Here is a 52,176-nt window from a genome sequence, read left to right as displayed (position 1 = left end):
CTCCGCCCGCGCAGGAAGCCCCGGCCACCCCGGCCCCCAGCGAAGGCGATGCCCCCGCCGCGCAGCCGGTGGCGCCGCCGGCGGCGGAAACCCCGGCCGCGCCCGAAGCCCCGGCCACCGAAACCCCGGCAACCGAGGCGCCTGCCGATCCGGCCCCGGCACCCGCCAATAACTGACACCACAGCTTGGGGGCGCGACGGGCGCCCCTTACAACAACTTGCGGTCCGTTGCGGCCACGGGACAAATCGGATATGACTCGAGTCCCGTGAAACCGCCCAGATTCGGGCCGCGATCTTCTATTGGATTACTCACGGGGGCCCCTCGATGGCGCGTTACATCTTCATCACCGGCGGTGTGGTTTCTTCGCTCGGCAAGGGGCTGGCATCGGCGGCGCTGGGGGCGCTGTTGCAGGCGCGCGGCTTCACCGTCCGGCTGCGCAAGCTCGACCCCTATCTGAACGTCGACCCGGGCACGATGAGCCCCTTCGAGCATGGCGAGGTCTTCGTCACCGACGACGGCGCCGAGACCGACCTGGACCTGGGCCATTACGAACGCTTCACCGGCGTCTCGGCCCGCAAGACCGACTCGGTCTCCTCGGGCCGGATCTATTCCAACGTGCTGGAGAAGGAACGCCGCGGCGCCTATCTCGGCAAGACCATCCAGGTCATTCCGCACGTCACCAACGAGATCAAGGACTTCCTGGCCGTGGGCGAGGACGAGGTCGATTTCATGCTCTGCGAAATCGGCGGCACCGTCGGCGACATCGAGGGCCTGCCCTTCTTCGAGGCCATCCGGCAATTCGCCCAGGACCGCCCGCGCGGGCGCTGCATCTTCATGCACCTGACGCTGCTGCCCTATCTGGCCGCCTCGGGCGAGCTCAAGACCAAGCCGACGCAGCATTCGGTCAAGGAGCTGCGCTCCATCGGGTTGCAGCCCGACGTGCTGGTCTGCCGCAGCGAGCATCCGATTCCGGAAAAGGAACGCGCCAAGATCGCGCTGTTCTGCAACGTCCGCCCCGATGCGGTGATCCCGGCCTATGACCTGAAGTCGATCTACGAGGCGCCGCTGGCCTATCATCGCGCCGGGCTCGACCAGGCGGTGCTGGACGCCTTCCAGATCAGCCCCGCACCCCGCCCCGACCTGAGCCGCTGGGAGGACGTCATGGACCGGCTGGAGAATGCCGAGGGCCAGGTCCGCATCGCCGTGGTCGGCAAATATACCCAGCTGGAGGACGCCTACAAATCCATCGCCGAGGCGCTGACCCATGGCGGCATGGCCAATCGCGTCCGCGTCAAGGCCGACTGGGTGGACAGCGAGGCGCTGGAGGGCGAAGGCGCGCATCTGCTGGACGGCTATAACGGCATCATCGTGCCCGGCGGCTTCGGCGAGCGCGGCACCGAGGGCATGGTCGCCGCCGCCCGCTATGCGCGCGAGAAGAAGGTGCCCTATCTGGGCATCTGCCTGGGCATGCAGATGGCGGTGATCGAGGCGGCGCGGAACCTCGCCGACATGCCCGACGCCGGCTCCGAGGAATTCGACCACGAGGCCGGCAAGACCCGCTTCACGCCGGTCGTCTACCACCTCAAGGAATGGGTGCAGGGCAACTATACCGTGCAGCGCAAGCTGACCGACGACAAGGGCGGCACCATGCGGCTGGGCGCCTATACCGCCGTGCTGCAGCCTGGCTCGAAGATATCCGAGGTCTATGGCGGCGCGCTGGAGATCGAGGACCGCCACCGCCACCGCTACGAGGTCGACGCGAAATACCGCGAGCAGCTCGAGACGGCGGGGCTCAGCTTCTCGGGCATGTCGCCGGACGGGCGGCTGCCCGAGGTGGTGGAATATCGCGACCATCCCTGGTTCATCGGCGTGCAGTCGCATCCCGAGCTGAAGTCGAAGCCCTTCGAGCCCGCACCGCTGTTCGCCGGCTTCGTCCGCGCCGCGATGGAGAACGAGCGGCTGGTCTGAACCGCTGCGCCGCGCCATAATGCCGGGACCAGAGGACCGGTCCCGACATGCGCCTTGCCCTGATCCCCGCCCTGATGCTTTGCGCCGCCCCCGTGCTTGCGGATGCGCCGCTGTTCCTGATCGACCAGACGCGCCTGCCCTTCGACCTTGGCCCCGGCGCGCCGCAGAACCAGCCCGCGCGGCAGGCGAACTCGCCCCACGCGGCGGCGAATTCGGCGGCCAGCCCGGCCAACAGCGCTTCGATCCATGCCAATTCACCGCGCAACCCCGCCAACGAAAAGCGGGTGATCTTCACCGCTGACGGCACGGTGGTGGGCTACTATGCCCCGAACGGCGCGGGGACGCTGAACCTGTTCACCGTGACCGGCAAGCGCGTCGCCTATCGGCCCCGGGGCAGCAAGAGCCTGTTCTCCAGCGACGGGCGCTGGTGCGGCACGGTGGCGGATACCAGCGGCGGCGGCCTCGCCTTCGGCATCACCCGCGACTGCGCCGGGTTATTCTAGACGGCGACACCGAAACGTCACATTGCAAGGCTAGATCGCAGGCAAGCGCAGCAGGAGATCCCCATGCAGGACCAGACGCCCAAGGACTGGCTGGAAGCCGAGCTTCAGGACACGCTCGACGAGGATATCGAGATCGAGATGGAGGACGCCGTCCTGTCGCAGGAGATCGCCCGCATCTATCGCGACACCCATCCCGACCAGATGCCGCGCGCCGATTACTTTCGCGAGCTGCTGCGCCTGCAGGCCGAGATGATCAAGCTGCAGGACTGGGTGGCGCATTACAAGGAAAAGGTCGTGGTCATCTTCGAGGGCCGCGACAGCGCCGGAAAGGGCGGCGCCATCAAGCGCATCACCCAGCGGCTGAACCCGCGCGTCGCCCGCGTCGTGGCGCTGCCCGCGCCCTCAGACCGCGAAAAGACGCAATGGTATTTCCAGCGCTATGTCCCGCACCTGCCGGCGGGGGGCGAGATCGTGCTTTTCGACCGCAGCTGGTACAACCGCGCCGGGGTCGAGCGGGTCATGGGCTTCGCCACCGAGGAGGAGGTGCAGCAGTTCTTCGACGACGTGCCGGAATTCGAGCGGATGCTGGTGCGCTCGGGCATCCGGCTGGTGAAATACTGGTTCTCGATCACCGACGAGGAACAGCAGATGCGCTTCCTGATGCGCATCCACGATCCGCTGAAACAGTGGAAGCTGTCGCCCATGGACCTGCAATCCCGCATCCGCTGGGAGGATTACACCAAGGCCAAGGAGGAGATGTTCGAGCGCACCAACATCCCCGAGGCGCCCTGGTACATCGTGCCCGGCAACGACAAGAAGCGGGCGCGGCTGAACTGCATGGCGCATCTGCTGACGCAGATCCCCTATGGCCCGGTCCCGCACGAGGAGATCACCCTGCCCGACCGGGTCTTCAATCCGGATTACGAGCGCGAGGTGCTGCCGCCCGAACTTTATGTGCCGCAGCGTTACTGAGGCGGGATCGGGCTTGCGGCGGCGGGCCGGGGCGGCATGATCGGCGGGCAAGCCGCAAGGAGCCCACCATGCCCAAAGCCTACTGGATCGGCCATGTCACGGTCGAGGATCCCGCCGCCTATGAGGCCTATCGCCAGGCCAATGCGGCGGCCTTCGCGAAATACGGAGCGCGTTTCCTGGTGCGCGGCGGCGCGCAAGAGGTGGTCGAGGGCCGGATGCGGCCGCGCACCGTGGTGATCGAATTCGCCGACCTGGAAACCGCCCGCGCCTGCTATCGCAGCCCCGAATACCAGGCGGCGCTGGCGCTGCGCCAGCCCTGCTCGATCGCGGATCTGGCCATTGTCGAGGGCTAGGAATCTGTCTGACACATTTTCGAAACCTGTTGTTGTCGCCGTAAATTGTCCTAATATCCGGCCCATGTTTCGCAACCTGCTGAGCCGCCTTTTCACCGACGCCGCCGATCCCGCCCGCCTGAGCGGCCAGGATGCCGAGGTGGCCATCGCCGCGCTGCTGGTGCGCCTCGCCCGCGCCGACGACCATTTCGGCCCGGCCGAGAAGCGGCGCATCGACCGGATCCTGGCCCGCCGCCACGGCCTCAGCCCCGCCGAGGCGGCCGAGCGCCGGGTGGCGGCCGAGATGATCGAGGCCGAGGCGCCGGACACGGTGCGCTTCACCCGCACGGTCAAGGACCGCATCGAGCTGGCCGACCGGCACGACATCATCGCCGCCATGTGGGAGGTCGCCTATGCCGACGGCCGCCGCGACCCGGATGAGGAATCGCTGGTGCGGCTGGTCGCCGGCCTGCTGGGGATCAACGACCGCGATTCGGCACTGGCCCGGCAAAGGGCGCTCGGCAGCCTGGGGCAGGCCGACCCGTGACCGGAACCGACCGCGCCCCGCGACCAAGCGCCCGCCATCCGCATCCATGTCCCCCGGGGCGTGACCACCTGACCGGAAAGCCAGCGAGGAAAGCGTTGCAATCGCCCGGCAAATATCGCCTCATACCCGCATGAGCCACAGTGAACAGACCGCGGTGCCGGCCGATGCGGCCCGCCTGCCCGTGATAGAGATCCGCGACCTGCACAAGGCCTATGGCCCGCTCCAGGTTCTCAAGGGCGTCAGCCTGACCGCCCCGCGCGGCCATGTCATCAGCCTGATCGGCTCCTCGGGCTCGGGCAAGTCGACGTTGTTGCGCTGCTGCAACCTGCTCGAGGACAGCCAGCAGGGCGAGATTGTCTTCGAGGGCGAGGCGGTGCGCTGGCGCGGCTCGGGCATGGCGCGGGTGCCGGCCGACCGCGCCCAGGTGACGCGGCTGCGCACCAACCTGTCCATGGTGTTCCAGCAGTTCAACCTGTGGTCGCACATGACCATCCTGCAGAACGTCATGGAGGCGCCGGTCCACGTCCTGAAGCACAGCCCGGCCGAGGTCGAGGCGCGGGCCCGCGAATTGCTGGCCAAGGTCGGCATCGGCGACAAGGCCGATGCCTGGCCGGCGCAGCTTTCCGGCGGCCAGCAGCAGCGCGCCGCCATCGCCCGCGCGCTCTGCATGGAGCCCAAGGCGCTGCTGCTGGACGAGCCGACCAGCGCGCTGGACCCCGAATTGCAGCAGGAGGTGGTGCGGGTCATCAAGACCCTGGCGACCGAGCATCGCACCATGCTGCTCGTCACCCATGACATGCGGCTGGCGGCCGATGTCAGCGATCACGTCGTCTTCCTCCATCAGGGCCGGATCGAGGAGGAGGGGCCGCCGGCGCAGCTGTTCGGCGCGCCGCGCTCCGAGCGGCTGCGCCAGTTCCTGAGCGCGACCATGGCCGAATGAAAAGACCAACAGGAGAGTGGGAAATGAAGAAACTGATGCTTGCCGCCGCGGCGCTCGTCCTGACCACGGGCATGGGCATGGCGCAGACCGTGCGCATCGCCACCGAGGGCGCCTATCCTCCCTACAACCTCGTCAACGAACAGGGCCAGCTGGCCGGCTTCGAGGTGGACCTGGGCAACGCGCTGTGCAAGCGCGCCGAGCTGCAATGCACCTGGGTCAAGAACGACTGGGATTCGATCATCCCCAACCTGGTCTCGTCGAACTATGACGCGATCATGGCGGCGATGAGCATCAACGAGGAGCGCAAGAAGGCCATCGCCTTCACCCAGGACTACCTGCCGCCCGCGCCTTCCTCCTATGTGGCGCTGGATGAGGGCGCCGACCTGGAGGGCGGCATCATCGCGGTGCAGACCGGAACCGTGCAGGCCGCCCATGTCGCCGGCACCAAGGCGACGATGCTGGAATATCCCAATATCGACCAGGTCTTCGCCGCTGTCCGCAACGGCGAGGCCGACGCCGCCTTCGGCGACCACGAGGTCATGCGCCCCTTCGTCGAGGACAGCAACGACCTGGTCTTCGTGGGCGAGCAGGTGCGGCTGGACGAGGGCATCGGCATCGGCCTGCGCCAGTCCGACGCCGATCTGCGCGACAAGCTGAACGCGGCCATCGATTCCATGAAGCAGGATGGCAGCCTGAACGCGCTGATCAAGCAGCATTTCGGCGAGGACGCGCAGACCTACGAATGACCTGACTGACTGACGCCGCCGCGGCCCCCGGGGCGCGCGGCGGCCAACCCGGCGACACGATGTTCCCCTTCTGCACCGATCCCTCTGCCCTGCAGGGCCTGGCCTGGTTGTCATGCTATCTGACGACCGGCAGCCACATGCTGTTCTATGCCAGCTTCGGCACGGTGCTGGCGCTTCTGGCGGTCACCGCGCCGGTGGCACTGCTGTTCGGCTTCGGCGGCGCCATGGCCGCGCGGTCGCGCCTGGCGCCGCTGCGCTGGTTCGGGCGCATCTATACCGCGATGGTGCGCGGCGTGCCCGACATCATCTTCTTCCTGTTCGTGCCCATCGCCCTGGACCAGGGTTTCGAATGGCTGCGCTCGCGCGTCTATTGCGACCCGTCGGTGCCGGTGCGGCAGGGCAACGAGTTCATCGTCTGCGCCGCCGCCAAGCTGCCGCTCTCGACCTCGCCGGAATGGGTGCACCAGCTTTACGGCATCTTCCTGGCGGTGGTCGCCTTCTCGGTGGTGTTCGGCGCCTTCGCCGCCAACGTGCTGCACGGCGCCATGGCCGCGGTGCCGCGCGCCCAGCTCGAGACCGCCGAGGCCTATGGCATGAGCCCGCGCCAGGTGAACCGGCGCATCCTGATCCCGCAGATGTGGACCTATGCCCTGCCCGGCCTGGCCAACCTGTGGATGATCCTGATCAAGGCCACGCCGCTGCTGTTCGTGCTGGGCATCGAGGACATCGTCTACTGGGCGCGCGAGCTTGGATCGGCCAAGACCAGCGCCTATGCCTATCGGCATCCCGACTGGCGGCTTTACTATTTCCTCGCCATCCTGGTCTTCTACCTGCTGATGACCTGGGGCTCGGAACGGATCTTCGACCGGCTCCGGGCGCGGCTCTCGGCCGGGCAGGCCACCGCCGCCGGCGAGGCGATGCGGAAGGCCGCGACATGAACCAGTGCCTGCAGACCCTCCAGGATTACGGGCTGCGCGCCATCGGCATGGGCGAGCGGCTGCTGCCGCGCAGCGGCTTCAGCCTGTGCGAGCAGATGACGCTGATCGGTTCCGGGCTGATCTGGAACCTCTATTTCGGCGCGCTGGCGGTGTTCTTCGGCTTCTTCCTGGCCAATGCGCTGGCAGTGGCCAAGGCCAGCCGCAACCCGCTGCTGCGCAAGCCGGCGGAATGGTTCGTCTTCCTGTTCCGCGGCAGCCCGCTCTTCATCCAGTTCTTCCTGGCCTACGAGATGCTGGTCCAGCTGCCCCGCGCCGGCATCGAGGTGCTGGGCATCACCGTGCAGACCCACTGGATGACCCGGGCCTGGGCCGGCGCGCTGCTGGTGCTGGTGCTGAACACCGCTGCCTATTCGGCCGAGATCTTCCACGGCGCGCTGCGCAACCTGCCCAAGGGCGAGCTGGAGGCCGCCGACGCCTATGGCATGGCCGGCTGGACCCGCTATCGCCGCGTCGTCTGGCCGACCGCCATGCGCCTGGCCTGGCCGGCCTATACCAACGAGGCGATCTTCCTGTTCCACGCCACGACGCTGGTGTTCTTTTCCGGCTTCCCGGCCTTCCAGCAGCGCGGCGACTCGCTTTATTACGCGAACTATTTCGCCGACAAGACCTTCAACCCCTTCGTCGCCTATCCGATCGTCGCGGGCTATTTCATCCTTCTGACCCTGGGGCTGATCGCGCTCTTCGGGGTGGTCAACCGGCGGCTGAACCGCCATCTGCCCGGCGCGGCGAAGAAGATCCGCTACCGGCCCAATCTCGTCAGGTGATCCATGGACTGGCTGCGCGAGCATCCGGACGTCAAGACCATCCGCGTCGCGGCTGCCGACCTGAACGGCGTGGCGCGCGGCAAGCGGGTTCCGGCGCGCTTTGCCGACAAGGTTCTGACCGAGGGCACGAAATTCCCGTTCTCGGTGCTGAACATGGACATCTGGGGCGAGGATATCGAGGACAGCCCGCTGGTCTTCCAGGCCGGCGATCCCGACGGGCTGTTGCTGCCGACCGAGCGCGGCTTCATGCCCATGCCCTGGCTCGAGGCGCCGACCGGCCTCTTGCCGATCTGGATGTTCCACCTGGACGGCCGCCCCTATGAGGGCGACCCGCGCCAGGCGCTGGCCCGCGTCGTGGACCGCTACAAGGCCGCCGGCCTGACCCCGGTGGTGGCGACCGAGCTGGAATTCTTCCTGATCGACGATTCCGGCGGCCAGCTGCGGGTGCCGCCCAGCCCGCGCTCGGGCAAGCGCCGCACCGGGGCCGAGACGCTGAGCCTGCGGGCGCTGGATGCCTTCGACCGCTTCTTCACCGCGCTCTACCAGGCCTGCGAGGCGATGGACATTCCCGCCGACACCGCAATCTCGGAAGCCGCGCCGGGCCAGTTCGAGATCAACCTGATGCACCAGCCCGACCCGCTGAAGGCCGCCGACGACGCCTGGCTGTTCAAGCTGCTGGTCAAGGGGCTGGCGCGGCAATACGGCTTTGCCGGGTCCTTCATGGCCAAGCCCTATGAGGAATGGAACGGCTCGGGGATGCACATGCATTTCTCGGTGCTGGACCGGCGGGGCCGCAACGTCTTCGACGATGGCGGCGACGAGGGCTCGGCGGTGCTGCGCCATGCCGTCGCCGGCTGCCTTGCCGCCATGCCCGGCTCGACCCTGGTCTTTGCCCCGCACGAGAACAGTTACGACCGGCTGGTGCCCAACGCCCATGCGCCGACCGGCATCGGCTGGGCCTACGAGAACCGCACATCGGCCATCCGCATTCCCTCCTCCGGCCCGAAAGCCCGCCGGATCGAGCATCGCGTGGCCGGCGGCGACGTGAATCCCTACCTGACCGTTGCGGCGGTTTTGGGTGCGGCGCTGAACGGCATCGAGGACAAGGCCGAACCGCCGCCGCCGATCCGCGGCAATGCCTATGAACAGGGGCTGGAACAGCTGCCCGGGACCTGGGGCGCGGCCATCGACGCCTTCGAGGCTTCACCCGAGATCAGGCGTATCTTCCCGGCGCATCTGATCGAGAATTTCGTCATGACCAAGCGGCAGGAGCTGCATTACATGGCCGAGCTTTCCGACGAGGAAACCGTCGAGCTTTATCTCGACACCGTCTGAGCGGCCTCTTCGCCATCCGGGTATCTGGACAACGCAGAAGGCTGGGGCGCGGCGCCCCGGCCTTCTCTGTTCCGCAAATACTCGAATCCGGGGGAACGCTCAGTGCGTCCAGGGCGCCCGGCGGTCATAGGCGAAATTCTCGCCATAGCCGCGGGGGCGGATATTGGCGGCGCGGCCATGCGGCTCGATCACCTCGTAGTCAAGCCCGTTCTCGCGGGCGTAATCCTCGGCCTGCTTGCGGGTCTCGAAGCGCAGCCGCACCTGGGCCTGGGTGTCGTCGCTGCTGGTCCAGCCCATCAGCGGATCGATCTCGCGCGGGTCGGCGGCCGGAAAGACCAGCACCCATTCCTTGGTGCGCGCGACGCCCGATTGCATCGCATTGCGGGCAGGCTTGTAGATGCGGACAAGCATTGGCGGGAACCCTCTGTTCTTGCTTGCCTGCCTTATCCCCGATGCGGGGCGGTCGATCAAGATCCCCGGGGCGCGATTTCCTGCCGCAAGGACAGGATTGTCGCCCGATCCGCTCCGGCCGGGCTTGCATCGCGGCGCGAAAGCGCCAGATTCACCCAGGCAGGAACAAAGGTGAAACCATGGGCCACAACAACACCAACGCCCCCGTCGCGCGCCATGCCGAGGTGACCCGGCCCAAGCTGGAGGGCGGCAAGCGCTTCGTCATGCAATCCGAGTTCCAGCCGGCCGGCGACCAGCCCACCGCCATCGCCGAACTGTCCCGCGGGGTCATGGAGGGCGAGCGCGACCAGGTGCTGCTGGGCGCCACCGGCACCGGCAAGACCTATACCATGGCCAAGGTGATCGAGGCGACGCAGCGCCCCGCCATCATCCTGGCCCCGAACAAGACCCTGGCCGCGCAATTATACGGCGAGTTCAAGGGCTTCTTCCCCGACAATGCCGTGGAATACTTCGTCAGCTATTACGACTACTATCAGCCCGAGGCCTATGTGCCGCGCTCGGACACCTATATCGAGAAGGAATCGCAGATCAACGAGGCCATCGACCGGATGCGCCACTCGGCCACCCGGGCGCTGCTGGAACGCGACGACGTGATCATCGTCGCCTCGGTCAGCTGCATCTACGGCATCGGCTCGGTCGAGACCTATTCGGCGATGACCCAGGACATGGTGGTCGGCCAGCTCTATGACCAGCGCGAATTCCTGGCCGAGCTTGTGGCGCAGCAATATCGCCGCCTCGATGCCGCCTTCCAGCGCGGCGGCTTCCGGGTGCGCGGCGATGTGATCGAGGTCTGGCCCGCCCACCTGGAGGACCGGGCCTGGCGCTTCGACTTCTTCGGCAACGAGCTTGAATCCATTACCGAATTCGACCCGCTGACCGGGGCGAAGACCGACAGCTTCCAGCAGATCCGCATCTACGCCAACAGCCATTACGTCACCCCGCGCCCGACCTTGCAGCAGGCAATCAAGGGGATACGCGCCGAACTTCAGGCGCGGCTGAAGCAACTCACCGACGAGGGCAAGCTGCTGGAAGCCCAGCGGCTGGAACAGCGCACGAACTTTGACCTGGAAATGCTTGAAGCAACAGGCGTTTGCAACGGGATCGAGAACTATTCCCGCTATCTGACCGGCCGCGCCCCGGGCGAGCCGCCGCCCACGCTCTTCGAGTTCATTCCCGACAACGCCATCGTCTTCGCGGACGAATCCCATGTCAGCGTTCCGCAGATCGGCGGCATGTATCGCGGCGACTTCCGGCGCAAGTTCACCCTGGCCGAACACGGCTTCCGCCTGCCCAGTTGCATGGACAACCGGCCGCTGAAGTTCGAGGAATGGGACGCCATGCGCCCGCAATCCGTCTTCGTCAGCGCCACGCCGGCGCAATGGGAATTGGACCAGACCGGCGGCGTCTTTACCGAGCAGGTCATCCGCCCCACCGGCCTGATCGACCCGCAGATCGAGATCAGGCCCGTCGAGATGCAGGTGGACGACCTGCTGGACGAGGTGCGCAAGGTCTCGGCCGCAGGCATGCGCACGCTGGTCACCACGCTGACCAAGCGCATGGCCGAGGACCTGACCGAATACCTGCACGAACAGGGCATCCGCGTGCGCTACATGCACAGCGACATCGACACCATCGAGCGCATCGAGATCCTGCGCGACCTGCGGCTCGGCGCCTTCGATGTGCTGGTCGGCATCAACCTGTTGCGCGAGGGGCTCGACATCCCCGAATGCGGGCTGGTCGCCATCCTGGATGCGGACAAGGAGGGCTTCCTGCGCTCGGAAACCTCGCTGATCCAGACCATCGGCCGGGCGGCGCGCAACGCCGACGGCCGCGTCATCATGTATGCGGACCGCATCACCGGCAGCATGGAGCGCGCCATGGCCGAGACCGAGCGCCGGCGACAGAAGCAGATGGCCTACAACCTCGAACACGGCATCACCCCGCAGACCGTGCGCAAGAACGTCGAGGACGTGCTGGCCGGGCTCTGGCAGGGCGACACCGACCAGTCGCGGATCACCACCCGCATCGACAAGCCCCTGGTGGGCGCCAATCTCGCCGCGCATCTGGACGCGCTGCGGGCGCAGATGCGCAAGGCGGCCGAGAACCTGGAATTCGAGGAGGCCGCCCGGCTGCGCGATGAGGTCAAGCGGCTCGAGGCGGTGGAACTGGCCGTCGCCGACGACCCTCTGGCCCGGCAATCGGCGATCGAGGAGGCGGCCGAGGCGGCGGTGAAATCCTCGGGCCGCTCGACCGCCGGCCGCGCCGGGCAGCGCGGCGGCAACAAGCGGCCCCGGCGGCGATCCTGACCCGCAAGGCCGGCGCCGGCCCCTTCTTCGTTGCCCAAATACCCATGCGGCCGCGACGCCGGGCGCCGCGTCAGCCGCAGCTCACCCGGACCAGCTTGCCGGTCTCGTCGTGCTCGAAGTTCAGCCGGGCGGGATTGAAGTCCATGGTGACCGGATCGCCGGTCTTGTAGCTGCGATAGGGCGTATTGGCCGGCACGCTGATGGTCGGGCCCGTCTGGCCGATCAGCGGCAGATAGCGGCTGGCGCCGCAGCCGTCCTCGGCAGCCGCGGGCGGGACGGCGGGTTCCGGGGCGGTCGGTTCCGGCACGCAGCCCGCCGCCAGCAAGGGGGAAAGCATCAGGACAGGCAGGATCGGCTTCATGGGAAGGTCTCCTTCGACGCGGACAACTCGGCGACAACGCAGGGCGCGCGCGCGGGTTTCCCGTCCCCGGAGAACTCGGCGGAACGCCGCCGATCTCAGGGCAGCCGGGCGAGGATCTCGTCGGTCAGCGCCTCGACCTCGGCCCGCGCCTGGACGTGGCGCGACCCGTCGCCGGCCCCCAGCCCCTGCCCCAGCGTCTCGGCATAGCCGACGCGGTTGGCAATCTGCGACCCGGCCACCTCGGCGCCCAGTTCCTCGGCCTTCTCGGCCACCTCCACCGCCAGGCGGGTATGCGGCCGGGTGCGGTTCAGCACGATCAGCATGTCGCATTTCTCGCGCCGGGCCAGGTCCAGCACCCCCTCTGTCGCCCAGAGGTCGACATGGCTGGTCGCCACCGGCACCAGCACCAGATCGGCCACCCGTAGCGCCGGGCGCAGGTCGCTGTCGATCTTGGGCGGCGTGTCGATGATGACGTAGTCGAAGCGCTTCTTCAGCTTGTCGGATTCGTAGCTGGCTCCCCAGGCCGAGGAGGTCGAGAAGTCCAGCGCCTCGTCCTCGCCCAGCCGGCCCAGCCGTTCCAGGAACCAGCGCCCCATGCTGCCCTGCGGATCGGTGTCCAGCAGCGCGACGGAATGCCCGCGCCCGCGCAGCGCCACCGCCAGGTTCACCGCGATGGTCGTCTTGCCCGAGCCGCCCTTCTGCTGGGCAACCGTGATGATGCGTCCTGCCATGAGCCCCTCCGTTCCAGCCTTGGCCCGCACGGCGCTGCGGGCCGTTTCCCGCCAGACTAGGGGCGAAACGCGCGCAAGGCGAGGCTTTTTCGCAGCTGCAGCATCGCCGGGCGCCTCAGGCCTGCCAGGTGTCGATCACCTCGTACATCACCGGCTCGAAATGCCGGCACATGGCGGCGATGGCGCGGTTTCTCTCGCGCATCTCGGGGCTGCGCAGCATGGCCTGATAGTCGCGCCGGTCGCGCCATTGCGAATAGGTGGCGATGCGAGTCTGCGCGTCGTTCAGATGGATCGCCCCCGAGATATAGCCGGGCTGGCGGCTGATCACATGCTGATAGGCGTCGCTCAGCGCGTCGATGACGTCATGCGCCGAGCCGGGCGTCACCTCGAAGGTGCAGATCACGGTCTGGCCGTCGAATTCCTTTGCGATCCGGGTCATTGGCTGGGTCTCCTGCCTCGCTGCCGCTTCAGCTTAGCGCAGTCCCGGCCCGAGGGAAGGGGGTTTTCTGCCCCGCTGCAGGCACAGATGCCCGAGCCCCGGATAAAGCCGGTCCGTCACCGCCAGGCGCGTCTGCCGGGCCAGCCTGTCGTGGAAGATCTCCAGCGCCCGCCCGGCCTCGGCCCGGATAGCCAGCCGCCGTCCAGCCGCCAGCGACGAAAGAAGATCCGGTCGAGCTCGTGCACGCAGCGGAGTTCCAGGCCGCGGCGCGTCTGCCCGGCACCCCTTGCCGGCGCGGTCTTCGCGTCCGGGCCGCCTTTCCGGCGATGCTCGGCCATCCCGCCCGCTGCGCGGCCATGCCTGTGCGACCTCCTCGTCGCCGGCTTCCCCGTGCCCTTGCCCGTGCTCGTGCCTGTCCTGTCCAGACGCCTCCCCGGCCGGTCGCAACGCGCCGCATCCCCCGCGGCTTGCGGCGCGCGCGCAACCGGCGCATGTTGCGCCGCGCAAGGCGAAAGGACATGAGCATGATTCCGGTCTTCGACGGTCACAACGATTTCCTGCAGCGCATGGTGGCGGCAGGGCCCGGGCGCGACCGGCTCTGGCTGGAAGGCGACGGTAGCGGCCATCTGGACCTGCCGCGCATGCGGGCGGGCGGCTTCGCGGGCGGCTTCTTCGCCATCTGGACGCCCTCGCCGCCCGGCCCCGACGACGCGCTGGCAGCGATGCTGAAGAAGAACCCGCCCTTCGCCCTGCCCCTGCCGCCCGAGGTGCCGGCCGTCGAGGCCCTGCCCCATGCCCTGGCCCAGGCCGGGCAACTGATGGCGATGGCGCGGACCGGCACACTGGCGATCTGCCGCAGCGCCGCCGAGATCCGCGCCGCCATGGCCGCCGGCCGCATCGCCGCCATCCTGCATGTCGAGGGCGCCGAGCCGATCCCCGATCTCGACGCGCTGCATCTCTGGCATGCGATGGGGTTGCGCTCGCTGGGGCCGGTCTGGTCGCGGCCGACCCGCTACGGCCATGGCGTGCCCTTCGCCTTCCCGTCCCCGCCCGATACCGGGCCGGGGCTGACCGATGCCGGCAAGGAATTGGTCAAGGAATGCAACCGGCTGCGCATCATGCTGGACCTGTCGCATCTGAACGAGAAGGGCTTCGACGACGTGGCGCGGCTTTCCGATGCGCCGCTGGTCGCCAGCCACAGCTGCGCCCATGCCGTGGCGCCCAGTTCGCGCAACCTGACCGACCGGCAATTGCGGGTGATCGCCGGCAGCGGCGGCCTGGTCGGGCTGAACTTCGCCGTGGGCTTCCTGCATCCCGAGGGCCGGCGCGAGCCGATGCGGGGCTTCGAGATCATGCTGCGCCATCTCGACCACCTGCTGTCGCTGCTGGGCGAGGACGGCGTGGCGCTCGGCTCGGATTTCGACGGCGCCGACATGCCCGAGGACCTGGCCGATGCCGCGGCGCTGCCAGACCTCATCGAGGCCATGCTGGCGCATGGCTATGGCCGCGCGCTGGTGGAAAAGATCGCCTGGAGGAACTGGCTTTCGGTGCTGGAACGGACCTGGGGCGCCTGAAGGGCCGCCAGAACCGCCGCGGGCCGCCGATCCGCTTCCCGGGCGCCGGCCCCCCAGGGCGCTTGGCCGCTCAGCCCTGCGTCACCGCCGGCGTCACCCCCAGCGCATCGGCCAGCGCCCGGAAGCGCACCTCGGCAACCTCGCCCATCAGCGCCCGGCCGGTGCGGGTCAGCTTCAGCTCCAGCACACCCTTCTTGCGCTGCAGCTTCAAGGTCCCCGCCTCGGCCGGATCCTTGACCGAGAACATGGCGCCGAAGCGCATCGCCTTGCCCAGCACCTCGGCCTCGCGGATCTCCTTGTCCGAGAGCAGCGCGAACAGCGGCGCCATGGGCGAATTGGTGCGGCTGTTCTTGTAGCGATGCAGCAGCGACAGGCCCAGGAACACCCGCTCGGGATGCGACAGCGCCGCCATGTTGGCGCGCGTCACGTTGTCGAAACAGGCATCGGCGCGGTAATCGGGATGGGTGCGCCAGGTGGTGTCGTGCAGCAGGCAGGCGGCCTTGACCAGCCGGTCACGCTCGGGCGGCAGGTCGCCGAACAGCGGCTCCAGGAACTGGTAGAGCCTCTTGCCGAAGCCGGGCATGCGCGCCATCTGCCGCTCGGAGAAGCGCGCCGCCTCGATCAGCGGATCGCGCGAGCGCAGCCCCGAGGGCATCTGCTCGTAGAGCAGCCCCTCGCGGATGCCGTAGGAGGAGACCGCCAGCGATTTCGGCTTCATGCTCTCGACCAGCTGGCGCAGCACCAGGCTGGCCAGCGGCACCAATTCCATCCGGCTTTGCGAAATGCCGGTCATCGCCCGCATTTCCTGCACGGTCTTGTCGCCGATCCATTTCACCGTGTCGGCCACCGCCTCGGGCGACATGCGGTATTCGTGCAGCACCGTCATCGGGTATTTCACCCGCTCCATGTCCAGCCGCGCGATGGCCCGCCACGAACCGCCGACCAGGTAGATCTGTTCGTGCCCGCGTCCCAGAGCGGCGGCGGCCTGATCGATCACCTTGCGGATATGGTCGCGCAGGCCCGAGGCGCCGCCCTTGACCTGCTGCAGCCGAAACGGGCCCAGCGGCGTCGAGATGCGGCGGCCGACCTTGCCGCCCTCGACCTCGGCCAGCTCCATCGAGTTGCCGCCGATGTCGCAAACCAGCCCCTTCGCATCCGGCCAGCCCAGCAGCACGCCCTGCGCGGACAGCCGCGCCTCCTCCTCGCCGTCGATGACCAGAAGCTTCAGCCCGGTCTCCTTCTCGACCGCCTTGCGGAAGGCGGGGCCGTCCTCGGCCTCGCGCACGGCGGCGGTGGCGACGCAGGTCAGCGGCTTGATGCCCATGCTGTCGGCCAGCACGGCAAAGCGGCGCAGCGCGGCCATGCCGCGGCGCACGCCTTCCGGGTTCAGCCGGCCGGTGCTGGCCAGGCCCTGGCCCAGCCCGGCCATCACCTTCTCGTTGTAGAAATAGGCCGGCGAGCGCGCGGCGCCGTCGAAGACCACCATGCGGATCGAGTTCGAGCCCACATCGACCACCCCCACCCGGCTCAGCGAGCGTTCCGATGCCCGCTCGAACAGCGATCTCCCGAAGGGCTCGATGGTTTCTCCGCTAGCGGTCACGACACCGTTCATCGGGTTCCTCTCGATTCCGTTACCTCGTGGGCGCGCGCGACTTGGATGGGGCAATTAACCCCTTGCGTCAATCCGTCGAGTGCGTCAGCGCCGGAACGTCGCGGGCACCGGCGCTGCCGCGGCCCGACAATGACGGGTTCTCCATGAAGAACCTGTGACAGCAGAACAGGTCGTCGCGGCCGGCCGGCAGGTAGCGCAGATAGCGCCCGTCGGGCTGCAGAAGCCAGCTCTGTGCCTCGTCGGCCATGTTGGCGGCCATGATCTGGCTAGTGATCTGCGCCTTGACCGTGTCGTTGAAGCATTCGATCAGGGTTTCCACCCGGCGCGACAGGTTGCGCCCCATCCAGTCGGCCGAACTGATGAAGACCCGCGCGCGTTTCGAGGGCAAGGCATGGCCGTTGCCGAAGCAGACGATGCGCGAATGCTCCAGGAAGCGGCCGACGATGGACTTGACGCGGATATTGTCGGACAGGCCGGCGATGCCGGGACGCAGGCCGCAGATGCCGCGGATCACCAGGTTGATCCTGACCCCGGCCTGGCTGGCGGCATACAGCGCCTCGATCACGTCCTTCTCGATCAGGCTGTTCATCTTGGCCCAGATCTCGGCCGGCCGGCCGCGTCGGGCGAATTCCGCCTCGCGCGCGATCAGGCTCAAGAGCGTCTCTTTCAGGTCGATGGGCGAGATCGCCATGTTCTCCAGCCCGTCGGGCTGGACGTAGCCGGACAGGAAGTTGAACACCTTGGACGCGTCGCGCCCCAGCGCCGGGTCGCAGGTGAACAGCGACAGGTCGGTATAGATCCGCGCGGTGATCGGGTGATAGTTGCCGGTGCCGAAATGGCAATAGGTGACAAGCTGGTCGCCCTCGCGCCGGACGACGGTGCTGATCTTGGCATGGGTCTTGTATTGCACGAAGCCATAGACGACATGCGCGCCGGCCCGTTCCAGCCGCCGGGACTGGCGGATGTTCGCGGCCTCGTCGAAGCGCGCCTTCAGCTCGACCAGCGCCGTCACCGACTTGCCCGATTCGGCTGCCTCGCACAGCGCGTCGACGATGGGGCTGTCGCGCGAGGTGCGGTAGAGCGTCTGCTTGATCGCCAGCACGTCCGGGTCGCGCGCCGCCTGCGCCAGGAAACGCACCACCATGTCGAAGGTCTCGTAGGGGTGATGCAGCAGCATGTCCTTTTGCCGGATGGCCGCGAACATGTCGCCGTCATGGTCCTGCACCCGTTCCGGCACGCGGGGGGTGAAGCTCGGCCATTGCAGGTCGCGGCGGCTGTCCAGCACCAGCTCGCGCAGGTCGGCCATGCCCAACAGGCCCTCGACCTCGACCACCTCCTCGGGATCGACGTCCAGTTCCTCCATGATCAGCCGGCGCAGCCGGTCGGGGGCGCCGGCGGTGATCTTCAGGCGGATGACCGAGCCGCGGCGGCGGCGCTTCAGCGCGGTCTCGAACTCGCGCACCAGGTCCTCGGCCTCCTCCTCGACCTCCAGGTCGCTGTCGCGCAGCACACGGAAGGCGCAATGGCCGATGTCGCGATAGCCGGGGAACAGGCTGGGCAGGTGCATCAGCAGCAGGTCCTCCAGCCGCAGGAAGCGCTTGCCGCCGGGCAGCGGCACGAAGCGGGCGATCTGCTGGGGGATCGGCAGCAGCGCCTGCATCTGCTGGCCGTCGCTTTCCCGCGCCAGCTCCAGCGCCAGCGAAAAGCCCGCGTTCGGGATGAAGGGGAAGGGGTGCGCCGGGTCGATGGCCAGCGGCGACAGCACCGGAAACACCTGCTCCATGAAATGCCGGCGCAGGAATTCCTCCTCGGCGCGGGTAACGCGGCCGCGCGACAGGATCGAGATGTCGGCCTGTTCCATCTCGCGCCGCAAGCCGTTCCAGACCGCCTGCTGGGCGCCCATCAGCCGCCGGGCGTCGGCATTGACCAGGGCCAGCTGCTCGGCCGCGGTCAGCCCGTCGTCGGAAAGGTTGGTGTTGCCCTCGCGCACCAGTTCGCGCAGGCCGGCGACGCGGACGGTGTAGAACTCGTCGAGGTTGGTGGCCGAGATCGACAGGAAGCGCAGCCGTTCCAGCAGCGGCACGCGCGGGTTGCGGGCCTCGTCCAGCACCCGCCAGTTGAAGGCGAGCCAGCTGATCTCGCGGTTGAAGAAGCGCGCCGGCCCCTCGGGCGCGCCTTCGGGCAGCGCCCGAGGGGTGGGAAAGGGGGATTTCAGGAAATCGGCCTGGGTCATGTCACGGAACTTCGGGAAAAATGCGCGGCGATCATGCGTCGGAGGGGCAGAGCTTGTCCAGCAGCTCGGCCGCCAGGCGCCGGGTGATGGCGCGGCGGTCGGCCAGCGATTCCCGGTCGATGGCGGCGACCAGGCGGCGGGCCAGGTCCAGGTCGCGCTCCATGCGCAGGGCCAGCCAGTCCACCACTTCGGGCGCGACCTGGATCTGGCGGTCGGCGAACAGCTTGACCAGCACCGCCGGCAGCAATGCGTCGTCGGGCGGGCCCAGGATCGCCTGCGCCGCCGCTTCCAGCCGCGAGCGCAGGTCGGGCAGCATCACCCCCCAGTCGCGCGGCGGCGTGCGCGCGGTGATCAGCAGCAGCGCCTGCCGGGCGCCCGCCAGGTTCCACAGGTGGAACAGCCCCTGCTCGGCCGCGGCATTGCCGCCGATCTCATGCGCGTCCTCGACGACCAGCGCCCCCTGAGGGTGCACCAGATCGCCGGCATTGGCGGGGGTCAGGGTCCAGGCCTGACACAGCTGCGCGCCATGCTCGGCCGCCCAGAAGCCGACCAGGTGCGACTTGCCGGCGCCGCCGGCCCCGATCAGCAAGAGCCGCCCCTGCGGCCAGCGCGCCGGCGCGTCCAGCATGGCCAGCGCGTCGCGATTGGCCGAGGTGATCAGGAAATCATCGCGCGTCGATGCCGGAGGCATCGTCAGGTCCAGGGTCAGCTGCCTTGCCACCGTTCAGCCGCCCTTGCCTTCCCGGCTCTCGCGGGCCTCGGCCCAAAGCTCCGAGGGCGAGGGCGGACCCTCGGCATCCGGCACCTCGCCGGCCTGCTGGCGATGCTGGTGCTCCTCCAGCAGATGCGCCAGGTGCTCCTCGCGCTGGATCTGCGCCACCGCCACGTCGCGCGACATCTGCGCCAGTTGGCGGGCGCGCTCGGTGGTGCCGCGCGGCACCAGCTCGACCAGGGTGGGCGGGGGCGGCGGCGAGGGCACCTCGCGCCCGGTATAGAGCGCGCTTTCCTTGTAGCGCGCGACCGCGAAGCGCACCAGCACCCCCAGCGCCGCCGCCGCCGGCACCGCGACCAGCAGCCCGACGAAACCGAACAGCGTGCCGAAGACGGTCAGGGCCAGCATCAGCCAGACCGGATGCAGGCCGATGCTGCCGCCGACGATCTTGGGTTGCAGGTAGTTGCCCTCGACGATCTGGCCGATGACGAAGACCGCGATCACCGCGCCGATCCAGACCGGCTCGCCCCAGAAGGAAAACAGCGCCACGCCGATGGCGGTGGCGCCGCCGACCAGCACGCCGACATAGGGAATGAACGAGAGCGAGGCGGCAATCACCCCGATCGCCACCCCGAAGGGCAGGCCGATCAGCCCCAGGCAGACCGAATAGAAGGTGCCCAGGATCAGGATGACCATGCCCTGCCCGCGCACGAATCCCGACAGCGCCGCGTCGATCTCGTGCCCCAGGCGGCGCACGGTGCCGGCATGCTCGCGGGGCAGCAGCTCATCCAGCCGGTCCACCATGTTGTCCCAGTCGAGCAGCAGGTAGAAGGCCACCACCGGCACGATGACCACCAGCATGACCATGCTGACCACGCCCATGACCGAGCCGAGCAGCGTGCTGACCAGCTGGCCGCCGCGCTCGCTGATCTGCTGGCCCATGTTGGTCAGCGCGGTGTTGACCGGGCTGCCCTCGGTGAAGATCTCGGGAAAGCGGGTCATCAGGAAGCGCTGCAGCTGCTGGAACATCTGCGGCGCCGTCTCGATCAGCGCCGTGGTCTGGCGCACCAGCACCGGCACCAGCAGCAGGAACAGCGCCACCACCACCAGCAGGCCGCAGAGCGTGATCACCACGACCGAGGCGGTGCGCGACAGCCCCAGCCGCTCCAGCCGGTCGGCCAGCGGATCGAGGAGATAGGCCACCGCCGCGCCCATGATGAAGGGCATGATGGCATTGCCCAGCCCCCAGAGCGCCAGCAGCAGCACCAGGGCCGCGCCGCCCCAATACAGGACCTGTTTGTGCACCGGCAATTGCATGGCTGTCTTCCGCTCCTGTCCCCGCGTTCGGGTTCCTATGTGGACGGTCGCGCCGCCGCTTGCAAGGAAGGGCGTTGCCCCGCTATCCGCTCTGCGCTAACTCGTCCCGGCCACCATGAGGATTTCGCCATGCGTCTGTCGCGCTATTTCATGCCCGTCCTGAAGGAAGACCCCAAAGAGGCGCAGATCGTCAGCCACCGGCTGATGCTGCGGGCGGGCATGATCAAGCAGCAGGCAGCAGGCATCTATTCCTGGTTGCCGCTGGGCTTCAAGGTGCTCAGGCGCATCGAGCAGATCGTGCACGAGGAACAGGCCCGCGCCGGCCATATCGCCATGCTGATGCCGACGCTGCAATCGGCCGACCTGTGGCGCGAGAGCGGCCGCTATGACGATTACGGCGAGGAGATGCTGCGCATCAAGGACCGCCACAAGCGCGACCTGCTCTATGGCCCTACGAACGAGGAGATGATCACCGACATCTTCCGGTCGCATGTGAACAGCTACAAGGACCTGCCGCTGACGCTGTATCACATCCAGTGGAAGTTCCGCGACGAGATCCGCCCGCGCTTCGGCGTCATGCGCGGCCGCGAATTCCTGATGAAGGACGGCTACAATTTCGACCTGACCAAGGAAGACGCGCTGCACGCCTATAACCGCCACCTGGTCAGCTACCTGCGCAGCTACGAGCGCATGGGGTTGCAGGCCATCCCGATGCGCGCCGATGGCGGGCCGATCGGCGGCGACTATACCCATGAATTCCTGGTGCTGGCCGAGACCGGCGAATCCGAGGTGTTCTACGACAGCGAGATCACCGACCTGAAATTCGGCGACCGCGCCATCGACTATGACAACGTCGCCGAATGCCAGGCGGTGCTCGAGGAGTTCACCAGCCGCTATGCCCGCACCGACGAGACCCACGACCCGGCGCTGTTCGAGCAGGTTCCCGAGGCCCGCCGCCGCCAGGCGCGCGGCATCGAGGTCGGGCAGATCTTCTATTTCGGCACCAAGTATTCCGAGCCGATGGGGGCGACGGTCGTCGGCCCGGACGGCCAGCGCGTGCCGGTGCATATGGGTTCGCACGGCATCGGCGTCAGCCGCCTGCTGGGCGCGATCATCGAGGCCAGCCATGACGACAAGGGCATCGTCTGGCCCGAGGGCGTGACGCCCTTCCATGTCGGCATCGTCAACCTCAAGCAGGGCGACGCCTCGACCGACGGCGCCTGCGAGGCGCTTTATGCCGAGTTGAAGGCGCAGGGGCTTGACCCGCTTTATGACGACCGCGACGAGCGGGCGGGGGCGAAATTCGCCACCATGGACCTGATCGGCCTGCCCTGGCGGATCACCGTCGGCCCGCGCGGCCTGGCCGCGAACAAGGTCGAGCTGACCGCGCGCCGCACCGGCGAGTCGATCGAGATGTCGCCGCAGGAGGCGGTGGCGCGGCTGAAGGAGATCTACCAGTCGGTCTTCGACGCGGCGAAATGAGCCCTGCGGCCGTGCGGAAGGCGCGGCCGCAGGATGTTGGGGAAACGGTGAAGGCAGGCGCCGGGCAAGACGATCTCGGGCGGCGCCTGCGTTCTTCTTTGCTCTGGAAATACCCAGAGGACAGCGAAGCTTGCGCGGTCGCATGGGTATTTGAAGAGCAAAGAAGACGGGCCAGGAGGATGAATGGTGAAGAAGGCGCTCATCACCGGGGTCACCGGGCAGGACGGCTCCTACCTGGCCGAGTTCCTGCTGGACAAGGGCTATGAGGTGCACGGCATCAAGCGCCGCGCCTCGTCCTTCAACACCCAGCGCGTCGATCACATCTTCCAGGATCCGCACGAGACATCGCCGCGCTTCTTTCTGCATTACGGCGATCTGACCGACAGCTCGAACCTAACCCGGATCATGGCCGAGGTGCGCCCGGACGAGGTCTACAACCTGGGCGCGCAATCCCATGTCGCGGTCAGTTTCGAGACGCCGGAATATACCGCCGACGTGGATGGGCTGGGGGCGCTGCGGCTTCTGGAGGCGATCCGCTTCCTGGGGCTGGAGGGGGTGACGCGCTATTACCAGGCCTCGAGTTCCGAGCTTTACGGGCTGGTGCGCGAGACGCCGCAGACCGAGCGCACGCCCTTCCATCCCCGCAGCCCCTATGCGGTGGCCAAGCTCTATGCCTATTGGATCACGGTGAACTATCGCGAGGCCTATGGGATCTTTGCCTGCAACGGCATCCTGTTCAACCACGAGAGCCCGCGCCGGGGCGAGACCTTCGTCACCCGCAAGATCACCCGCGGGCTGGCGAATATCGCCCAGGGGCTGGAGAAATGCCTCTATATGGGCAATCTCGACGCCTTGCGCGACTGGGGCCATGCCCGCGACTATGTGCGGATGCAATGGCTGATGCTGCAATGCGACGCGCCCGACGACTATGTCATCGCCACCGGCGAGCAGCATTCCGTGCGCCAGTTCCTGATCTGGGCGGCCGAGGAGCTTGGCATGGCGCTGGAATTCCGCGGCAAGGGCCTCGAGGAGGTGGCGGTGGTCGCCTCGGTCGCGGGCGATCTGGCGCCGGCGGTCAGACCGGGCGACGTGGTGATGCGGGTCGATCCGAAATATTTCCGCCCCGCCGAAGTGGCCAGCCTGCTGGGCGACGCCGCCAAGGCGCATCAGCGGCTGGGCTGGCGGCCCGAGACCGGGTTGCGCGAGATGATCGCCGAGATGGTCGCCGCCGACTTGCAGGCGGCGCGCCGCCATGCGCTGCTGAAGCGTCACGGGCTGGGCCTGCCGGCCTCGGCCGAGGGGCGCTGATGGCGCGGCTGTTCGTCACCGGCGGCAACGGCATGGTCGGGCGCAACCTGCGCGCCCATCCGGGCATCGCCGCCTGGGATGTGCTGGCGCCCGCGCGGGCCGAGCTGGACCTGTGCGACGCCCGCGCCCTGCGCGATTGGCTGGCGCGGCATCGCCCCGATGCGGTGGTCCATGCCGCGGGCCTGGTCGGCGGCATCCAGGCCAACATGGCCGAGCCGGTGCGGTTCCTGGCCGAGAATGCCCGCATCGGCCTGAACCTGGTCACCGCCTGCCGCGAGGCGGGCGTGCCGGTGCTGATCAACCTAAGCTCGAGCTGCGTCTATCCGCGCGACCTGGGCCGCGACCTGTCCGAGGAGCAGATCCTGACCGGCGCGCTGGAACCCACCAACGAAGGCTATGCGCTGGCCAAGATCCTGGCGATGCGGCTGGTGGACTATGCCTGCCGCGAGGATCGCGGCCTGCAATGGCGCACGCTGATCCCCTGCAACCTTTACGGCCCGCATGACACGTTCGACCCCCGGCAGTCGCACCTGCTGCCGGCCATCATCCACAAGATCCACCGCGCCCGGGTCGAGGGTCACGCTACGGTCGAGATCTGGGGCGACGGCACGGCGCGGCGCGAGTTCATGTATGCCGGCGACCTGGCCGAGGCGATCCTGCGGGCGCTGGCCGATCCCTCGGCGCTGCCGCCGGTGATGAATGTCGGCCCGGGGGACGATCACGCCATCGACGACTATTACCGCATCGTGGCCGAGGTGATCGGCTGGCAGGGCCGCTTCACCCACGACCTGGGCAAGCCGGTGGGCATGCGGCGCAAGCTCCTGTCCGTGGCGCGACAGACGGAATGGGGCTGGGCGCCGCAAACCGGCCTGCGCGAGGGCATCGCCGCCACCTATGCCTGGTATCTGGAGCACCAGCCATGAGCCGCTTCCCCCTTGCCACTTCCAGCTGGGACGAGGCGGAACGGGCCGCGCTGCAGCGGGTGATCGACTCGGACCGCTTTTCCATGGGCCCCGAGGTGGCGGCCTTCGAGGCGGAATTCGCCCGCTTCACCGGCAGCCGTTACGCGGTGATGGTGAACTCCGGCTCCTCGGCCAATCTCGCCATGGTGGCGGCGCTGCGCCATACGCAGAACCCCGCCCTGCGGCTGATGCCGGGGGACGAGGTGATCGTGCCGGCGGTGTCCTGGTCCACCACCTTCTTTCCGCTGCACCAATACGGGCTGCACCTGAAATTCGTCGATATCGACCCCGAGACGCTGAACTATGACCTGGCGGCGCTGGCCGGGGCGATCGGCCCCCGCACCCGTGCGATCATGGCGGTGAACCTGCTGGGCAATCCCAATGATTTCGACGCCATCCGGGCGCTGATCGGCGAGCGCAGCATCGTGCTGATCGAGGACAATTGCGAATCGATGGGCGCCAGGTTCGACGGCCGGCAATGCGGCACATTCGGGGTGATGGGGGCGTTTTCCACCTTCTTCTCGCATCACATCTCGACCATGGAGGGCGGGCTGGTCGTCACAGATGACGAGGAACTTTACCACATCCTGCTGGCGCTGCGGGCGCATGGCTGGACGCGCAACCTGCCGAAATTCAACCGCGTGACCGGCGAGAAGAGCGACGATCCCTTCGAGGAGAGCTTTCGCTTCGTCCTGCCCGGCTACAACCTGCGGCCGCTGGAGATGTCGGGGGCGCTGGGGCGGGCGCAGCTGGAAAAGCTGCCGCGGCTGATCGCGGGGCGGCGCGAGAACGGCGCCCGCTGGGTCGAGGCGATGGCGGATCACCCGCTGTTCCGCATCCAGCGCGAGACCGGCGAAAGCAGCTGGTTCGGCTTTGCGCTGATGCTGCGGCCGGAAACCGGCCTGACGCGGCGCGCGGTGCTGGCCCGGCTGGGGGCGCTGGGTTTCGAGACCCGGCCCATCGTCAGCGGCAATTTCACCAAGAATCCCGTGCTGCGGATGATGGATCACCGCCTGCACGGGCTGATGACCCATGCCGAGGAGATCGACCGGCAGGGCTTCTTCATCGGCAATCACCATTACGACATCCGCGAGGCGATCGGGGTTCTGGCCCGGTTCCGCGGCTGACGGCATGGCTGGATTTGCCGCCCGGTTTCGGTCAGGATCGTGGCAGCGGCAGGTGTGTTGGTTTCCATGCGGGCAGGACGAATCAGGACGATCGGCGTCATGGCGCTTGGCATCGCGCTGGTTGCGATGGTCGGCTTCTTCGCCTGGCCGCGGCCGGCCCGGCCGATGGTGCCGGTGCCGCGCATCAGCCTGGCCGAGGGCGCGGGCTTCCAGGCCCGTCTGGTCCCGCAGCGACCCGGCCTCACCGCCCTGACCGCCGAGGTGACGGGGCGCGCCGCCCCCGGTCCCGCGGGCCGGGGCTATCGCCACGAATGGCCGGGATTCCATGCCTCGGCCCGGTTCGAGGGCACCGGCATCACCCTGCGCTTCAGCGATGCGGTCAATCGCTGGCGGGTGGTGCTGGACGGCCGGGCGGTCGAGCTTTCGCGCCCCGGCCGGCAGGATCTGCGCATCGACGGGCTGGCACCCGGCCCGCATGTGATCCGCGCCGAAAAGATCAGCGAATCGCGGGGGCCGGCGCTGTTCGGCGGCTTCTTCCTCGACGGCTCGGCCCGGGCCCTGCCGCCGCCGCCGCCCGGGCGGCTGATCGAGTTCATCGGCGATTCCGACACGGTCGGCTTCGCCAATACCGCCCAGCACCGCGATTGCAGCCCCGAGGAGATCTATGCCGCCACCGATACCAGCCGCAGCTTCGGCCCGCAGCTGGCGGCGGCGCTCGGCGCCGATTACCGGATGATCGCCCGCTCGGGCATCGGGCTTCTGCGCAATTACGACGGCACCGATCCCGACCGCACCATGGAGCGGCTCTATCCGCGGGCGCTGCCGGGGGATGCCGCGGCGGCCGCCCTGCCCCAACGCCCGGCCGACATCGTCGTCATCGCGCTTGGTTCGAACGTCTTCGGCTCCGAACTGGCCCCGGGCGAGCGCTGGACAGACAAGAACCAGCTTCGCCACGATTTCGCCCCGGCGCTGGCCGATTTCGCCGCCGCCCGCCTGCGGGAAAATCCCGGGGCGCTGATCGTGCTTCTCGCCTTCGGCGAATACGGCCCCGAACTGGTCGAGGCGCATCGCAGCGTCTCGGCACAGCTGACCGCCCGGGGCATGGCCAACCGGCTGGTGATCCTGGGCAGCCTACGTCGCAAGGCCTGCCTGTGGCACCCTGCGGCCAGGGACCATGCCATGATCGCCGAAACGCTGATCAAGGTCCTGAAAGTGGAGGATTTTCCCGGAAGCGGTTGATCCCGCTTGCGCCTTTCGCCTCGCCCCCTAAACTTGCCCCGATCCCGCCAGCCGAGACGCCATGCATTCCCTCAGACCGATCCATAACCGCCTGCGTCGTCTTTTCGGTCTGGGCCGGGCGGCGTTCTTCGACACTGCCGTCGACCGCTGGGAGATCTGCCCGGCCGAGGTGGTCGAGATCGCGCCGGGGATCTGGCTGCCCGACCAGGCCGAGCATATCGCCCGGACCGAATTCGGCGGCCTGCCCGACATCCTGGCGCAGATGCGCGGCGATCCGGCCGAGGCCACGCCGCCGACCATGGGCTATCGTTTCCGCGACGTGGATTTCGTCGATGGCGTGCTGCATGCGCGCGGGGCCGAGCGCCACCTGCGCCAGCGCAGGCATTCCGGCCTGACCTACCCGCGGCCGCGCGAAACCCGGTCCGGCGCGCTTTACGAAAGCTGGATCGGCAACCGCTGGTTCGGCAATTGGCTGCTGAACGACTGCCTGGCCTATCGCCTGGCCGAGACGGCCGGGGCGCCGGTCACCTCGGCCCCGGTGCGCGGCGGGCATATCGCGCGCTACGAGGCCCTGCTGGGCATGGCCCCGCACCGCATCAGCGATGTGCATTTCGACGAGCTGATCCTGTTCGACGACCTGCACAACAACAGCCACCGCCGCGCCCGCGCACAAGAGAATCGTGCCCGCATCCTCAAGGACCGGGCGCTGGAGCCGCTGCCCGGGGTCTTCATCTTCCGCGGCGCCAGCGGCGATGCCCGCATCCTGGAGAACGAGGCCGAGATCGCCGAGCGGTTGGAGGCCGAATACGGCTTCCGCACGCTCTATATCGACCGCCACGACGCCGACCAGATGGCCGAGGCGGCGGGCGCCGCCCGGCTGGTGGTGGGGGTCGAGGGCAGCCAGCTCGCCCATGGCGTCATCGCCATGCCGCCCGGCGGCACGCTGCTGACCCTGCAGCCGGCGGACCGGGTGACCACCTCGCTGAAGCTGCTGACGGATTGCTGGCAGCAGCGCTATGCCATGGTCGTGGGCTCGGGCACCGCCGGCGGCTATCGTGTGGAATGGGACCAGATCCGCCGCACGCTGGATCTGATCGCGGATACCGAACCCTGAAAACCCGTCCTAACAGTCAGGTTGAGTTTCTCGCAAGACATTGGAATATGGGTCCGGTAGCCAGATTTTCCTGCCCAATTGATTAGCAAGTGCGTGGTGATGTTCAGAACCCTCAGGGATGACTACAGGAGACATGGCAGTTCGCTGACGGACCCGGCCTTCGTCTCGCTGGCGATCTACCGATACGGGCATTGGGCCATCGGGTTGCGGAACCCGGCGCTGCGCTGGCTGGCGCGCAAGCCCTATGCGCTGATGAAGCTGTTCATCCTCAACGTGACCAAGGTCTGGATCCCGCCGCAGGTCAGGATCGGCGCGGATTTCCACATCATCCACGCCGAGGGCTCGCTCTCGATCCATCCCGATGTGGTGATCGGCGACCGCTGCGGCGTCATGCACAACGTCACCATCGGCACCAACATGCGCCCCGGCGCGCCGGTGATCGGCGACGACGTGTTCATCGGCGTGAATTCGACCGTGCTGGGCGCCATCCGCATCGGCGACAGGGTGCGGATCGGCGCCAACACGGCGGTGTCGACCAACGTGCCCTCGGATTCGGTGGTGATCGGCTCGCCGGCCCGGATCTATCCCAGCCTGCCGATCTTTGCCGCCAGGAAGAAGGCCGCCGAGAATGAGTGAGGATTTCGACCGCTGCATGTGGCGCCTGCTGGCCGACAACCTTCCTGCCCGTGCCGGGAAGCTGGCGGCGGTGGATCGGGACCGCTCGGCGACCTATGCCGAACTTGCGGCCGAGGCCGGGCGCGTGGCCGACTGGCTGGCCCGGCGCGGCATCCGCCCCGGCGACCGGGTGATCGTGCACCTGCGCAAGGGCATCGACGAGGCCGCGGCCATGCTCGGCGCCTGGAAGATCGGCGCGGTGGTCGTCAACGTGAACATCCGCTGGACCGCCGCGCAGCTGGCCTATGTCGCCCGCGACTGCCGCGCGCGGGCGGTGATCCTGCCCCGCAACGCGCTGGACGGCCTTGCGGGAGAGAACGCCTTGCCCGAGGGCACGGCTTACCTGGTTCAGGGCAAGGCCGAGGGCCTTGTCCAGGGCGCGGACCCGTGGGCGGCCTTGCCGGCCGACCGCGGCTCCGCGCCCGACGAATGCGACCCGCAAGGGCTGGCGATGATCATCTATACCTCGGGCTCGACCGGCGCGCCCAAGGGGGTGATGCTGTCGCACCGCAACATCCGCGTCGGCGCGATCTCGGTCGCGCAATACCTGGGGCTGGACGAAGGCGACCGGCTGCTCTCGGTCCTGCCCTACAGCTTCGATGCCGGGCTGAACCAGCTGACCACCATGTTGCTGGTCGGCGGCACCATCGTCCACCAGCCGCTGACCATGCCGGCCGAGATCGTGCGCATGGCGCGGGCCGAGGCGGTGACCGGCATCGCCGGGGTGCCGCCGCTCTGGAACCAGATCGTGCGGCTGCTGCTGGAAAATCCGGCCGAACTGCCGGCGCTGAGGCGCATCACCAATACCGGCGGCAAGATCCCCCCGAACATCCTGCAGGCGCTGCCGCGGGTGTTTCCGGGCGTGGACATCTACCTGATGTACGGGCTGACCGAGGCCTTCCGCTCGACCTACCTGCCGCCGGCGAAATTCGCTGCCAAGATGGGCTCGATCGGCCGGCAGATCCCCAATGCCCAGGTCTTCGCCGTCAAGCACGGCCAGGGCATCGCCGGGCCGGGCGAGCAGGGCGAGCTGGTCCATGCCGGGCCGCTGGTCAGCATGGGCTATTGGGAAAAGCCTGAGGTGACGGCGCAGAAGATCCGTCCCTGCCCCGAGCTTGCGCATATCCTGGGCGATCAGCCGGTGGTCTGGTCGGGCGACCTGGTGCGCGTGGACGAGGACGGCGATCTCTGGTTCGTCAGCCGCATGGACGAGATGATCAAGACCCTGGGCTTCCGCCTGTCGCCCACCGAGGTCGAGGACGCGATCGCGCAAAGCGGGCTGGTCGCCGATGTGGTGGCCTGGGGGGTCGAGGATGCCGATCTGGGCCAGGCGGTTCACGTGGCCGTGGCCTATCTGCCGCAGACGGAGGAGGCCGCGCTCACCGCGCATTGCGCCCGCGCCATGCCGCATTACATGCGTCCGCAGCGGATCCATCGCTGGGACGGCGCCATGCCGCGCACCGCCAGCGGCAAGCTGGATCGCCCCGCCATCATTTCGGCAGCCAAGGCCGCCGCCCCCTCGCAGGAACGACAGAAGGCATGAGACCATGAGCCTGAGCAAGCAAGCGCTGATATCCTATGTCCAGACCGAGCTGAACCTCGACCAGCCCATCGACGGCGATACCGAGCTGTTCTCGACCGGGATGCTGGATTCGGTCTCGATGGTCGGGCTGATCGGCTTCGTGGAAAGCAAGGCGGGGGTGCATGTGCAGCCGGGCGACGTGACGCTGGATAATTTCGACACCATCGACGCGATCCTGGCCTATGTCGACAGCCTTGGCTGAGTCCGCCGCAACCCGCAGCGAAGCGCCGGACCGGCTGCTGGCCGAGGCGGCGGACCGTTTCGGCACCCCGGCCTATGTCTATTCCACCGACCTGGTCGAGGCGCGGCTGGCACATCTGCGCGCCCATCTGGGCCGCTGGTTCGCCATCAGCTTCGCGGTGAAAAGCAACCCCAACCCGGCGCTGCTGTCCTGGATGCGCGACCGGCTGGACCATCTCGACATTTCCTCGGGCGGCGAGTTCGGGCTGGCCATGCAGGCCGGCTGGGAAGCCGGGCGCATCAGCTTCACCGGCCCCGCCAAGCAGGCGGCCGAGCTGCGCCCCGCCATCGCCGGGGGCCTGGGCGAACTGGTGCTGGAAAGCCTGCGCGAGGCCGAGCTTGCCGATGCCATCGCCGGCGAACTCGGCCGCGTGCAGCCGGTCCTGGTGCGCCTGGCGCCTTCGCGGGTCCCCAAGGGCTTCGGCGACCAGATGGCCGGGCGCCCCAGCCCCTTCGGCGTCGATGTCGAGGATGCGGCCGAGATCCTGCCGCGCATCGCCGCCCTGCCCAACCTGCGCATCGTCGGGCTGCACATCTATTCCGGCACGCAATGCCTGCGCCCCGAGGCGATCTGCGAGAACTGGCGGGTCTTCATGCAGGTCTTTACCGAGATCTGCGCGGCGCTGGCGCTGGTTCCGCAGAAGCTGGTCTTCGGCGCCGGCCTCGGCATTCCCTACCATCCCGGCGAAAGCGAGCTCGACCTTGCGGCCATCGCCGCCGAGGTCGGACCGGAGCTCGACGCCTTCGCCGGGCGTTTCCCCTCGACGCGGCTGGTACTGGAGCTGGGCCGTTACCTGCTCGGGCCGGCGGGCTGGTTCGTGACCCGAGTCGTTTCGGTCAAGCAATCGCGCGGCACCCGCATCGCGATCTGCGACGGCGGGCTGAACGCGAATCTGGCGGCCTCGGGCAATTTCGGCATGGTCCTGCGCCGCAACTACATCATGCACCGGGTCGGCGGCGACGAGGACGGCACCCGGCCCGAGGAGAAGCAGGACATCTCGGGCCCGCTCTGCACCTCGATCGACAAGCTCGGCGGCGGCGTCGCCCTGCCCCGGCTGGAGGAAGGCGACCTGCTTGCCATCCATGCCTGCGGCGCCTACGGCCCCACGGCAAGCCCGGTGCATTTCATCAGTCATCCCGTTCCCCGGGAATTGCTGGCGACCAGCGGGCAGGTGCGGGACGTGTCGCGGCTGGGCGACGGCTAGCCCCGCCCTCGCGCCCGCCGAAGGGCCCGGTCAGGCGGGGCGATAAAATCCTCCTGATCGGCGATTTTTGCGTCGGTTTTCCCGATTGGCTCGGTTGTGTTTTCCGCCCCGCGGCGGCTATGATCGGCCAAGCCCCCGAACCGCAGAAGGACGCCGATGGTCGAACAGAACCTGTTGCTCTTGCTTGTTCTGACGCCATTCGTGTCAGCCGCGCTGGCGGCCACGCTGCCCATCGGAGCGCGCAACGCCGAAGCCTGGCTCGCCGGGCTGACGATGATCGTGGCGCTGGCCATCCTGATCGTGCTTTACCCGGCGGTGACCGAGGGGCGCAGCATCACCGGCACCTTCCACTGGGTCAGCTCGATCGGCCTGGACCTGACCTTCCGCATCGACGGGTTTTCCTGGCTGTTCACGGTTCTGGTGGTGGGGATCGGCTTCCTGGTCATCCTTTACGCGCGCTATTACATGGCGCCCGAGGATCCGGTGCCGCGGCTCTATTCCTGCCTTCTGGCCTTTTCCGGCGCCATGTCGGGCGTGCTCTTGTCGGGCAACATCATCATGCTGGTGGTGTTCTGGGAACTGACCAGCCTGATCTCGTTCCTGCTGATCGGCTACTGGTTCCACCGCCAGGACGCGCGCGACGGGGCGCGGATGTCGCTGATCGTTACCGCCTCGGGCGGGCTGGGGCTGATGGTGGCGATGATCCTGATCGGGCAGATCGCCGGCAGCTACGATCTCGACACGGTGCTGAAGGCCGGGCCGCAGATCACCAGCCACCGGCTTTATCCGGCGATCCTGCTGCTGTTCCTGTTCGGAGCCTTCACCAAATCGGCGCAGTTCCCGTTCCATTTCTGGCTGCCCAATGCCATGGCAGCGCCGACGCCGGTCTCATCCTACCTGCATTCGGCGACTATGGTGAAGGCCGGGGTCTTCCTGCTGCTGCGTTTCCACCCGGCGCTTGGCGGCACCGATGCCTGGTTTCAGCTGGTGACCGGGATCGGGCTGGCGACGCTGCTGCTGGGCGCGGTGGTGGCGCTGTTCCGCCATGATCTCAAAGGTCTGCTGGCCTATTCCACCATCAGCCACCTGGGGCTGATTACCGCGCTGGCCGGGATCGGCACCCGCTTCGCGCTGATCGCGGCGGTGTTCCACATCGTCAACCACGCGGTCTTCAAGGCCTCGCTGTTCATGGCCGCCGGCATCATCGACCACGAGACCGGCACCCGCGACATGCGCCGCCTGTCGGGGCTGGCGCGCGCCATGCCGGTCACCGCGGCGCTGGCGATCATCGCCTCGGGCGCCATGGCCGGGGTGCCGCTGCTCAACGGCTTCCTCTCCAAGGAGATGTTTTTCGAGGCCACCTATCTGTGGAACAATGGCAGCCCGCTGGACAACCTGGCGCCCTATGTCGCGGTGCTGGCGGGGGCGTTCAGCGCCGCCTATTCGCTGCGCTTCATCGTCACCGTGTTCTTCGGCCCGCCGGCCACCGACCTGCCGCAGCAGCCGCACGAGCCGCCGCTGCTGATGCGCCTTCCGGTGGCGGTGCTGGTGGCGATCTGCCTGGCCATCGGCATGTCCCCGCAGCAGGTCCTGGCCCCCTGGCTGCAGACCGCAAGCCAGGCCGTGGTCGGCCCGGACCTGCCGGATTTCAGCCTGAAGATCTGGCATGGCGTCACCCCGGCCCTGGTCATGAGCCTGATCGCCATGTCGCTGGGGGCGCTGATCTACCTGCTGCCGCGCCGGCTGATCGATTCGGGCGAGGACGGCACCCGGCTGATGCGGCGGCTGGATTTCGGCCGCGGCTTCGACTGGCTGCTGCAGCTGTTCTCGATCCGCCTGCCGCGGCTGGCGCTGCGGGTCCTGTCGGCGAACGGGCTGCAGGCGCAGCTGCGCGCCATCGTGCTGCTGGGCCTGGCCGGGGCCTGGTTCGCGCTTGGCACGCTGGACTGGGTGGTGCCCATGCCCTCGGTCAGCTCGCGCGAGCTGGTCTTCGCGCTGCTGTGGCTGGTCGGCGGCACCTGCGCGCTTGGCGCCGCCTGGCAGGCGAAATACCACCGTTTCGCGGCGCTGGTGCTGATGGGCGGCGCCGGCCTCGTGACCTGCGCCACCTTCGTCTGGCTTTCCGCCCCGGACCTGGCCGTGACCCAGCTGCTGGTCGAGATCGCGACCACCGCGCTCTTGCTGCTCGGCCTGCGCTGGCTGCCCAAGCGCAGCGAGGAGATCGCCGGCGACAACACCTTCGCCGCCCGCTCGCGCCGCTTCCGCGACCTGCTAATCGCGCTGGCCTGCGGCTCCGGCATGACGGCGCTGGCGCTGGCGGTGCTGCTGACCCAGCCCGGCGCTTCGGTCGGTGACTGGTTTTTGCGCAACGCCTATGTCGAGGGCGGCGGCACCAATGTGGTCAACGTCATCCTGGTCGATTTCCGCGCCTTCGACACCTTCGGCGAGATCACCGTGCTGGCCGTGGTCGGGCTGACGGTCTATGCCCTGCTGCGCCGCTTCCGCCCGGCGCCGGAAAGCGTCGAGCGCCCGCGCCCGCAGCTCGACGCCGAGGAACAGGCGCTGGAGGCCTATCTCTTCGTGCCGGCGGTGCTGATGCAATGGATGTTCGCGCCGATCATCGCGCTTTCGGCCTATCTGTTCTTCCGCGGCCATGACCTGCCGGGCGGCGGCTTCGCGGCCGGGGTGACGCTGGCCATCGGCCTGCTGCTGCAATACGTGGCCGCGAACGTGCGCTGGGTCGAGGCGCGGCTGACCGTGCTGCCGGTGCGCTGGATGGCCTTCGGGCTGACCATCGCCGCATCGGTGGGCGCCGGCGCCTGGATCTTCGGCTATCCCTTCCTCAGCGCCCATGCGCAATATCTGGACATCCCGGTGATCGGCAAGGTGCCCTTCTCGACCGCGATGCTGTTCGATTTCGGGGTCTTCTCGCTGGTGCTGGGGGCCATCGTGCTGATGCTGATCGCCATCGCCCACCAGTCGCTGCGCGTCGCCCCGCGGCCGCGCGCCACCGACGAGCCCGAGGAGACCGCCTGATGGAACTGATCCTGGCCCTGGCCATCGGCGTGCTCTGCGGTTCGGGCGTCTGGCTGATCCTGCGGCCGCGCTCCTATCAGGTCATCGTCGGGCTGTGCCTGCTGGCCTATGGCGTGAACCTGTTCATCTTCGCCATGGGCCGGCTTTACATCGGCGCGGCGCCGATCATGCCCAAGGGCGGATTCGTCGATCCCACCGCCTATGCCGATCCGCTACCGCAATCGCTGGTGCTGACCGCCATCGTCATCAGCTTCGCCACCACGGCGCTGTTCCTTGTCGTCATGATCGCGGCGCGCGGCGTCGCCGGCACCGACCATGTCGACGGGCGGGAGCGCCGGCCATGATGAACGAAGGCATCGCCCCCAACCACCTGATGATCGCGCCGATCCTGGTGCCGCTGGTCGCTGGCGCGATCATGCTGTTCTACAACGACCGCAACCGCCAGACCAAGCTGGTCATGGGGCTGGTGGCGGTCGGGCTGACCTTCCTGGCCTCGGTCGAGCTGATGGCCGGGGTGAAATCCGCGGGCGAGCAGGCCGGCACGGTGGTCGGCCTCTACCGGCTGGGGGACTGGCCGGTGCCGATCGGCATCGTGCTGGTACTGGACCGGCTTTCGGCAATGATGGTGATGCTGACCGCATTGCTGGCGGCGCCGTCGCTGATCTATGCGGCGGCGGGCTGGCACGGCAAGGGCCAGCATTATCACAGCATGTTCCAGTTCCTGCTGGCCGGGGTGAACGGCGCCTTCCTGACCGGCGACCTGTTCAACCTGTTCGTGTTCTTCGAGGTGATGCTCGCGGCGTCCTACGGGCTGATGCTGCACGGCTCGGGCCCCGAGCGGATCAAGGCCGGGCTGCATTACATCGCGGTGAACCTGGCGGCCTCGCTGTTCTTCCTGATCGGGGTGGCGCTGGTCTATGGCACCACCGGCACGCTGAACATGGCCGATATCGGCCGGGCGCTTTACTGGCTCGACGATGCCGAGCGGATGCTGTTCCACGCCGCAGCGGCCTTCCTGGGCCTCGCCTTCCTGATCAAGGCCGCGGCCTGGCCGCTATGCTTCTGGCTGCCGCCGACCTATGGCGCGGCCTCGCCGCCCGCCGCCGCGATCATGGCGATCATGACCAAGGTCGGCATCTATGTCATCCTGCGGCTGTCGCTTCTGGTGCTGGGGCCGGATGCCGGACCCTCGGCCGGGTTCGGCGCGCCGGCGCTGATGATCGGCGGCGTGCTCACCATGGGCTTCGGCATGATCGGCATCCTGGGCACGCCGGAACTGACGCGCAAGGGCGGTTACCTGGCGATCATCTCCTCGGGCACGGTGCTGGCGGCGGTAGGCTTTGCCCAGGCGGGCGGCGGGCCGGGGATGCTGGGGGGCGCGCTTTACTACATGGTCGGCTCGACCGCCGCCATCTCGGCCTTCTTCCTGATCGCCGAGCCGGTCAGCCGCGGCGACGCGGGCAAGGACGAGAACGACGACGGCGCCCCGGCCGAGGACGTCGCCGATCCGCTCAGCGAACGCTGGGCGCCGATGGGGCTCGACACGGTCGAGGACATGACCACTCCGGCCAGCACCCGCACGGTCAGCTGGCTGACCATGGCGATGTGCTTTGCCCTGGTGGCGGCGATGATCGCCGGCCTGCCACCGATGCCGGGCTTCATCGGCAAGTTCGCCATCCTGCAGGGTGCGGTGCAGGACAACCTGCACACCTCGGGCGCGCTGCCGGTGATCCTGTGGATCTATGCGGCCATGCTGATCCTGTCGGGACTGGGCGCGCTGATCGCGCTGATGCGCTTCGGCATCCGCCGCTTCTGGGCCGAGGAAGGCCCGACCCCGCGCATCCTGGCGCTCGAGGTGATCCCGGTGGTGCTGCTGCTGGCGATGATCGCCCTGCAGACGGTGCGCGCCGATGCACTGCTTAACTACACCCGCGCCACCGCCCTGGCGCTGCTGGAACCGGGGATCTATCGCAACGCTGTGCTGGCCGGGGCGCAGGACGTCCGCGCCGCCCCGGCGCAGAACAGCGCCCCCGACCCGACCGCCGCCGACGATGCCGGCCAGGATCAGGAGGGCGGGGAATGAGCCGCGCCATCCCGCATCCCGTCCTGTCGCTGGCGCTGGTGCTGATGTGGCTGGTGCTGACCAGCTTTTCGTTGGGCAACCTGGTGCTGGGCACCGTCATCGCCCTGATCGCCGGCTGGTCGGTCGAGCACCTGCACCCGCCCAAGCCCAAGTTCCGCCGCTGGCTGGCGATTCCGCGGCTGTTCCTCATCGTGGCGCTGGACATCCTGCGCTCGAACCTCGCGGTGGCGCGGGTGCTGGTCCTGGGACCGAACCACCCCGCCTATCACTCGGGCTTCGTCGAGCTGACCCTGCAGCTGCGCGAACCGAACGCCATCGCCATGCTGGCGATCATCCTGACCGCGACCCCCGGCACCGCCTGGATCGAGTTCGAACGGGAAAGCGGCCGGCTGCTGCTGCATGTGCTGGACCTGCGTAGCGAGGACGACTGGCAGGCGCTGATCCGCGACCGCTACGAGGCGCTGCTGATGGAGATTTTCGAATGACCGCCGAAATCCTGCGCTTCGCCCTGGGCTACGCCCAGATCGCCCTGATCCTGGCCCTGGGGCTGGCCTGCTGGCGGATGCTGCGCGGGCCGCGCGCCCAGGACCGGGTGCTGGCGCTCGACACCATGTACATGAACGCCATGCTGCTGTTTCTGGTGATCGGCATGGGCAACGGCAACGTCTTCTTCTTCGAGGGCGCGCTGGTCATCGCCGTCCTGGGTTTCGTCACTACGGTCTGCGCGGCCAAGTTCCTGATGCGCGGCGAGGTGGTGGAATGAGGCATCTCGAGCTTCTGCCGCCCTGGGCGGCGCTGATCGTGGCGCTGTTCGTCGTCATCGGGGCCACGCTGACCGTGCTGGGCGGCATCGGGCTGCTGCGGCTGAAAAGCTTCTACCAGCGGCTGCATGCGCCGACCCTGGGCTACAGCTACGGCACCTTGCTGATCATCCTGGCCTCGATGCTGATGTTCACCCTGCTGGAAGGCCGCCTGGTCCTGCACGAGCTGATGGTCGGCATCTTCATCATGGCGACCACGCCGATCACGCTTCTGATGCTGGGCCGGGCGGCGCTGCGGCGCGACCGCGACACCAAGCTGGGCCATGACGAGACGGTGCCACCGCGCCCCGACGCGCAGGAGAGCCCGCCGGAAATGCCGCGCGACCTCACCGGCTATGGCGAGGGTGTGGTGGACACGGGCCTGCTGTCCCACGGCGACCCGGAACCGGAACGGCGGCGCGGCGATTAGCGCCGCGATTCCGCCAGCACCGCGCGCAGCTGCGCCGGGTCCACCGCGTCGGTGACGAAGGCCTGGCCGATGCCGCGCGCCAGGACGAAGCGCAGCCGGCCGTCCTGCACCTTCTTGTCCTGCGCCATCAGCGCAACCAGCGCCTCGTCGTCGGGCAATTCACCGGGGATCTCGGCCACGCGCGAGGGCAGGCCCATGGCGGCGAAATGCGCCGCGACCCGCGACGGCGCCTCCTGGCTGCACAGGCCCATCCGCGCCGACAGCTCGAAGGCCAGCGTGCAGCCGATGGCCACTCCCTCGCCATGCAGCAGGCGGTCGGAATAGCCGGTGGCCGATTCCAGCGCATGGCCGAAGGTATGGCCCAGGTTCAGCAGCGCCCGCTCGCCCTGCTCGGTCTCGTCGCGCTGGACGATGCCGGCCTTCATCTCGACCGAATGACGCACGGCGCGCTGGCGCAGCGCCGGGTCGGCGGCCAGGGCGGTGGCCGTCGCCTCCAGCCACTCGAAGAAGGACTCGTCGCCCAAGAGCCCGTATTTCGCCACCTCGCCATAGCCGGCGCGGAAATCGCGCGGGCTCAGCGTGCCCAGAACGTCGATATCGGCCAGCACCAGCGCCGGCTGGTGGAAGGCGCCGATCAGGTTCTTGCCCTGCGGGCTGTTGATGCCGGTCTTGCCGCCGACCGAGCTGTCCACCTGCGCCAGCAGTGTCGTGGGGATCTGCACGAAGCGCACGCCGCGGCGCAGGATCGCGGCGGCGAAACCGGCGAGATCGCCGATCACCCCGCCGCCAAGCGCGATCACCAGGTCCTTGCGCTCGACCTTCTGCGCCAGCAGCCATTCCACGGCGCGGCCCAGTTCGGCCCAGCATTTCGTCGCCTCGCCGGCAGGCAGCGCCAGCGCCGGCGCCTCGATGCCCGCGCCCGCCAGCGCCTGCTGCAGCGCCGGCAGGTGCAGCGCCGCCACCGTCTCGTCGGTCAGGATGGCGACGCGGCGGCGGCCGGCCAGTGCCAGGATCTCCTCGCCGGCCCGGGCCAGCAGGCCCTGGCCGATGCGCACGTCATAGGAACGCGCGCCCAGGTCCACGTGAACGGTGTCATGCGCGGTTTCGGTGCTCATTTGCCCTCCAGGATCGCGGGATCATGCGCCCGGATGGCGTCGAGCACACGATTCGCGGTTTCTTCGATGCTGTCGCCGCGCTGCGCGGGGACGCGAATATCGGCCAGCGCATAGACCGGGCTGCGCTCCGCCAGCAGCCGCTCCAGCGTGCCGCGCGGGTCGGCGGTCTGCAGCAGCGGCCGGGTCGGCCGGTGACGGACGCGGTGCCAGAGCGTGTCGGCATCGCAATCCAGCCAGACCGAGACCCCTTCCTCGCCGATGCGGCTGCGGTTCTCGGGGCGCAGCCAGGCGCCGCCGCCGGTCGAGACGATGCCGCGCCCCGAGGCCAGGACTCGGCCCAGCACCTCCGATTCGCGGGCGCGGAAGAATTCCTCGCCGTCGCGGGCAAAGATCTCGGGGATGGTCATGGCGGCGGCGCGCTCGATCTCGGCATCGGTATCCGAGAACGGCCGGCGCAGCCGGCGCGCAAGCTCGCTGCCGATTGCGGTCTTGCCCGCCCCCATCATCCCGATCAGCACGATATTCCGCCGCATCACCCCACCGGCCCCGTCATTTGCAACGGCTGTGACTGATGGCGTGATCTTTCGGGAAATGCCATATATATTTCGCGAGAACCGGCGTGAGACCGGCAATGGATCGAGGCGGAAAGGGCATTTCATGCGGCTTTTGAAACTGGTGGCGGTTCTGGTCCTGCTGATTCTGGCGGGGCTGACGGGCTATGCCTATTTCGGCGACATGAGTTCGGACCCGCGCGAGATGCGGATGCCGGTCGAGCTGGACCTGGGCGCCGAGACGCCCGTCCCGGCCGAGCCCGCCTCCGCCCCCGCTCCCGCTCCGGAGCAGGCGGCGGCCGAAACCGCGCCGCAAGCGGCCGGCACCGATGCGGGACAAGATGACCTCGACTGAACGCCCCCATCTTGGCCTTGCGCTTGCCCTGGCGGCGGGCCTGGCTTCCGCGCAGCCGGCAGCGGCGAAACCGCCGCTTTCGGCCAGCGACTGGCTGTCGGGCAGCGTGCAGCCGCCGGACAACATCTCGTCCTGGCGGCCCGGCGATCCGCGCCCGCCCGAGCTGAAGCGGCAAAGCAAGCGCGACATCGCCCCCACCGGCGCGGTCGAGCCGGTCGGCGTGACCCGGCTGGGCGAGGGCAACCCGGACGGCAAGGGCACCGTCTCGCCCCGCACGGCCGGCCTGCCGGCGGACCTGTGGGGCGACAGCGATTCGGCGGTGCTGGTGCAGCTGATCGGCCGCTCGGCCCCGCGCCTGCCGGCGCTGCGACGGCTGGAACGCCGGCTGCTGGCCGCGCAGCTGCGCCCGCCCCGGGCCGAACCGGGGCAGGAAGGCGCGCTGTTCCTGGCGCGGGTAGACAAGCTTCTGGACATGGGCGCCACCGGCGCGGCCAAGGAATTGCTCAAGGCCGCCGGCCCCGGCGATCCCGAGCGGTTCCGGCGCCTGTTCGACATCGCCCTGCTGTCCGGCGACGAGGCGCAGGGCTGCGACATCATGGACCGCACGCCGGGCGTCGCGCCCAGCTTCCCGGCCCGGATCTATTGCCTGGCGCTTGGCGGCGACTGGACCGCGGCGGCGCTGGTCTTCCACGGCGCCGAGGCCATGGGCCAGATCGACCCGCCGATGGCGACGCTGCTGGCGCACTATCTGGACGACGGCTATTCCGACTCGGCCGAGGAACTGGTGCCGCCGCCGGTGGTCACGCCGCTGGAACTGCGCCTGCACGAGGCGATCGGCCAGCCCCTGCCCTCGACCAGCCTGCCCTTGGCCTTCGCGCTGGCCGACCTGGACCAGAATGGCGGCTGGAAGGCGCGGCTGGACGCGGCCGAGCGGCTGGCCCGCGCCGGGGCCATCCCGGCCTCGCAGCTGCGGATGATCTACCTGGAGCAGAAGCCGGCCGCCTCGGGCGGGGTCTGGGACCGCGCCGCCGCCATGCAGGCGCTGAACGACGCGCTGGTGCTGCGCGACACGGCCGCCGTCGCCAAAGCGCTGCCGCCGGCCTTCGAGGCCATGGTCGCGGCCGGGCTGGGCCCGGCGCTGGCCGAGATGGCCGGGGCCGAGCTGGGCGCCCTGGGACTGGACGGCCGGCCGGGCCGGATCGCGCTGTGGCTGGCGCTGCAGGCGGCGCAGCCGCAAGTGGTGTCGGACCCGCCCGCCGATGCCCCGGCCTTCGACCTCTGGCTGCTGCGCTTTGCCGGCGGCGAGCCCGAATCCGCCCCGCCGGAGGGCGAGGCGAGCGAGCGCGCGGCGCTGCTGTTCCCGGCCTTCCTCGGCCCGTCGGAACGCAACGTGCCGGAAGGCGCGGCGCAGCTCATCCTGGCCGACAGGCGCGGCGAGGCGCTGCTGGGCGCCATGGCCGATGTCGATGCCGGACTGGACGGCGACCTGCCCCGCGCGGCGCAGGGGCTGCGGGTGCTGCGCGCCCTGGGCCAGCAGGAGATCGCCCGCCAGGCCATGGTCGAGCTGGTTCTGGCCCCGCTGCTGCTGCCCCCGCCGGGCAGCGGCGGCGCACCATGAGCGCGCCATGACCGGCGGCGGCGGCGACAGGCTGGGCGACCAGGGCCGCATCTCGGCCTTCCTGGACGCGCAGGCAGCCGAGGCGGGCGCGGCGCGCAACACGCTGCTGGCCTATGGCCGCGACCTGAAGGATTTCGCCGGCTGGCTGGACCGGCGCGGCCAGACCCTGCTTTCGGTCCCGCGCGAGGGGATCGAGGATTACCTGTCCTTCTGCGACGCGCAGGGCCTGTCGCGTGCGACCCGGGCGCGGCGGCTGGCCTCGATCCGGCAGATCATGCGCTTCGCGCTGGAAGAAGGCTGGCGCGAGGACGATCCCGCCGGCCGCATCAGCGGTCCCGGCCGCCAGCAGCGTCTGCCCAAGACCCTGGACCGGGCCGAGGTGCAGGCCATGTTCGACGCCCTGCCCCGGCTGGGCCGCAACGAGACCGAGCGCGCCCGCAACCAGGCGCTGCTGGAACTGCTCTATGCCACCGGGATGCGGGTCAGCGAGCTGGTGGCGCTGCCGGTCGGCGCCTGCCGGGGCGATCCGACGCTGCTCTTGATCCGCGGCAAGGGCGGCAAGGAACGCATGGTGCCGCTGAGCGACCCGGCCCGCCGGGCGCTGGCCGCCTGGCTCAGGCTGCGCGACCAAGCGCCCGAGGACAGCCCGCTGGGCCGGCTGGTTGCCGGCAAGGGCGCACGCTGGCTGTTCCCGGCCGCCTCGCGCGAGGGGCACATGACCCGGCAGGCGATGAACGGCCTGCTGGGCCAGCTGGCGCTCGCCGCCGGGATCGACCCGGCGCGCGTCTCGCCGCATGTGCTGCGCCACGCCTTCGCCACGCATCTGCTGGAAGGCGGGGCCGATCTGCGCGCCATCCAGACGCTGCTGGGCCATGCCGACCTGGGCACGACCGAGATCTATACGCATGTGCTGGACGCAAGGATGCGCGACCTGGTGCTGAACCATCACCCGCTGGCCAGGCGCCGCCGGGGCGAGGCGCCATGATCGCCCTGCTGACCGCGGCCGCCGCCGTCCCGGCCGCCGATCCGGCCCCCGCTGCCGCCTCGGCCGGCCATGACCCGGCCCTCTGGCTGACCGGCGCCGCCATCCTGGTGCTGCTGGGGCTTTCGGCCTTCTTCTCGGGCTCCGAGACCGCGCTGACCGCCGCCAGCCGCAGCAAGCTGCGGGCCCGGGCCGACAAGGGCGACGCGGGCGCGCAAAGGGCGCTGGCGGCGACCGAGGACAGCGAAAGCCTGCTCGGCTCGATCCTGCTGGGCAACAATGTCGTCAACATCCTGGCCGCCAGCCTGGCCACCGCGCTCTTCGCCCGGCTCATGGGCTCCGGCGCCGTGGCGACGGCGACGCTGGCGATGACCGTGCTGGTGCTGGTCTTTGCCCAGGTGCTGCCCAGGACCTATGCCAGCCTTGCCCCCGAGGCGGTGGCCGGCCGCGTCGCGCGACCGCTCGGCCTTCTGACCCGGCTGCTGTCGCCCGCCGTGACCGCGGTGCGGCTGGTCGCGCGCGGCATCCTGGCGCTGTTCGGGATCCGCGCGCATCAGTCCGGCCCGGTGTTTTCCGTCCAGGAGGAGATCGCCGGTGCCTTGGCCATCGCCCAGTCCAGCGGCGCCGTGCAGAAGGAGGAGCGCGACCGGCTGATGGGCGCGCTTGACCTGGGCGACCGCTCGGTCGAGGAGATCATGCTGCATCGCTCGCGGATCGAGATGATCGACGCCGACCTTTCCGCCGAGGCGGTGCTGGACCGGGTGCTGCAAAGCCCGCATACCCGCCTGCCCGTCTATCGCGGCGAGCGCGAGAACGTGATCGGCGTGATCCACGCCAAGGATCTTTTGCGCGGGGTGCGCAAGGCGCTGCAGGAAAGCGGCCCCGAGGCGCTGCGCAGCTTCGACGTGCTCAGCACCGCCATGCCGCCCTATTTCGTGCCCGACACCACCTCGCTGGACGAGCAGATGCGCGAATTCCTGAAACGCCACACGCATTTCGCGCTGGTGGTGGACGAATATGGCAGCCTGCGCGGGCTGATCACGCTCGAGGACATCCTGGAAGAGATCGTGGGCGAGATCACCGACGAACACGACATGGACGCCGCGCAGTCACTGGCGCCGAACGCGCAGGGCGACTATCTGGTCGACGGTGCCATGACCATCCGCGACCTGAACCGGGCGCTGGACTGGTCGCTGCCGGACGACGAGGCCAATACCGTGGCCGGGCTGGTGATCCACATGGCCCAGTCGATCCCGACGCCGGGCCAGGTGTTTTCCTTCCACGGCTATCGGTTCGAGGTCGTGGCGCGGCGCGAGAACCGCGTCACCCGCCTGCGCATCCGCCCCCTGGCCGAGGCCCCGCCCCCCCGCGAACCCGCCGCCGATCAGTGATCGGCCATGCTGGCGGCGCGCTTGGCGTCCTCGGCGCTGCCGCCGGTGCCGTTGAAGAAGGCGTTCAGCGCCACCGCCGCGATGGTGGCCAGCAGGATGCCCGATTCGATCAACGGGTGGATGGCATGCGGCAGCCATTGCTTGAAGTCGGGCGCGATCAGCGGGATCATCCCGAAGCCGAGCGCCACCGCCACCACGAACAGGTGGTTGCGGTTGCCGGCGAAATCCACCGTCGAGAGGATGCGGATTCCCGTCGCGGCGACCATCCCGAACATCACAAGGCCCGCCCCGCCCAGCACCGGGGTCGGCAGCGATTCCACCGCCGCGCCCATCTTGGGCACCAGCCCGAACAGGATCAGGATCAGCCCGCCGGCGACGCAGATGAAGCGGCTCTTGATGCCGGTGACGCCGACAAGCCCGACATTCTGGCTGAAGGAGGTATAGGGGAAGGTGTTGAAGATGCCGCCGATCAGCGTGCCGAGCCCGTCGGTGCGCAGCCCGGCGCTGAGCCGCTGCGGGGTGATCTCGCGCCCGGTCATCTCGCCCAAAGCCAGGAACATGCCGGTCGATTCGATCATCACCACGATCATCACCAGCACCATGGTCACGATCAGCACCGGGTCAAAGATCGGCATGCCGAAATGGAAGGGCGCGACGATGCCGAACCAATGCGCCTCGGCCACCTTGTCGAAGGTCATCTGGCCCAGCAGGATGGTCAGCGCCGCGCCGATCAGCATGCCCAGAAGCACGGCGATATTGGCGACGAAGCCGCGGCCGAAGCGTGCGATCAGCAGGATCGCCACCAGCACCACGCCCGAGATGGCGATGTTGACCGGCTGGGCGTAAAGCGGGTTCTGCACGCTGGGCGCCGGGGCGAAGCCTTCGGGCAGCGCCGGCACCGCGCCGGTTCCGGCCAGATCCTTCAGCTGGTTCAGCCAACCCGCCGCGACCGGGTCCACCAGCTTGGGCGCGGTCGGCCCGACCGGGTTGCCGAAGATCCAGTTGATCCCCACCCGCATCAGCGTGACGCCGATCACCAGGATGATGGTGCCGGTGACCAGCGGCGGAAAGAATTTCAGCATCCGGCCGACGAAGGGCGCGATAATCATGGCGACGATGCCGGCGCCGATGATGGCGCCGAAGATCATCCGCGCCCCGTCCGGCCCCGGATAGGCATTGGCCATCGCCACCATCGGCCCGACCGAGGCGAAGGTCACCCCCATCATCACCGGCAGCTGGATGCCGAACCAGCGCGTCACCCCCAGCGACTGGATGATCGTGGCCACGCCGCAGCAGAACAGGTCGGCCGAGATCAGGAAGGCCACGTCCTCGGGCGCAAGCTTCAGCGCCCGGCCGACGATCAGCGGCACCGCCACCGCGCCGGCATACATGACCAGCACATGCTGCAGGCCCAGTGTCGCCATGCGCAGCGGCGGCAGGATCTCGTCGACCGGCTCCACCGCGGATGTTGCAGACCTTGCCATTGGAAACCCCCTGTCCGGATTGCACTTTACCGGCAGGTTGCGGGCTCTGCCCGGCTTTGGCAAATCCTTTCCGGCGATCGCGCGGACGGCGGGCCGCCGATCAGCGCCCGGCGGGCATTCCGCCGCGCCGCGCCTGCCGGATTGCCTGTTCCAGCCGCAACTCCGGCCAGGCCTCGGCCGCCACCTGCGCCAGGGCCGCGACGCGGGCGTCGTCGCCCTCCTCGGCGGCGCGAAGGGCCTGAGACAGCAGCAGCATGGCGTTGCCCGGCGCCAGTTCCAGCGCCGCATCCAGCCAGCGATGCCCGGCCTTGCGGTTGCCGGCGGCGAAACAGCCGTCCGCCAGGCGCTTGCGGGTCAGCGCCTGGCCGGGCTGCGCCTCGTCGAGCCAGTGCAGCAGCGCGAAGGCGCGCTTCAGCCGGCCATGCAGCCGCAGGATGGCGGCGCAGAAGCCCAGCCGCGCCGCACCGTCGCCGCCGGGCAGTTCCGGCCTGCCGCCCGCAGCCAGCGCCGCCTCAATCTCTGCCAGGCCGGCGGCGGCAGGGGCCAGCTTGCGCCACATATCGGGCCAGAGCAGCATCTCGCCCTGCAGCGCCGGGTTGCGGACGAATTCCGACCAGTCGATGCGCAGGGCCCAGAGCGGCAGCGCCTCGGCCTTGCCGCCCAGCGGATCGGGCCGGGCACAAGCGCCCAGCAGCGCCGGCGGAAACAGCAGCACCCGCGCCGCCGCGCTGCCCTGGGCGACCAGCCGATGCGCCAGCACCGGCATGATCGGCCCCTCGGCGGCGCGGCCGGTCAGGATCATGCCCAGGAAGGCGGCGTCAATGCCGGTGCCCCCGGCCTGCGCCTCGGTCATCAGCAGCACCTGCCGGCAAGGCGGCTTGTCGCGGTTGCGGATCAGCGGCGAATCGAGCCCCCGCCGCGCCAGCTTGCGGGCCTTTTGCACCCGGCCGGCGGCCCAGGCGGCAACGGCAAGCTCGCGGTAAAGGAACGGGAAACGCTCCAGCAGCGCCTCGCACGGAGCCAGCGCATCGACCAGCGCGCTGCCGCGACCGCTGGTCATGGCGTGACGCGCCGCATAGCTGGCGCTCTGCGCCAGATCGCCCGGAGCGAAGAAACTGTCGGGCCGGTCGATCACCCGCGCCAGCAGGGCATCATAGGCCTGCAGCCGCAGGCCGCCGGGCAGATCGTTCGGCAGCGCCACGATCCGGCAGCCGCCCAAGAGCGCCGCGGCGCGCGAGAAGGCGCTGTGGCTCGGCGCGCCGACCTTGGCGCATCCGGCCATCAGCAGCAGCTCCAGCAGGTCGCGCTCGGCCGGGGACAGGGCGCCGGCATCCAGCAGGTCGTCCCCCGCCAGCAGCCGCGGATCGCCCTGGCGCAGATGCGCGATGGCGGCCGGCGTGTCGGAAAAGGCGATGACCGGGCCCTGGCTGCCCGAGATGAAGGCGCGGAAGAATTCGTCCGGCACATATTTCGACGACCACGAGGAATAGGACCAGGGATCGCCGTCCAGGATGTCGCCGCGCCGGACATGGATGGCGATGGGCCTGCCGCCGCCGGCCCCGGCAACGATGCGCCGGGCGTCTTCCAGCGCCCGGCACAGCCGCTCTGACAGGGTCAACTGACGCGCCACCGCCCGGATCTCGGCGGCAAGCTCGGCCGGCTTCTCGTCCATGAAGCAGACCACTTCGGACATGGCGTCGCATTCATAGCGCCGTCCCTCGGCCAGGGCTTTGGCAAAGCCGGCACGGTTCATGCCCGGCGCCACGGCGCGCAGGTTCTGCAGCCCGGCCCGCTGCGGCGGGGCCTCGACCACGGCGATATGCTCGGCCACGAAATCGGCCGACAGGAAATCGCGCGGATCGACCAGTTCCGGATAGGGCCCGCCGGGTTCCGAAAGCCACAGGTAGCGCCCCTTCACCCCGAACCTGCGCGCCAGCCGCATGACATTGAGCAGGCAGATCAGCCTTGCGCCGATCCGGTCCTGGCGAAAGCCGATGATCGAGACGTCTTCAGTCATGCCAAACCGCCCTGTCCGAACCCGACGCGGCTTGCAACCGCGCGCCTGCCTGCCTATCAGGACCTGCCGCCATCCAACAGCACGGAAATCCCGATATGGACATCGCTGCCCGCCGCAAGGCCGATCCCGCCCACTGGCGCCTCGCCACCGCCATCCGCGCCCTTTCCATGGACGCCGTCGAGGCGGCGCAGTCCGGCCATCCCGGCATGCCGATGGGCATGGCCGACGTCGCCACGGTGCTGTTCCGCAACCACCTGAAATTCGACGCCGCCGCGCCGAACTGGTTCGACCGCGACCGCTTCGTGCTGTCGGCCGGCCACGGCTCGATGCTGATCTATTCGCTGCTCTACCTGACCGGCTACGAGCAGATGTCGCTCGACCAGATCCGCAACTTCCGGCAATGGGGCTCGATCACCGCCGGCCATCCCGAATACGGCCATGCCGAGGGGGTCGAGACCACCACCGGCCCGCTGGGCCAGGGCATCGCCACCGCCGTCGGCTTCGCCATCGCCGAAGAGGCGATGCGCGCCCAGTTCGGCTCCGATCTCTGCAGCCACAAGACCTGGGTCATCGCCGGCGACGGCTGCCTGATGGAGGGCATCAGCCAGGAGGCGATCGGCCTGGCCGGCCACCAGAAGCTGAAGAACCTGATCGTGCTCTGGGACCACAACGACATCACCATCGACGGCCGCGTGTCGCTGTCGGATTCGACCGACCAGCTGAAACGCTTCGAGGCCTCGGGCTGGCGCACGCTGTCCTGCGACGGCCACGACCCGGCCGATATCGAGCGCGCGCTTTCCGACGCCGCCAGCGGCCAGGACGACCGCCCGGTGCTGGTCGCCTGCAAGACCATCATCGGCTACGGCGCGCCGAAGAAACAGGACAGCTCGGCCGCGCATGGCTCGCCGCTTGGGGCCGAGGAGATCGCCGCCGCCCGCGCCGCCTATGGCTGGGAACATGGCCCCTTCGTGATCCCCGAGGACATCCTGGCCGACTGGCGCGCCATCGGCTCCCGCGGCCGCGAGGCACGCGAAGCCTGGGCCGCCCGCGTCGATGCGGCGGAAAACCGCGACGAATTCGCCCGCCGCATCTCGGGCGGGGTCAGCGACCGGCTGGCGCCCACCATCGCCGCGCTGAAGCAGCAGGCGCTGGCCAGCAAGCCCAAGGTCGCGACCCGCAAGGCCAGCGAGATGGTGCTCGAGGTGGTGAATCCCGAACTGCCGGAAACCATCGGCGGCTCGGCCGACCTGACCGGCTCGAACAACACCAGGACCAAGGATCTGGGCGCCTTCACGCCCGAGAACCGCCGGGGCCGCTATATCTATTACGGCATCCGCGAACACGGCATGGCGGCGGCGATGAATGGCATCTGGCTGCATGGCGGCCTGCGCCCCTATGGCGGCACCTTCATGTGCTTCACCGACTACGCCCGCGGCGCCATGCGGCTTTCGGCGCTGATGGGCCTGCCGGTGACCTATGTCATGACCCATGACAGCATCGGCCTGGGCGAGGACGGCCCGACCCACCAGCCGGTCGAGCACCTGGCGATCTGCCGCGCCACGCCCAACACGCTGACCCTGCGCCCCTGCGACCTGATCGAGACCGCCGAGGCCTGGGAAATCGCGCTGTCGAGCGACTCCACCCCGACGGTCATGGCCCTGTCGCGCCAGAACCTGCCGACGCTTCGCGAACAGGCGGGCGAGAACCTGACCGCCCGCGGCGCCTATGTGCTGCGCGAGGCCAGCGCCGCGCCCAGGGTGATCCTGATGGCCTCGGGCTCCGAGGTCGAGATCGCCGTCGCCGCGCGCGAGACGCTCGAGGCCGAGGGCGTGCCGACCCGCGTCGTCTCGGTGCCGTCGATGGAGCTTTTCCGCGACCAGGATGCCGAATACCGCCGGCAGGTCCTGCCCGCCGGCACCGTGCGCATTGCCATCGAGGCCGCTGTGCGCCAGCCCTGGGACTGGCTGCTCCTGGGCGAGCGCGGGCGCGAGGAAGCCTCCGGCTTCATCGGCATGACCGGCTTCGGCGCCTCGGCCCCGGCACCGACGCTCTACAAGGAATTCGGCATCACCGCCGAAGCCGCCGTCGCCGAGGCCCGCCGCCTGCTCGGCTAAGCCCTGACGGGCCGCGCCCACCCTGGCGCGGCCCCTTCCTATCCAACCGGCTTCTTTGCTCCCCAAATACCCATGCCCCGGCGCCCCGGGAAAGCCGCCGCGGCTGCCTTGCACCGTTTCCCAAATATTCAGGCGACGGCGCGGCCCGGCATCCGCGCGCCCCATGGACCCCGCCGCCGTCCGAAGGCATAACGGCGGCACGAGGGACCCGCCATGACACCGCCCGAACCCATCCCCGGCGCATTGCCGCCGATCCTCGCCCCGGCGGGCGATCCGGGCCGTGCCACGCAGCTGCGCGGCATCCTGCTGCTGCTGCTGGCGATCTTCCTGTTCACGCTGATGGATGCGACCGGCAAGCATCTCTCGACGCTCTACCATCCGGTGCAGGTGGTCTGGGCGCGCTTCGTCACCAACCTGGCCATCGTCGCGGTCATCTTCGCGCCGCGGCTGCGCGGCGCGCTCGCCACCCGGCGGCCGGCGGTGCAGTTCTTCCGCGGCCTGACGCAGCTCGGCTCGATCCTGCTGTTCTTCAGCGCGCTGCAATTCATCGGCCTGGCCGAGGCCACCGCGATCATGGACATCAACCCGGTGCTGATCACGCTGGGCGCCGCGATCTTCCTGGGCGAATCCATCGGCATCCGCCGCATCCTGGGCATCCTCGCCGCGCTTTGCGGGGCGCTGGTCATCATCCGCCCCGGCGCCGGCGTCTTCCATCCGGCGGCGCTGCTGGCGCTGGTCGCCGCCTTTACCTATGCCGCCGGCGCGATCCTGACCCGCATCGCCCGCAGCGATTCCACCGCCACCTCGGTGCTGTGGTCGGCGCTGGTCGGCTCGGTGCTGTCCTCGCTGGCGGTGCCGTTCTTCTGGCAGCCCATCGCACCCGGCGATCTCTGGGCCTTCCTGCTGCTCGGCAGCCTCGGCACCGCGGCGCAGGCACTGCTGATCCGCGCCTTCGCCCTGGCCGAGGCTGCCGCCATCGCCCCCTTCGGCTATACCGGGCTGATCTGGGCCGGGCTCTGGGGCTGGCTCATCTGGGGCACCCTGCCCGACCTCTGGACGGTGATCGGCGCGTTGATCATCGTGGCCGCGGGGCTATATGTCTGGATGCGCGAGGCCCGCGCGATGAACCGGCCCGCCTGACAGAACTGGCTGAACAGGACCGCGATGAGCGAGACCGACATACCCGAGCCGGTGGCCCTGCGCGACCGCATCGCCAACGGCGCCTTCCTCGCCATCATGGGCCTGGCCCGGCTGCTGCCCTATCGCCGGCGCATCCCCGCGATGGGCTGGCTGTTCGCCCATGTGCTGGGGCCGCTGGCCGGCTGGCGCAGCCGCATCCGCGCCAACCTGGCCATGGCGCGGCCCGACCTGACCGAAAGCGAGGTGCGCCAGCTGCTGCGCGCCGTGCCGGCCAATGCCGGCCGCTCGCTGGCCGAGATCTATTCCGGCACAGAGTTCACCGACCGCATCCATGCCGCCGACCCGCTGACCGGCCCCGGCCTGCCGGCGCTGGAACAGGCCGCGCAGGCAGGACGCCCGGTGATCCTGGCGGTGGCGCATTTCGGCAATTACGACGCCATGCGGGCCGCGCTTTCGGGGCGCGGCTGGCCGGTCGGCGCGCTCTACCGGCCGATGAACAACGAGGCCTTCAACCGCCATTACATCCCCGCCATGCGCGCCATCGCCGAGCCGATGTTCCCGCGCGGTCGCGCCGGGCTAGCCGCGATGCTGCGCTTTCTCAAGGGCGGCGGCTGGATGGCGCTGGGTTTCGACCAGTTCGACGACCATGGCACCGAACTGCGCTTCTTCGGCCTGCCCACCAGGACCGTGCTGACCCCGGCCGAACTGGCGCTGCGCTACGACGCGCTGATCCTGCCCATTGCCGGGGTGCGCCAGCCCGACGGGCTGAGCTTCCGCGTCGAGGTCGGCGAGCCGGTGCCGCACAGCGATCCGCGGACCATGATGCAGGCGCTGAACGACGATCTGGAGCGGCTGGTGCGCGCCCATATGGAGCAATGGTTCTGGGTGCATCGGCGCTGGAAACGCCGGCGCTAGACGGCAAATCCCTTTCCCTCGGCTTCCAGTCCGGTTTATAAGCCCCCAACGCCGCCGCGCAGAGAACGCGGCACCAACAACGATCTCCAGAGGACGGCATGAGCGACGATTCCAAAGAAGCTGGTCACGAAAAGCGCCATCACGAGGGCGATGTCGCCTTCATCCAGGCCCTTGCCGAGCTGCTCAACCGCAACGAGCTGACCGAACTGACCGTCAAGCGCGAATATGACGAGAACGATCGCCTGACCGTCAGCCTCTCGAAGCAGAACAAGCAGGTCGTGCAGGCCGTGGCCGCGCCCGCCGCTGCCCCGGCCCCGGCTCTGGCGCCCCAGGTCGCCGCGCCCGCCCCG

At 69.0% G+C, this 52,176-nt stretch carries 47 protein-coding genes and 1 pseudogene; 36 read left to right on the top strand and 12 right to left on the bottom strand.

From position 1 onward, the window contains the following. Positions 1 to 324 precede the first annotated feature (324 nt). The 10 genes from I9P22_RS06000 to I9P22_RS05955 all read left to right on the top strand — a co-directional run bounded on the left by I9P22_RS06000 (position 325) and on the right by I9P22_RS05955 (position 9,105). Positions 325 to 1,968: a CTP synthase gene (locus I9P22_RS06000; protein WP_199258452.1), complete on the top strand. Its 1,644-nt coding sequence runs from the start codon at positions 325 to 327 to the stop codon at positions 1,966 to 1,968. Positions 1,969 to 2,015: 47 nt separating this feature from the next. Continuing rightward, on the top strand, positions 2,016 to 2,471 hold the full coding sequence (locus I9P22_RS05995) for a hypothetical protein (RefSeq protein ID WP_199258451.1): 456 nt from the start codon (positions 2,016 to 2,018) through the stop codon (positions 2,469 to 2,471). 63 nt (positions 2,472 to 2,534) lie between these two features. After that, complete coding sequence (gene ppk2, locus I9P22_RS05990; protein ID WP_199258450.1) at positions 2,535 to 3,443, top strand: polyphosphate kinase 2; 909 nt, start codon at positions 2,535 to 2,537, stop codon at positions 3,441 to 3,443. Between the two features lie 68 nt (positions 3,444 to 3,511). Next, the gene (locus I9P22_RS05985; protein WP_199258449.1) at positions 3,512 to 3,796 is read left to right on the top strand and encodes a DUF1330 domain-containing protein; all 285 of its coding nucleotides are present in this window, start codon (positions 3,512 to 3,514) and stop codon (positions 3,794 to 3,796) included. A 64-nt stretch (positions 3,797 to 3,860) separates the two neighbouring features. Continuing rightward, a complete protein-coding gene (locus I9P22_RS05980) occupies positions 3,861 to 4,322 on the top strand; it encodes a tellurite resistance TerB family protein (protein ID WP_199258448.1) in 462 nt (153 codons plus the stop codon). Positions 4,323 to 4,452: 130 nt separating this feature from the next. After that, entirely contained in the window at positions 4,453 to 5,262 is an 810-nt protein-coding gene (locus tag I9P22_RS05975; protein WP_233253241.1) for an ABC transporter ATP-binding protein, read from the top strand. Positions 5,263 to 5,285: 23 nt separating this feature from the next. Next, positions 5,286 to 6,008 (top strand): transporter substrate-binding domain-containing protein, encoded by a 723-nt coding sequence (locus tag I9P22_RS05970; RefSeq protein WP_199258447.1) that lies wholly within the window; start codon positions 5,286 to 5,288, stop codon positions 6,006 to 6,008. A gap of 59 nt (positions 6,009 to 6,067) precedes the next feature. After that, positions 6,068 to 6,946: an ABC transporter permease gene (locus I9P22_RS05965; protein WP_199258446.1), complete on the top strand. Its 879-nt coding sequence runs from the start codon at positions 6,068 to 6,070 to the stop codon at positions 6,944 to 6,946. Further along, on the top strand, positions 6,943 to 7,770 hold the full coding sequence (locus I9P22_RS05960; RefSeq protein ID WP_199258445.1) for an ABC transporter permease: 828 nt from the start codon (positions 6,943 to 6,945) through the stop codon (positions 7,768 to 7,770). The genes I9P22_RS05965 and I9P22_RS05960 overlap by 4 nt, the downstream gene beginning before the upstream one ends. A 3-nt stretch (positions 7,771 to 7,773) precedes the next feature. After that, positions 7,774 to 9,105, top strand: a complete 1,332-nt coding sequence (locus I9P22_RS05955; protein WP_199258444.1) for a glutamine synthetase family protein — start codon at positions 7,774 to 7,776, stop codon at positions 9,103 to 9,105. Positions 9,106 to 9,204: 99 nt separating this feature from the next. On the opposite strand, the gene I9P22_RS05950 is transcribed toward I9P22_RS05955, so the two are convergent. Continuing rightward, positions 9,205 to 9,516, bottom strand: coding sequence for an ETC complex I subunit (locus I9P22_RS05950; RefSeq protein WP_199258443.1), 312 nt, complete (start codon positions 9,514 to 9,516; stop codon positions 9,205 to 9,207). Between the two features lie 179 nt (positions 9,517 to 9,695). Between I9P22_RS05950 and uvrB the strand changes: the two genes are divergently transcribed. Then, the gene (uvrB, locus tag I9P22_RS05945; protein ID WP_199258442.1) at positions 9,696 to 11,882 is read left to right on the top strand and encodes an excinuclease ABC subunit UvrB; all 2,187 of its coding nucleotides are present in this window, start codon (positions 9,696 to 9,698) and stop codon (positions 11,880 to 11,882) included. A gap of 70 nt (positions 11,883 to 11,952) precedes the next feature. On the opposite strand, the gene I9P22_RS05940 is transcribed toward uvrB, so the two are convergent. The 3 genes from I9P22_RS05940 to I9P22_RS05930 form a co-directional block, all read right to left on the bottom strand. Beyond that, positions 11,953 to 12,243, bottom strand: coding sequence for an I78 family peptidase inhibitor (locus I9P22_RS05940; protein ID WP_199258441.1), 291 nt, complete (start codon positions 12,241 to 12,243; stop codon positions 11,953 to 11,955). A 95-nt stretch (positions 12,244 to 12,338) separates the two neighbouring features. Then, positions 12,339 to 12,974 (bottom strand): ParA family partition ATPase, encoded by a 636-nt coding sequence (gene parA, locus I9P22_RS05935; RefSeq protein ID WP_199258440.1) that lies wholly within the window; start codon positions 12,972 to 12,974, stop codon positions 12,339 to 12,341. 115 nt (positions 12,975 to 13,089) lie between these two features. Further along, on the bottom strand, positions 13,090 to 13,413 hold the full coding sequence (locus I9P22_RS05930; protein WP_199258439.1) for an antibiotic biosynthesis monooxygenase family protein: 324 nt from the start codon (positions 13,411 to 13,413) through the stop codon (positions 13,090 to 13,092). A 524-nt stretch (positions 13,414 to 13,937) separates the two neighbouring features. Between I9P22_RS05930 and I9P22_RS05925 the strand changes: the two genes are divergently transcribed. Beyond that, on the top strand, positions 13,938 to 14,987 hold the full coding sequence (locus I9P22_RS05925; RefSeq protein WP_199258453.1) for a dipeptidase: 1,050 nt from the start codon (positions 13,938 to 13,940) through the stop codon (positions 14,985 to 14,987). A 70-nt stretch (positions 14,988 to 15,057) separates the two neighbouring features. Here the strand turns inward: I9P22_RS05925 and ppx are convergent, their stop codons facing one another. The 4 genes from ppx to I9P22_RS05905 all read right to left on the bottom strand — a co-directional run bounded on the left by ppx (position 15,058) and on the right by I9P22_RS05905 (position 20,861). After that, a complete protein-coding gene (gene ppx, locus I9P22_RS05920; RefSeq protein ID WP_199258438.1) occupies positions 15,058 to 16,599 on the bottom strand; it encodes an exopolyphosphatase in 1,542 nt (513 codons plus the stop codon). Positions 16,600 to 16,666: 67 nt separating this feature from the next. Beyond that, positions 16,667 to 18,832, bottom strand: a complete 2,166-nt coding sequence (locus I9P22_RS05915) for an RNA degradosome polyphosphate kinase (RefSeq protein ID WP_199258437.1) — start codon at positions 18,830 to 18,832, stop codon at positions 16,667 to 16,669. A 31-nt stretch (positions 18,833 to 18,863) separates the two neighbouring features. After that, positions 18,864 to 19,553, bottom strand: coding sequence for a P-loop NTPase family protein (locus I9P22_RS05910; RefSeq protein WP_199258436.1), 690 nt, complete (start codon positions 19,551 to 19,553; stop codon positions 18,864 to 18,866). Between the two features lie 3 nt (positions 19,554 to 19,556). Further along, on the bottom strand, positions 19,557 to 20,861 hold the full coding sequence (locus tag I9P22_RS05905) for an AI-2E family transporter (RefSeq protein WP_199258435.1): 1,305 nt from the start codon (positions 20,859 to 20,861) through the stop codon (positions 19,557 to 19,559). A gap of 129 nt (positions 20,862 to 20,990) precedes the next feature. Here I9P22_RS05905 and proS point away from each other — a divergent pair, with 129 nt between their 5' ends. The 16 genes from proS (at position 20,991) to mnhG (ending at position 38,144) form a co-directional block, all read left to right on the top strand. Beyond that, positions 20,991 to 22,343, top strand: a complete 1,353-nt coding sequence (gene proS / locus I9P22_RS05900) for a proline--tRNA ligase (protein WP_199258434.1) — start codon at positions 20,991 to 20,993, stop codon at positions 22,341 to 22,343. Between the two features lie 183 nt (positions 22,344 to 22,526). Beyond that, positions 22,527 to 23,651: a GDP-mannose 4,6-dehydratase gene (gmd, locus tag I9P22_RS05895; protein WP_199258433.1), complete on the top strand. Its 1,125-nt coding sequence runs from the start codon at positions 22,527 to 22,529 to the stop codon at positions 23,649 to 23,651. Then, complete coding sequence (locus I9P22_RS05890; RefSeq protein ID WP_199258432.1) at positions 23,651 to 24,574, top strand: GDP-L-fucose synthase family protein; 924 nt, start codon at positions 23,651 to 23,653, stop codon at positions 24,572 to 24,574. Before gmd ends, I9P22_RS05890 begins: the two co-directional genes overlap by 1 nt. Beyond that, positions 24,571 to 25,740, top strand: a complete 1,170-nt coding sequence (locus I9P22_RS05885) for a DegT/DnrJ/EryC1/StrS family aminotransferase (protein ID WP_199258431.1) — start codon at positions 24,571 to 24,573, stop codon at positions 25,738 to 25,740. The genes I9P22_RS05890 and I9P22_RS05885 overlap by 4 nt, the downstream gene beginning before the upstream one ends. Positions 25,741 to 25,806: 66 nt before the next feature. After that, positions 25,807 to 26,979, top strand: coding sequence for an SGNH/GDSL hydrolase family protein (locus I9P22_RS05880; RefSeq protein WP_199258430.1), 1,173 nt, complete (start codon positions 25,807 to 25,809; stop codon positions 26,977 to 26,979). Between the two features lie 61 nt (positions 26,980 to 27,040). After that, a complete protein-coding gene (locus I9P22_RS05875; RefSeq protein ID WP_199258429.1) occupies positions 27,041 to 28,093 on the top strand; it encodes a glycosyltransferase family 61 protein in 1,053 nt (350 codons plus the stop codon). Positions 28,094 to 28,192: 99 nt separating this feature from the next. Continuing rightward, the gene (locus I9P22_RS05870) at positions 28,193 to 28,729 is read left to right on the top strand and encodes a serine O-acetyltransferase (protein WP_233253240.1); all 537 of its coding nucleotides are present in this window, start codon (positions 28,193 to 28,195) and stop codon (positions 28,727 to 28,729) included. Continuing rightward, the gene (locus tag I9P22_RS05865; RefSeq protein ID WP_199258427.1) at positions 28,722 to 30,311 is read left to right on the top strand and encodes an AMP-binding protein; all 1,590 of its coding nucleotides are present in this window, start codon (positions 28,722 to 28,724) and stop codon (positions 30,309 to 30,311) included. Before I9P22_RS05870 ends, I9P22_RS05865 begins: the two co-directional genes overlap by 8 nt. Positions 30,312 to 30,315: 4 nt before the next feature. Next, positions 30,316 to 30,552 carry an acyl carrier protein gene (locus I9P22_RS05860; protein ID WP_199258426.1) on the top strand — a complete coding sequence of 79 codons (237 nt, stop codon included), beginning with the start codon at positions 30,316 to 30,318 and terminating at the stop codon, positions 30,550 to 30,552. Further along, positions 30,545 to 31,795 (top strand): type III PLP-dependent enzyme, encoded by a 1,251-nt coding sequence (locus tag I9P22_RS05855; protein WP_233253239.1) that lies wholly within the window; start codon positions 30,545 to 30,547, stop codon positions 31,793 to 31,795. Before I9P22_RS05860 ends, I9P22_RS05855 begins: the two co-directional genes overlap by 8 nt. A gap of 156 nt (positions 31,796 to 31,951) precedes the next feature. Then, positions 31,952 to 34,831 (top strand): monovalent cation/H+ antiporter subunit A, encoded by a 2,880-nt coding sequence (locus tag I9P22_RS05850; protein ID WP_199258424.1) that lies wholly within the window; start codon positions 31,952 to 31,954, stop codon positions 34,829 to 34,831. Next, the gene (locus tag I9P22_RS05845) at positions 34,831 to 35,175 is read left to right on the top strand and encodes a Na+/H+ antiporter subunit C (RefSeq protein ID WP_199258423.1); all 345 of its coding nucleotides are present in this window, start codon (positions 34,831 to 34,833) and stop codon (positions 35,173 to 35,175) included. The genes I9P22_RS05850 and I9P22_RS05845 overlap by 1 nt, the downstream gene beginning before the upstream one ends. Continuing rightward, positions 35,172 to 36,914 carry a monovalent cation/H+ antiporter subunit D gene (locus I9P22_RS05840; protein ID WP_199258422.1) on the top strand — a complete coding sequence of 581 codons (1,743 nt, stop codon included), beginning with the start codon at positions 35,172 to 35,174 and terminating at the stop codon, positions 36,912 to 36,914. The genes I9P22_RS05845 and I9P22_RS05840 overlap by 4 nt, the downstream gene beginning before the upstream one ends. Further along, the gene (locus tag I9P22_RS05835; RefSeq protein ID WP_199258421.1) at positions 36,911 to 37,399 is read left to right on the top strand and encodes a Na+/H+ antiporter subunit E; all 489 of its coding nucleotides are present in this window, start codon (positions 36,911 to 36,913) and stop codon (positions 37,397 to 37,399) included. The genes I9P22_RS05840 and I9P22_RS05835 overlap by 4 nt, the downstream gene beginning before the upstream one ends. After that, complete coding sequence (locus I9P22_RS05830) at positions 37,396 to 37,677, top strand: K+/H+ antiporter subunit F (protein WP_199258420.1); 282 nt, start codon at positions 37,396 to 37,398, stop codon at positions 37,675 to 37,677. Before I9P22_RS05835 ends, I9P22_RS05830 begins: the two co-directional genes overlap by 4 nt. Beyond that, the gene (gene mnhG / locus I9P22_RS05825; protein ID WP_199258419.1) at positions 37,674 to 38,144 is read left to right on the top strand and encodes a monovalent cation/H(+) antiporter subunit G; all 471 of its coding nucleotides are present in this window, start codon (positions 37,674 to 37,676) and stop codon (positions 38,142 to 38,144) included. The genes I9P22_RS05830 and mnhG overlap by 4 nt, the downstream gene beginning before the upstream one ends. Here mnhG and aroB read toward each other — a convergent pair. Both aroB and I9P22_RS05815 read right to left on the bottom strand, forming a co-directional pair. Then, complete coding sequence (aroB, locus tag I9P22_RS05820) at positions 38,141 to 39,259, bottom strand: 3-dehydroquinate synthase (RefSeq protein ID WP_199258418.1); 1,119 nt, start codon at positions 39,257 to 39,259, stop codon at positions 38,141 to 38,143. The two genes, mnhG and aroB, sit on opposite strands and share 4 nt — an antisense overlap. After that, on the bottom strand, positions 39,256 to 39,840 hold the full coding sequence (locus I9P22_RS05815; protein WP_332909009.1) for a shikimate kinase: 585 nt from the start codon (positions 39,838 to 39,840) through the stop codon (positions 39,256 to 39,258). The genes aroB and I9P22_RS05815 overlap by 4 nt, the downstream gene beginning before the upstream one ends. Before the next feature lie 76 nt (positions 39,841 to 39,916). Here I9P22_RS05815 and I9P22_RS05810 point away from each other — a divergent pair, with 76 nt between their 5' ends. The 4 genes from I9P22_RS05810 to I9P22_RS05795 are packed head-to-tail and all read left to right on the top strand — an operon-like array spanning position 39,917 to position 44,156. Continuing rightward, on the top strand, positions 39,917 to 40,165 hold the full coding sequence (locus tag I9P22_RS05810; RefSeq protein WP_199258416.1) for a hypothetical protein: 249 nt from the start codon (positions 39,917 to 39,919) through the stop codon (positions 40,163 to 40,165). Then, the gene (locus I9P22_RS05805; RefSeq protein WP_199258415.1) at positions 40,152 to 41,783 is read left to right on the top strand and encodes a hypothetical protein; all 1,632 of its coding nucleotides are present in this window, start codon (positions 40,152 to 40,154) and stop codon (positions 41,781 to 41,783) included. The genes I9P22_RS05810 and I9P22_RS05805 overlap by 14 nt, the downstream gene beginning before the upstream one ends. A 7-nt stretch (positions 41,784 to 41,790) precedes the next feature. Beyond that, a complete protein-coding gene (locus I9P22_RS05800) occupies positions 41,791 to 42,768 on the top strand; it encodes a tyrosine recombinase (protein WP_199258414.1) in 978 nt (325 codons plus the stop codon). After that, positions 42,765 to 44,156: an HlyC/CorC family transporter gene (locus I9P22_RS05795; RefSeq protein ID WP_199258413.1), complete on the top strand. Its 1,392-nt coding sequence runs from the start codon at positions 42,765 to 42,767 to the stop codon at positions 44,154 to 44,156. The genes I9P22_RS05800 and I9P22_RS05795 overlap by 4 nt, the downstream gene beginning before the upstream one ends. Here the strand turns inward: I9P22_RS05795 and I9P22_RS05790 are convergent. Together I9P22_RS05790 and I9P22_RS05785 are read right to left on the bottom strand one after the other, a co-directional pair. Beyond that, positions 44,150 to 45,640, bottom strand: coding sequence for a nucleobase:cation symporter-2 family protein (locus I9P22_RS05790; RefSeq protein ID WP_199258412.1), 1,491 nt, complete (start codon positions 45,638 to 45,640; stop codon positions 44,150 to 44,152). The two genes, I9P22_RS05795 and I9P22_RS05790, sit on opposite strands and share 7 nt — an antisense overlap. A gap of 100 nt (positions 45,641 to 45,740) precedes the next feature. Beyond that, positions 45,741 to 47,657 (bottom strand): O-fucosyltransferase family protein, encoded by a 1,917-nt coding sequence (locus I9P22_RS05785; protein ID WP_199258411.1) that lies wholly within the window; start codon positions 47,655 to 47,657, stop codon positions 45,741 to 45,743. A gap of 95 nt (positions 47,658 to 47,752) precedes the next feature. On the opposite strand from I9P22_RS05785, the gene tkt reads away from it, so the two are divergent. The 4 genes and pseudogenes from tkt to I9P22_RS05765 form a co-directional block, all read left to right on the top strand. Then, on the top strand, positions 47,753 to 49,771 hold the full coding sequence (gene tkt / locus I9P22_RS05780) for a transketolase (protein ID WP_199258410.1): 2,019 nt from the start codon (positions 47,753 to 47,755) through the stop codon (positions 49,769 to 49,771). A 213-nt stretch (positions 49,772 to 49,984) separates the two neighbouring features. Next, positions 49,985 to 50,911 (top strand): DMT family transporter, encoded by a 927-nt coding sequence (locus tag I9P22_RS05775; RefSeq protein ID WP_199258409.1) that lies wholly within the window; start codon positions 49,985 to 49,987, stop codon positions 50,909 to 50,911. A 24-nt stretch (positions 50,912 to 50,935) separates the two neighbouring features. Continuing rightward, complete coding sequence (locus tag I9P22_RS05770) at positions 50,936 to 51,826, top strand: lysophospholipid acyltransferase family protein (RefSeq protein WP_199258408.1); 891 nt, start codon at positions 50,936 to 50,938, stop codon at positions 51,824 to 51,826. A gap of 98 nt (positions 51,827 to 51,924) precedes the next feature. After that, positions 51,925 to 52,176 (top strand): annotated as a pseudogene (locus tag I9P22_RS05765) (acetyl-CoA carboxylase, biotin carboxyl carrier protein); the annotation flags it as partial.

The sequence above is a fragment of the Paracoccus binzhouensis genome, from assembly GCF_016446475.1.
GTDB lineage: Bacteria > Pseudomonadota > Alphaproteobacteria > Rhodobacterales > Rhodobacteraceae > Paracoccus > Paracoccus binzhouensis.
Note: the sequence above shows the minus strand (reverse complement) of the source record. Positions and strands in the feature narration are given on the sequence as shown.

Bases quoted from the DNA above. Each gene is read 5' to 3' on its own strand.
- I9P22_RS06000 (WP_199258452.1), top strand. From the start codon at position 325: ATGGCGCGTTACATCTTCATCACCGGCGGTGTGGTTTCTTCGCTCGGC.
- I9P22_RS05995 (WP_199258451.1), top strand. From the start codon at position 2,016: ATGCGCCTTGCCCTGATCCCCGCCCTGATGCTTTGCGCCGCCCCCGTG.
- ppk2 (WP_199258450.1), top strand. From the start codon at position 2,535: ATGCAGGACCAGACGCCCAAGGACTGGCTGGAAGCCGAGCTTCAGGAC.
- I9P22_RS05985 (WP_199258449.1), top strand. From the start codon at position 3,512: ATGCCCAAAGCCTACTGGATCGGCCATGTCACGGTCGAGGATCCCGCC.
- I9P22_RS05980 (WP_199258448.1), top strand. From the start codon at position 3,861: ATGTTTCGCAACCTGCTGAGCCGCCTTTTCACCGACGCCGCCGATCCC.
- I9P22_RS05975 (WP_233253241.1), top strand. From the start codon at position 4,453: ATGAGCCACAGTGAACAGACCGCGGTGCCGGCCGATGCGGCCCGCCTG.
- I9P22_RS05970 (WP_199258447.1), top strand. From the start codon at position 5,286: ATGAAGAAACTGATGCTTGCCGCCGCGGCGCTCGTCCTGACCACGGGC.
- I9P22_RS05965 (WP_199258446.1), top strand. From the start codon at position 6,068: ATGTTCCCCTTCTGCACCGATCCCTCTGCCCTGCAGGGCCTGGCCTGG.
- I9P22_RS05960 (WP_199258445.1), top strand. From the start codon at position 6,943: ATGAACCAGTGCCTGCAGACCCTCCAGGATTACGGGCTGCGCGCCATC.
- I9P22_RS05955 (WP_199258444.1), top strand. From the start codon at position 7,774: ATGGACTGGCTGCGCGAGCATCCGGACGTCAAGACCATCCGCGTCGCG.
- I9P22_RS05950 (WP_199258443.1), bottom strand. From the start codon at position 9,516: ATGCTTGTCCGCATCTACAAGCCTGCCCGCAATGCGATGCAATCGGGC.
- uvrB (WP_199258442.1), top strand. From the start codon at position 9,696: ATGGGCCACAACAACACCAACGCCCCCGTCGCGCGCCATGCCGAGGTG.
- I9P22_RS05940 (WP_199258441.1), bottom strand. From the start codon at position 12,243: ATGAAGCCGATCCTGCCTGTCCTGATGCTTTCCCCCTTGCTGGCGGCG.
- parA (WP_199258440.1), bottom strand. From the start codon at position 12,974: ATGGCAGGACGCATCATCACGGTTGCCCAGCAGAAGGGCGGCTCGGGC.
- I9P22_RS05930 (WP_199258439.1), bottom strand. From the start codon at position 13,413: ATGACCCGGATCGCAAAGGAATTCGACGGCCAGACCGTGATCTGCACC.
- I9P22_RS05925 (WP_199258453.1), top strand. From the start codon at position 13,938: ATGATTCCGGTCTTCGACGGTCACAACGATTTCCTGCAGCGCATGGTG.
- ppx (WP_199258438.1), bottom strand. From the start codon at position 16,599: ATGAACGGTGTCGTGACCGCTAGCGGAGAAACCATCGAGCCCTTCGGG.
- I9P22_RS05915 (WP_199258437.1), bottom strand. From the start codon at position 18,832: ATGACCCAGGCCGATTTCCTGAAATCCCCCTTTCCCACCCCTCGGGCG.
- I9P22_RS05905 (WP_199258435.1), bottom strand. From the start codon at position 20,861: ATGCAATTGCCGGTGCACAAACAGGTCCTGTATTGGGGCGGCGCGGCC.
- proS (WP_199258434.1), top strand. From the start codon at position 20,991: ATGCGTCTGTCGCGCTATTTCATGCCCGTCCTGAAGGAAGACCCCAAA.
- gmd (WP_199258433.1), top strand. From the start codon at position 22,527: ATGGTGAAGAAGGCGCTCATCACCGGGGTCACCGGGCAGGACGGCTCC.
- I9P22_RS05890 (WP_199258432.1), top strand. From the start codon at position 23,651: ATGGCGCGGCTGTTCGTCACCGGCGGCAACGGCATGGTCGGGCGCAAC.
- I9P22_RS05885 (WP_199258431.1), top strand. From the start codon at position 24,571: ATGAGCCGCTTCCCCCTTGCCACTTCCAGCTGGGACGAGGCGGAACGG.
- I9P22_RS05880 (WP_199258430.1), top strand. From the start codon at position 25,807: ATGCGGGCAGGACGAATCAGGACGATCGGCGTCATGGCGCTTGGCATC.
- I9P22_RS05875 (WP_199258429.1), top strand. From the start codon at position 27,041: ATGCATTCCCTCAGACCGATCCATAACCGCCTGCGTCGTCTTTTCGGT.
- I9P22_RS05870 (WP_233253240.1), top strand. From the start codon at position 28,193: ATGTTCAGAACCCTCAGGGATGACTACAGGAGACATGGCAGTTCGCTG.
- I9P22_RS05865 (WP_199258427.1), top strand. From the start codon at position 28,722: ATGAGTGAGGATTTCGACCGCTGCATGTGGCGCCTGCTGGCCGACAAC.
- I9P22_RS05860 (WP_199258426.1), top strand. From the start codon at position 30,316: ATGAGCCTGAGCAAGCAAGCGCTGATATCCTATGTCCAGACCGAGCTG.
- I9P22_RS05850 (WP_199258424.1), top strand. From the start codon at position 31,952: ATGGTCGAACAGAACCTGTTGCTCTTGCTTGTTCTGACGCCATTCGTG.
- I9P22_RS05845 (WP_199258423.1), top strand. From the start codon at position 34,831: ATGGAACTGATCCTGGCCCTGGCCATCGGCGTGCTCTGCGGTTCGGGC.
- I9P22_RS05840 (WP_199258422.1), top strand. From the start codon at position 35,172: ATGATGAACGAAGGCATCGCCCCCAACCACCTGATGATCGCGCCGATC.
- I9P22_RS05835 (WP_199258421.1), top strand. From the start codon at position 36,911: ATGAGCCGCGCCATCCCGCATCCCGTCCTGTCGCTGGCGCTGGTGCTG.
- I9P22_RS05830 (WP_199258420.1), top strand. From the start codon at position 37,396: ATGACCGCCGAAATCCTGCGCTTCGCCCTGGGCTACGCCCAGATCGCC.
- mnhG (WP_199258419.1), top strand. From the start codon at position 37,674: ATGAGGCATCTCGAGCTTCTGCCGCCCTGGGCGGCGCTGATCGTGGCG.
- aroB (WP_199258418.1), bottom strand. From the start codon at position 39,259: ATGAGCACCGAAACCGCGCATGACACCGTTCACGTGGACCTGGGCGCG.
- I9P22_RS05810 (WP_199258416.1), top strand. From the start codon at position 39,917: ATGCGGCTTTTGAAACTGGTGGCGGTTCTGGTCCTGCTGATTCTGGCG.
- I9P22_RS05805 (WP_199258415.1), top strand. From the start codon at position 40,152: ATGACCTCGACTGAACGCCCCCATCTTGGCCTTGCGCTTGCCCTGGCG.
- I9P22_RS05800 (WP_199258414.1), top strand. From the start codon at position 41,791: ATGACCGGCGGCGGCGGCGACAGGCTGGGCGACCAGGGCCGCATCTCG.
- I9P22_RS05795 (WP_199258413.1), top strand. From the start codon at position 42,765: ATGATCGCCCTGCTGACCGCGGCCGCCGCCGTCCCGGCCGCCGATCCG.
- I9P22_RS05790 (WP_199258412.1), bottom strand. From the start codon at position 45,640: ATGGCAAGGTCTGCAACATCCGCGGTGGAGCCGGTCGACGAGATCCTG.
- I9P22_RS05785 (WP_199258411.1), bottom strand. From the start codon at position 47,657: ATGACTGAAGACGTCTCGATCATCGGCTTTCGCCAGGACCGGATCGGC.
- tkt (WP_199258410.1), top strand. From the start codon at position 47,753: ATGGACATCGCTGCCCGCCGCAAGGCCGATCCCGCCCACTGGCGCCTC.
- I9P22_RS05775 (WP_199258409.1), top strand. From the start codon at position 49,985: ATGACACCGCCCGAACCCATCCCCGGCGCATTGCCGCCGATCCTCGCC.
- I9P22_RS05770 (WP_199258408.1), top strand. From the start codon at position 50,936: ATGAGCGAGACCGACATACCCGAGCCGGTGGCCCTGCGCGACCGCATC.